This is a genomic window from Paenarthrobacter sp. 10N417 (assembly GCF_056394745.1).
Genome location: NZ_JBFTIL010000008.1, coordinates 114,953 through 171,947, shown reverse-complemented (window position 1 = coordinate 171,947; position 56,995 = coordinate 114,953). Strand labels below are relative to the sequence as shown.

Sequence of the window (56,995 nt, the reverse complement as noted above, 5' to 3'; positions counted from 1 at the left end):
GGGAGCAGGGCCGACAGCTCGATCATCCGGACCGAGGAAATTTTTGCATGGATCATGAAAAGGCCTTTCAAATCTGGTCAGAAGCAGAATTTCTTGAATTCGATTCTGCACGGCGTTTGCTTGCAGCTACAGGTCGATTCCGATGTATTTTTCTTCGAGGAATTCCAGGATTCCTTCGGAGCTGCCTTCCCTGCCGAGTCCGCTTTGCTTCATTCCGCCGAAGGGGGCGGCGGGATCACTGAGGACGGCACGGTTGACGGCGACCATGCCTGCGTCGATGCGCTGTGCCACAGCTAATGCCGGTGCCTGTTCGCCGTACACGTAGGCGATCAGTCCGTAAATGGTGTCGTTGGCCATCCGCACGGCGTCGTCGACGTCGTCGTATTCGATAACGGACGTGACTGGTCCGAAGATTTCTGTCTGGGTGATCTCACTGTCGTGGGTTACACCGGTAAGCACGGTGGGGGCGTAGAACGCTCCCTGTTCGGATGATTCGCCTCCGGTCAGTATCGTCGCGCCGGCCTTGATGGCACCAGCGACCAGTTCGGCGACTTTGTCGCGTTCGTTGACGGAGACCAGGGCTCCCAGTTGGTTTGCTTTATCCGATCCAGGGCCTACCCGCCAGGTGGCGAGTTCGGTGGCCATACGTTCGGCGAATTCCGTGGCCAGTGAAGAGTGGACGTAGAAGCGGTTGGCCGCGGTACAGGCCGAGCCGCCGTTGCGCATCTTGGCGATCAGGGCCCCTTCGACGGCAGCTTTCAGGTCTGCGCCGGGGAGGATCACGAAGGGCGCGTTGCCGCCCAGTTCCATGGACGCGCTCACCACGTTGTCGGCGGCCTCATGCAGCAGGACTCGGCCGACCTCGGTGGATCCGGTGAAGCTGACCTTGCGGACATCGGGGTGGTGGAGCATTCGGGCAACGGCGGGACCGGTCGGGACGGGCGTGACGAGGTTGACGACTCCGTCCGGGACGCCAGCGCGGCGGAGGGCGTCGACGACGAACGCCGCGGTGAGTGGTGTTTCCCGGGCTGGCTTGAGGATCACGGTGCAGCCGGCGGCGAGAGCCGGTGCGATTTTGCGGGTTGCCATGGCGGCCGGAAAGTTCCATGGGGTGATGAGGAGGGCGACGCCGATGGGCTGGTGTGTGACGACGATGTGCTTGTCGCCGCTGGGTGAGAGCCGGAAGTCGCCGCGGACGCGGACCGCTTCCTCGGCGAACCAGCGAAAAAACTCGATCGCATACGAGGCCTCCCCCAGGGCGTCGGCGTAGGCCTTGCCGTTTTCGAGCACGATCGTTTCGGCCAACTGTTCCTTTTCCTCGGTCAGGATCTCGAAGGCGCGCCGGAGAATCTCGCCACGTACCCTGGGCGCCGTGGCAGACCAGGCGGGCAGCGCCGCGGCCGCGGCGTCGACCGCGGCGTCACAGTCGGTTTCATCTGCAATGGCGAAGGAGGCAAGCTCGGCACCGGTGGCAGGGTCCAGAACGGGGAATCTGTTACCGGTAGACCCGGGTGTCCAACGGCCATCAATAAAGAGGTCTGATTTGTGGTTCACTTGCTCGTTTCGCTTTCATTCGAGGCGGTGGCTGGAAGGGGTTTGAGTTCGGTGCGGTCGCCGCTGAACGCGGCCCGGACGATCCGGTGGAGGTTCTCCTCCGTAGGGTCAATGACAGAGTTGGTGACGAGCCGCCGCACCGTCAGGGACAGCTCCACAACTCGGGGAAGGTCTGGTTCGTTGACGCCGATGGCGGCAAGGTCCACGGGGAGGCCGATGTCCGCCATGATGGCGGCGACTTCGTCAATCGCGTTCTGTGCCGATGCTTCGATGCCGGTTCCGGCGACGCCGAGGGCACCGGCGACGCCGGCAAGTCGGCGGGCATCCGTGGGCAGCAGCGCCTGCATGACATAGGGCAGCAGCATGCCCGTACCCAGCCCGTGCGGGGTGTGAGTCAGGGCGCCCACCGGGTACTGGACAGCGTGGGACAGGTGGGTGCCTGCGGCGCCGAATGCCATGCCGGCCAGCAGGCTTGCATATGCCATGCGTGAGCGGGCTTCAAAATCTTCGCCGTCCCTGACCGCGTCGCGAAGGGAAAGCCCGATCAGCCTGATCGCTTCCAGGGCAAGGGTTGAACTGAGCAAGTTCTCTCCCACGAAGACCGGCAATTGACTGCCCCACTCCGGTGAGTGGTTGTTGGCGGTGTAGGCCTCGATGGCGTGGACCAGTGCGTCCGCGCCGGCACTGGCCGTGACTGCTGCAGGGGCACCGACCATGAGCCCGGGGTCCACCACAGCGGCCCGGGGAATCAGATAGGGGCTGGAGATACCGACCTTCAGTTCACGGTCGGGATCGGCTAGTACCGCGACGGGGGTGACCTCGCTGCCGGTGCCCGACGTCGTGGGTACGGCAACGAGCGGAGTCACCGGTCCGGGGACCTGGTTTTCACCGTAGAACCTGTTGAGCGGGGTTCCGTGGGCCAGGCCCAGGGCGATGAGCTTGGCCAGGTCGAGGGCGCTGCCGCCACCGAACCCAACAATGACCTGTGGGTTCGTGGCCTTGGCCCGTTCGATCGCGTCTTCGACCACGGTGACCGGAAGTTCGGGGACGACCTGCGTGTCGACCGTGACCGTCACGTTCAGGGCTTCGAGTTCGGTCAGCAACGTTGTGAACGCCTCGGTCGTGGACAGGAACGGGTCGCAGACCACCAGGGCCCGGTGGCCCAGCGCTGCGACGGTTCGGGCGATACTTGCTCGGCTGCCGTCGCCGAAGACGATGGAATCGGGCAGCCTCAGCAGGCCGAATGAACCGGCAATGTCAGTCATGGGAAAGTCCTTCCGCGTATTTGAGGGCGAGTGCCCATACTTCGTCGTCAATCGGCACCCCGGTTGTGGCGCGTCCTTCACGGGTGCGCCGTGCCCGGTCCCCGGGAACATCTGCCGGGCCGGAAACTCCGCTGTCCCTTACGTGGTCCAAATAGTCGGTCAACGCCGGGAGCATGCCCATCAGGCCGAGCCGTTCCAGGCTCACGCTGATCAGGAGGTCGCCCTTCGTGGCAGGGAACTGGGTGTCCAGCGTTCCAACCACATTGGTGCCGAACGCCGTGGCCGTCACGGTGCCCACCAGTGCTTCGAGCGCGATCCCCAAGGCATATCCCTTGGGTCCGCCAAAGGGCGAGAGCGCCCCTTGGACTGCTGCGGGGGCATCGGTGGTTGGCCGGCCCAGGGCATCCACTGCCCAACCCGGCTGGAGCGGCCTGCCTGTGGCTGCGTAATCAATGATTTTCCCCATTGACACGGACGCTGTTGACATGTCGAGCACGAGCGGTTCACGAGTGGTCGGGACCCCGATGCCAATGGGGTTGGTGCCGACGCTCGCTCCCCTGCCGCCCCATGCGTGCACGAGTGCTTCGCTGGTGGTCAGGAGCACCGCCACCTGCCCCAGGCGGGCGATCGACTCCACGTAGGGTGCCAGCATCCCGATGTGGCTCGAGTTCGAAATAGCAGCCATCGCTATCCCTGTTTCTTCGGTTCTGGCGACGACTTCATCGATGGCCCGGTAGGCGACGACCGGCCCGAACCCCCGGTTCCCGTCAACCCGCAGGACGCTGGGAGCCACCCACTCAAGGTGGGGCTCCGCATTGGCGACGATGAGACCGCGGCGCATCCGTTCGATCAGGACGGCCAACCGGCGGATGCCGTGGGAGGCGTGTCCGCGCAATTCACCTTCGACCAGGTTTTCGGCCTGCACGTCGGCGTTGGGCCTCGAAGCCCCGTTGGCCGTCAGAGCATCGCTGATGACCTTCCGGAGATCGCCGCTCGGTACGACAATTGCTTCGGAGGCGCTTTCCTTGGCGCTTGTTTTCACAGATCCCTCCTCTGTATAACTCCTAAGATCATCCACACAGGAAAGGCGGCCTCCCATGCCCCGTCCCGCAGAGCAGGACGCCGGTTCCGCGTCGTCGCTGTCGCGCGGCCTCGCGCTGCTCGATTTGTTCACCGCACCGGACCAGGTGCTCAGCATCAGTGAAATAGCCCGCCGGTCCGGCGTTCCCAAGTCCACGACGCACCGGTTGATCCTGGACCTGATCAGTTGGGGAGCCCTGGAACGCGGCGCCAACGGTGTCAGCCTTGGCGTACGGCTTTTCGAGCTCGGATCCTTGGTTCCCTCATCCAGCACCTTGAGGGACCTCGCGCTCCCGTTTGCGCACAACCTCAATGAAGTCACGAAGCTCACCAGCAATATCGCCATCCGTGAGGGCAATGAGGTGCTCTACATCGAAAAAATCACCACCAGGACGCTGAAAGTTCCGCACTCCCGCGTCGGCGGACGCGCCAGGATGCACGCCACTGCGTTGGGGAAGGCGATCCTTGCCTTCAGCGATCCCGAATTTGTTGATTCTGTCCTGGGCGGCCCGCTGCTGCAGCAGACCGAGAAAACGGTCACGGATCCCGCGGAGTTGCGCAGGGAACTGGCCCGGGTGCGCGCAGAGCGAGTGGCTTACGACGTGGAAGAATCCCGCTTGGGGCTCTTTTGCGTCAGCGCCCCGGTCTTCAACGGCCAAGGCGGCCCCGTCGCAGGAGCCATTTCAGTCACCGGCGCCACCGAACTGGCCATCGCCAAACGGTACGCGCCCGCCGTACTGGCCACGGCAATGGCCCTCAGCAGTGCAATCGGAACCGCCAAACGGCCCCGACGCTCAACTGTTGCCTGACATTCAGCTCTTCAGGTAGCGGAACGTCCCAGCGAAACCGGGCTATCCGGCCCGGATACCGGGACGCCTGCATGAATCGTCCCGCTATCCGGGATGCGAGCTCCCGTCGGGTGCGGGAAGAGCGTATCCAGTTACTTACCGGCCCTTTTGTGGGCCACGACACAAAGGAGTGACCGTGACTGACATACGCAGTACGGCGACCGGCGCCCAAGCGTCGCTGCTATCGGACTTTTCGGCCGCCGAGAAACGCGCCACCATCCGCAAAGTCACCTTGCGTCTGGTGCCAATCCTCGCCGTAGCCTACTTTTTCAACTCACTGGAAAAGACCAACATCGGCCTTGCCGCGTTGCAGATGAACCAGGCGCTGGGACTGACCACTGCCGCCTTCGGACTCGCATCAGGACTGCTGTTCGTCGGCTATGCCGTCTTCGAAGTCCCCAGTAACCTCATCCAGTACAAGGTGGGTGCCCGCAAGTGGCTGGCCCGCATCATGATCACTTGGGGCGCGGTGGCGGCAGCGACCGGTTTCGTCAACAGCGAAGCAAGCCTCTATATCCTCCGCATTCTCCTGGGCGTCGCCGAAGCCGGGTTCTACCCCGGGGTCATCCTGTACTTCACGCTCTGGGTGCCCAAGGAATACCGGGGAACAATGCTGTCCCTGTTTGTCCTGGGGGGCACGCTCTCTGGTATCTTCGGTTCCCCCCTTACGGGGCTGCTGCTCACGCCGGATCACTACTTCGGCCTTGAATCCTGGCGGGCGATGTTTGTCATTGAAGGTGTTCCGGCCATGCTCGTGGGCGTGCTATGCCTCTTCAAGCTGGTGGACCGGCCGGCCGATGCCACGTGGTTGACCACCCGGGAACGGGACTGGCTCGAAGGCTCGATCGCGGCAGAACACGCGCTCGTCGAAGCCGGCCACTCCGCCAGGGGTGTCTTCCGGTCCATAGGCGACATCCGCGTCCTCATGCTCTCTTTCATCTACTTCTGCCTGAAATTCGGCCAGTACGCCCTCGCGTTCTTCCTCCCGCTCATGGTTGTCGCATTCCAAACCCAAGCCGGCATCAAGATGACCACCTTCCAGGTAAGCCTGATGGTCGCAATCCCGGCCGTAGCAGCCGTCGTACCAGCAATCCTTTGGGCACGCCACTCAGACAAGTCCGGTGAACGCTACTGGCACGCCACCGTCCCCGCCATCGTGGGCGCCGTCGGAATCTGCGCCTCCGCAGCGTTCCACCAGCCCATCCTGATCATGATCTCGATCTGCGTAGCCACCATCGGGTTGACCGCCCAGAGCGCGCCGTTCTACCAGATCCCCGGATACTTCCTCACCGGCGCGGCCGCCGCCACCGCTTTCGGCCTGATCAACTCACTCGGCAACCTCGGCGGATTCGTCGCCCCCACCGTGTTCGGTGCACTGAAAGACGCCACAGGCGACTACACACTGCCCAGCTACCTCATGGGCGGAATCCTGATCCTCGCCGCCATCCTCACCGCAACCCTCCCACGGATGTTCAAAAGCCTGAACCCCCGCCAGCATGCCGACCGGCCCCTCGTGGCGTCGAACTAGACCGCATATTGGTAGGGCAGCGAGGCAGAGGTCGGTATTGTCCGATCGCAGCAGCCGTGGGCACGGGTTCGGCATATCGAGACCGCCTACCGATCCCGCCCCAATGAGATGAGCCCAGTCCACTAGCCTCAAGCAGTGCTCCGTCATCTCGGCCAAGTCGGGTCCCAGAAATCGTCGGGCATGCTGCGACAGGAAATGATGGCAACCAGTGGACCGTAGGGTGGGGGTTTCCAGCAGAGGGACCCCCACCCCAAGCGCGTATGTGATGCGGCGTAGGGCTCCTGTGAAGTACGACCGAGGCTGCACGGAGTGCGGCCACTTCCGGTCCCGTGCCGCCTGGTTCCACGGCAATGGTCTGGACCCCTCGGGTGAAGGATGCATTTTCAATGAGTGTCTACACCTCATTGATATAGCGTTTCCTAGTGGCCGCGAAGCCGGGTCCTGTACGTTCGATCCAGTCAAGGTCCGGGATATTGGCAACGCCCAGCAACACAGTGGCGATGCTTCGGACTGAGGGGCTGATCAGCCGTTCTGCCTCGGGCACGCCCTCAACCAACTCAGCGAGCACGCGCCCGTAGACAGCTGCTTCGTCACCTGACTTTTTGATCACCAAATAACATGGCCAACTGCTGATCGTTCATTACCTGCCGGACTATTCCCCGGGGCGGACCGACGGTGTCAAGGCATCCGCGGGACCCGCACCAGCACCCAATTCCATCGGGCTTGACGACGATCGCGTTGGCCCCTCCGGACCAAAAAGTGCCAGGAGCAACCGAATTCGTGTCGTTCTCGGTGAGAACCGCCAAACTTATGAGGGCCTCCAGTTCCCGGGCCGTGTTGGAGGTCTCCCACATCTGCGCCGTCTCAGGGTTCGCGCCCCACCCCAAGGTGCCACGCCGCCGTCCACTATAGGCGACACCGCAGGGACGCACCCATCCGACCTGGATGGCTTGCACCCTGATTCCAGCTCCCACCCAGCAAGGGATCCGAATTGATTCCTCGAAAGAAACATCTGAACTGCTGGTCACAGGGAACGGTGCCCGATCCAGCACATGCGCTAGTGATGCCCCCATGTTCAGGCATGAAGCCTTCCAAAAAGTCAAGCTTTGTCAACACCAGAGGAAGAAACAGGCCCTTGACCTGCGGAAACACTGTGCCCGAAGTGGGACTCGAACTGCATTCCCTCTCTTGTAAACATAGGGACACCCCCCCGAAACATGCGGAATCCGGCCCAGTCCGGACCAGTACGACCGTGTCCGAAGCCCAAAGTGTGCACAATTTGGGCACCCCCTTTTGCCCACTTACCTGCCTCCTCTCGCCCTCCCCGGGCAGCTGGCTCGCTACGACAACGACAGCCCCGAAGGGTGACTTCACTAAGGCAACACACCAGGATGAGCCACCTTAGGCCAGAACGACAAAACGCCCATTATCGGCCTTTTAAAAGTTGACGGGGGAGTTCCCAAAGCGCTGTATTTTCCCCGGTTCGGCGTCCTCAGCGTCGACCCCATCGGACGCTTCTGACGACCTGTGGGCCCGCAGCTTACTGGTTCTACCTGATGACGGTTCGGCAGGCTCACAGGAGGCGGCGATGTCCCGATAAGGGTCGAGCCGATGGAGTCGGGACGCCCCCTTGACAGAACGGTTGCGACGACCATCGTCTGGTCGCTCTCATCGGGCAGAGCGATCGGATCCAGACAGACGTCGCCGGCGAACTAGGCCGGCGGGTTATTTGTGGTCGGCACGGTGGGGTCAATATTCATGGTTGTCCTTGCTTGTCGTCAGCGAAGAGTTGCTTGGCGACGCCCATGGCGGACATCCCTTTGGGCCAGCCGGCGTAGAGCGTGACATGGGTGATGGCCTCGATGAGCTCTTCCTGGGTCACGCCATTTTCGATAGCGCGGCCGAGGTGGAAACCCAGTTGGCCTGTGTTCCCGCCGGAAGTGAGCACAGCCACGGTGATGAGGCTGCGGTCGCGTGCGCTCAGTTCGGTCCGGTTCCAAACGTCCTCGAAGAGCATGTCGTCAGTGAGTTCGGCAAGTTTTGGGGCAAAGTCCCCCAGCATCGCACGCCCGCCGCCGACCTGCTTGGGCTGGTTACTCATGCCATTCCTTCTTTCAGTGATGTTGGTTAGTGTCGTTACCGCCGACCCCGGATACACACCCCAAATCGTCCGCCGGAACGGCTCGACGAGAAACAGTAGTGGAACGCTCCTGACAGAGGCCGGGTGGTAGTCCTATGCCAAAAAGGTAGACCGCAGCCAGCCCCATTCATGCCCAGGACTGGCTGCGGATTGGTGGCTATGGGCCCGCCAAGCTAGGCCTTGACGTCAACCCAATCGAGATCGGAATTCCGCGTCTCACGAAGCGCCAAAGTGCAGGCAAGGGCGGCAACGGTGAGTCCAAACAGAAGCAGACCGACCGCGTGTACCCCGTATGCCGCTGCCAGCGCAGTGGCAATGATGGGGACAATTGCACCACCGATTACGGTTCCGAACGCATAGGAGATGCCAGCGCCGGTGTAGCGGTACCGGGTATGGAAGAGCTCCGGGATGAACGAGCCCATGGGCCCGTAGTTGATCCCACAGATCAGAAAAAGGGTCCACGTTACGAGCGCGAACACAGTCACCGTCGCGCCATCGAGGATCGAAAACAGAACAAGGCTCAGCAGTGCGCCAGACACGTGCGCAATGAGCAAGACCGGCCGCCGGCCGATTCGATCAGCGAGGACGGCACCGATGACGCACCCAATGGAGAGCATAATGCCGCTGACGACTCCGACCTGCAGAATTTCGGTTCGGGACAGCTTAAGAGTAGTGACGGCGTAAACCGTGATGAAGGTGGCGCTGGCCATACTGAGGCAGTGGGTCGTCAGGCCCACACCGCTAGCCAGCAGAACCTCACGTGGCTGACGCTTCAGACAGTCGATGAATGGCATCTTGACGACGCCGCTGCGCGCCTGCTGCGATTTGAACACGGGGGTTTCTTCCACTTTCAGGCGGATCCAGAGCCCGACGGCGATCAGTACAAAGCTCGCGAGGAAGGGCAAACGCCAGCCCCATTCACGGAAGGCGACGTCACTCATTCCGTATCCGGTCAGAAGGAAAGCGCCATTGCCTACGGTGACAGCAAGGGTCCCGCCAAGCAGGCCGAACATCGCCCAGAATCCACGCTTGCCCTTCGGAGCGTGTTCTGTGACGAAGAGCATCGCCCCTGCCCACTCCCCGCCTGCTGCCAGTCCCTGAATCAACCTAATTGATACCAGGGCAATTGGCGCCCAGACACCGATCTGCTCTGCCGTGGGCATGGCGCCGACGAAGATGGTCGCGATGCCCATCATCAGCAACGTCATCACTAGAGTCTTTTTGCGCCCTAGCCGGTCACCGAAGTGACCGAAAAGAACGCTGCCGACCGGGCGTGCGACGAAAGCGACGCCGTAAGTCGCGAACGATGCAATGACTCCCGCTGCGGGCCCTAGTGCGGAGAAAAAGAGTTGTGGGAACACTAGCGCCGCAGCGGTTCCATAGATCGAGAAGTCGTATATCTCGATCAGAGAACCCGAGAAGCTGGCGAACGCCGCACGGGCTTTCATTCTGACGGAGGAGCCGGACTCATCCGGCGGTTGGACAGTGACCGTGCCTGCAGTCGACGGGTAGTCGTGTTGATTCATTACTAAGTCCCTTCAAGCGGGGCGCACCTGTGGCGCCCCGGGGTCAGCCTCGCAACGGTGCGACGCAACGTAAGCTCATCTTTGAGTTGCCAAACACGTGGAGTGTTCGTGATCACGCATCTCCGTACGGTAAACGGAACAAGCGGGACGCGTCAATAGTTGCGGCTACCCGCCCCAACTGCCTTGGTCATATAGAGGGAGCCGGCGGACTCGCGACGGTTCGACGTGATCTTGCAGGGACGCTCGTCGATCGCGGGCTTCCCTCGCCCGCTGCGATTGTGGAAACCCCCTAAGCGCCGCTACGTTTCAACACGCCGGTTCGTCCGGGACAAGCGGACACCGCGCATTAAATTAATCCGGACGTCAGCGAAAGAAGATTCACCTGGCTTCCCCTCGTTAGGGTTCCGCTAGGCTCGGGAGGCCTGTGAGCACGGCGAACCTGGGGGCCACACGCTGTGCAAAGCCCCTGCGCTGTTGTTATCGACACTGAGCCGAGTTACAGTTGATTCATAACCGGGAACAACCGTGCGACATAACGAATTTTCAAAGGTTGCGAGGTTTCGGCGAAAACTCGGAAAGTGGCACGTCCTATCCCGCTTTTTCGACACGAGAGGTGCGCAATGGCGCGACTCTATTCCCGGGGTTTCACGGCCTGGGTCACCGGTATCACCCTGGAGAAATCGATCAGATCGCCCGTGCACGCTGGTTGCAGTCGTGTTGCAAGCGGCGCGGGACTAAGGCGTAAACCGTGCAAACCGAATCTTTCTCTGGCAACCTTCCACCAGATCGGCACCTGCCTCGGGCTCGGCACCGCGGTCGCCTCCGCAGCGACCGTCCCCACGGGCGGTTCCGCCGCGGCGCACCTTGCCCTGCAGGTCAGCGCCGCACTCGCCACGGGCAGTGTCCTGCTGCTCCTTGCCCTGGCCACCACCGCGGCCCTCATCCTGCCAGCGGACCTAGCGGCCCGTCGATTCAGGACAATCCGGAAGGCCGTGCCCGCATAGAAGGCCGAGCCTGCCCGCTGAAACTCGAAGGGGTACTGACATGCCCTCCCACAATCCCGCACATCTGAATACCCTGAAAGGCATGGTTATGGAACTTACTCTCAACAACGGCGTCACGATGCCCGCCCTCGGTCTGGGCGTCTTCCAGAGTCCGCCCGAGCAGACGACGACGGCCGTCGAGGCCGCCCTTGCTGCCGGCTACCGGCATATCGACACAGCCGCCGCGTACGGCAATGAACGGGAGGTCGGCGAAGGCATCCGCCACTCGGGCCTGGACCGTTCTGACGTATTCATCGAGACCAAGGTCTGGGCCAGCGACTAGGGCTATGACCAGAGGCTGCACGCTTGGGAGAAGGCAGTGGGCAAGCTCGGCGTCGACTACCTGGACCTGCTCATCCTGCATCAGCCCGCCCCCGACCGGTTCGACAAGACCATCGCCGCGTACAAAGCCCTTGGGACGCTGCTCGCCGACGGGCGCGTGCGGGCGATCGGCGCCAGCAACTTCATGCCCCACCACCTGAAGCAACTGCTCGACTCGACCGACATCATCCCGGCCGTGAACCAGATCGAACTGCACGGCGAGGACCGCCGGAACGTGATGGAAGACCCCGACAATCGCCGCCAGCGCGCGGACCTGCGGCAAAAGCCCCGCGCAGGTCATGCTCCGCTGGCACCTGCAGCAGGGCCGCTCAACCATCCCCAAATCAACCAACCCGACACCGGTATCCGCACCGGACCGGACCCCGACGAGGCCCGCGAAGAGCGCTTCGCCCTGGTCATCCCCGAAGCCTAAGACAGAGACAAGGAACCACCATGGACTACCGTCCCCTCGGCGCGCTCACCGACCTCGTGCGCCAGGGCAAGGTCCGCTACATAGGGTCCTCGTCGTACTCCGGATCCCAGATCGTGGAGGCCCAATGGGCGTCGCGTGAACGCAACCTGGAGCGGTTCGTCACCGAACAGCCGCCCTACTCGATCCTCGTGCGCGGCATTGAGGAGGACATCCTCCCCACAGTGAACGCCACGGCATGGGCACCCTCACGTACAGCCCTCTTGGTGGAAGCTGGCCTGGCGCTGGCGGAAGGATGCGGCGTCCGCACCCACCTCGAGTGCCCGCCCGAGCGCAAGGTTCGACATGACAAGCCCGGCGAACCAGCGCAAGCTCGACATCGTCGAAGAACTCGCCCAGCTGGCCGAACAGGCCGGGCTCACCCTGATCGAGCTGTCCATCGCGTTCGTGCTCAACCACCCCGGCGTCACGGCTTCCATCGTCGGACCACGCACCATGGAACAGCTCGAGTCCTACCTGCCCGCCACGGACATCCAACTGAGCACCGATATCTGGACCGTATCGACCAGCTCGTCGCGCCCGGCGTGACCGTCAACCCGACGACAACAGCTACGGCGCACACGAACTGACGCCAGTGGCACAACGACGCTGAGAACCACTGCTGCGGAAACCTTCCAAGAGGCCCTGTGCGAGGCGATGGCGCCTTGGGACATGGCAACGCTGCTGGTGCTAGGCAGCGTCCGCTTCGCGTTCCAATCCATGAGCATTGACGTCATCCGAATTCCGGACAGGCTCCTCTCCCATCGCCAACGCCGAATGACTTACCCCGCCCACGGCGCTGCATTGCCCGTTAGTGCGGGGCGGTTTCCCACGGACCCAGGCTTACCCACTCCTGACACTGTCCGGCTTCCCTCTGACCCGAAAGATATAGACCACATGAACAGCGCCACCAGATCGGACAAGTCATTCAAGGCCGCATCTCCGCTGGAACCTTTCCGCCACCGGGCTTTCCTATGGATCTGGTGCGGGGTGGTGGCCGCCAGCATCGGCACCTGGGGACAGACAGTTGGGGCACAGTGGTTGTTAGTCAACGACCCTAATGCCGCAGCGATCGTCCCCCTTGTGCAGACCGCCAACCAACTACCGGGGATGCTCCTTGCCCTCCCGGCTGGTGTTCTGGCCGATGCGTTCGATCGGCGGTGGCTTCTCATCTGTATCGAGGTGTACTTTGTCGTTGTTGCCACAACCCTGGCGATCCTGACAGCGCTCGGGATGATGGACCCGATTCTCCTTCTTGTGTTTACCTTCGCCGTCGGATGCGGCGCGGCGATGCTGCAGCCGGTCTGGCAGTCCCTTATCTCCGAGCTCGTCCCGCGTGGACAGTTGGCCGCGGCCACGCGCCTCGATATGGTCAGCGTCAATGTCTCGCGGGCCGCGGGCCCCGCTCTTGCCGGCCTCGTGATCGCGCGTATCGGCGTCCCGCCGGTCTTCGTCATCAATGCCGTGGCCGCCTGTTCCTTGGCGCTGGTGCTGCTCTCATGGCGGCGGACGCCGGTGGTCCGGCGTGCACGGGAGCGATTCATCCCCGCTCTGCGTGCCGGTGCCCGCTATGTGCGCCATGAGCCCGTCATCCGCCGCATCCTGGTCCGCTTCGCATTGTTCATCTCGCCTGCGTGCGCTGTCTGGGCCCTCCTGCCCCTGATCGCGAGCCGCCAAATGGGTCTGGACTCCGCGGGCTACGGCTTCCTGTTCGCTTCCATGGGCGCGGGTGCCCTTATCGCTGCGTTCAACCTCGCCAGGGTCAAAAATCACCTCTCGTCGAACGCTGTGCTAACCACCTCCGCGCTCGTCTACGCCCTCGCGTTCGCGGCGCTGGCGTTCGCACCCAACATCTGGGCTGCCATGCCACTACTACTCCTCTGCGGATTCGCCTGGACAGCCACTGTGGCAACGACAAACGCAGAACTCCAGCTTTTCCTGCCGGGGTGGGTACGCGCCCGTGGCATCGCCATGTATATCATGGTGTTCCTGGGAACGCAGGCCGTGTCCGCTGCTTTCTGGGGATTCATCACTCAGGCGCTGGGCCTCCAGTTCGCGGTGCTGATGGCGGCAGGCCTAGTGGCATGCAGCGCGATCGCCGGGCGTTTCATGCGCGTGCAGGACAACGAGACGATCGACCGCGCCCCGCTTTCATACTGGCGGAGCCCCGCCGTTGCAGTGGAACCGGACCCGCATGCAGGGCCTATCCTCATCACTGTCGAATACGAGGTCGTCGATCGCAATCAGGCTCCGTTCCTGGCCGCCATGAAGGACATGCGCCGATCACGGCTGCGTAGCGGGGCGTCGCGCTGGAACCTGTACAGAGTGGGCGAAGCGCCAAATGTCTTCCTGGAGCAGTTCGAGGTGCCCACTTGGCACGAGCACCAGCACCAGCACGACGGCCGCCTAACTGCCCAAGACAAGGCAACCGAGGACGCTGCGTTTGCCCTAGTCAGCGGCACACCGCGGACCCGCCACCTTCTCCCATCCACCGCACCCCAGATTCCGACCGGTGCGGTAATACACGCGAGCGTGGTCCGAGCCAAGACGTGAGAAGCATTCCGCGGGGCTGCAAGCCCAACGGGACCCTCCTCTACCAAACCGAACGTAACGGCGCTTCACTCCCGGCCGCCCTCCTCGCGATTGACAGTGGCCTGCCGCTCCGTGATGTCACGTCTGCAGGCAACCCCGGTTGCTGGCCGATGTGCGTATTCCGGATACCAAAGGGACGCGGGACTTCGTTTGAGTTCCGATGATGATCACGGAGCAGGTCGTCGCGTGGATCTGGTCGACCGGCAATGTCTCCGAACTTCGCCCTCTGGATCGACAGGCGCTGGAAAGGGACGCGGCGCCCGTGGCCCTGGAACTCCTCCGGACCCAGACAGCGACGGAGGCAGAGTGGAGTGGCGGGAAACTGGCGAGTTTCTCTCGGGGCTCCTGTCAGGCGGCGGGCGCAACGCCCCAGCGCTCTTGGCCCAAGCCGCACGTCTCGGCCACGATCTGTCTTCTCCCCACGCAAACGTCGCAGTACGATTTGAACATCGTAACGAGGCCGGCCTCCCTCACTGGCTTGCCGCCACGTTCTCACGGGTGGCACGACAAATCTCACCTCGGCCGCTGATGGGATTTACGACGGATATGTTGTTGCTCTGTGACCGCTTGGGCCACGACGCCGATCGACGAAGTCCGAAGCATCGGCGACGAAGTCAGGCGGATTTCTTCGCGCCCACGCCGCCATCTCAGGGCCCGTCAAAAATGGGCGGATTATCCTTCGGCCTTTGCGACCGTCCGGGGGGCGGCTGAGTTGGCGGTCCTGCGGAACTTTCCCCCCGGCACTCTGGCGTTGAGCGATCTGGCAATGGTGGGCTTCTGCCCTAACTCCCGGATGTAATCCGCACTGAGTCTCTATGCGGACGCCATGCTTGGCCCAATACGTGCCGACAGCTTACGCGAAGATCCGCCGCTCCTGCGGACATTGTCAGCTCTCATTCACAATGATCCTAATGCCAGAAAGACTGCGGAGCAGCTACATGTTCCGGAAGACGCCGTCGTCGAAGCCCGCCGACGGATCGAGGATCTGCTCGCACTTAATCTTTCACGCGTGTCGGACCTAATGCGCATCTCAACGGCCCTCGAAGTCGAAGACGTCATCGAAGGCAGACAGCACAAGACCGGAAATTTCCTAACCAAGGCAAGGGCGACCTTTGGGATCGGCCCCACCGAGTTGAGCCCGTCACAAGGGCCAAAGGGACAGCGGCCCCGAATGCGGAGGTGCAAGGTGTGTGGGTCTGGAAAGTCACAGCTCCAAGGCTGATGGGAACCGCCACCGACCGCCTGGTCCTACCTCACTCGTCGGTGTCGGCGTCGTAGGTGTTGGCGATGTAGACGTCGCAGGGTGCGTGGTGCGCTACGCTGATGGCCACGCTTCCCAGCACGCGGCCGATGCTGCGCATCCGGCGGTTGCCCACAACGATAATGCGCGCTTCCATCTGAACCGCCTCTTTTATGAGCACATCTGCGGGCCGACCGCGTGCAGCAGAGTGAGTCGCCTCAACGCCTCTGCCGAGGGACTACGCAACTACGCGGGCCACGTGCGCTGGGGTATCTGCGTCGGAAACAACCAGCTGGTCGCGGCCGCTGCCGAATATCTCGGTCCGGGCCCCGTCGTCGGCAGAGACAACGTGAAGGGCTGCCTTCAAGGCAACAGCGAGATCCCGGGCGGACCCGGCAGCCTTTTTCGCCGTTCCGCTGCCGTCAACTCCGACAATAACGATTCCGCTCATATGCATGTACTCCTTAGTTAAGTTATTTGCGGCACTAGTCAGCGACAGGAGACAAAAGAAGGGTTCCGGGTAATAGGGGGGACCGCCAGTCGTCCCCATGCGCGAACAGCCATTGGTAATACTGAACGCTTGGAGCACGGTCGTAGCCATTCTGCAACGCCAACCGATTTGCCGTCGGTTCGGCAGACTGCAAAGTTGCTTCAAGGTCGTCGACTTGATCGGCGATGATCGCATCAATCAACTCTTCCTCATTGGCGAACCGGCGGTACGCCGTACCGATCCCAACGCCCGCTCGATTCGCAACGTCGTGCATGGCAGCGCAGACGCTTGGAACTGCCAGAGCCAAGCTCTGACGGGTTAGACAGCCGCGAACCGTCATAGTTTTGCGGGTTCAGGCTGCACGGCTCTCTTGTACCCAGGCGTTCCGCGTTATCACTTGCCGGAGACTGCTTTAATGCCCAGACTCATCAGCGCAGCGGCGCAAGTGATCACTGCCGCGATCGCGAAGCATAATTGAACGCCGTCCACGAATACGGCTGCCGTCGATGCCAACAGCCCGAAGGTCGCAATTGCCAGGGCTCCGCCGACTTGCCGGAATGTGTTGAGCACGGCGCTTGCTATCCCAGCCTGCTCGGCGTCGACACTGGACAATACAATTCCAGTCAACGGAGGCATTGCAACCGAGCCCCCTGCGCCTATTAGGGTCACGCCGGCGGCTACTAACCATACGTTGCCGAGGCTCAGAACCGGAATCATCGCGACTAACCCAGCTGTGGTGGTCATCAGACCGGCAACAGTTGGAACTCGGAATCCAAACCGCGTTACAAGCGGTCCGCTGAAGAGGTTTCCGAAGAGGCTCGCCACTGCGGTTGGCAAGAATACAATCCCCGTCAGAAGTGGTGGTAACGCCAACTGTTGCTCAAGGTAAAGGCTGATCAGGAACACGGTTCCAAACCAAGCGCTGATATGCGCAAAACCTCCAAGCAGCGCGATACGCATCCCTCTCGGGCGCAATATGGAAAGCGGCAACATGGGATGCCGGGCCCGGGCCTCCACTCCCGCGAAGCCCACTAGAGTTACGGCCGCCGACACGAACGCGATGATGACGGCAGGGTGGGTAAAACCCAGCGACCCGCCCTCAATTAGACCGAAAATGAGTGAGGCGAGTGCAACGAGCGCCAGGATCTGGCCGGCCCAGTCGAAACGGTTCGACTGTCTCGGAGAAGGTGCGATTCGAACCGCCAGAATGGTCATGGCCAAACAAACTGGAATGTTTATTGCGAAGACCAAGCGCCAGTTGAGCGTCGTTAGAAGCCCACCAAGCAACGGTCCGGCAGCCGCGGCGGCGGCACCCCCGGCGGTCCAAATACCTAATGCGTGCGCCCTTCGAACAGGGTCCGGGTACGCTTCGCGAATCAGCGCCATCGAGGCGGGAAGCATCAGTGCCGCTGCTGCGCCCTGCGCGCCCCTGGCACCGATAAGCAGGCTAGTCGTCGGTGCAGCCACGCATAGCGCCGATGTAACAGCGAAAAGCACAGCGCCAACGACGATAGCCCGCTTGGCACCGACGCGGTCGGAGATATTGCCGGCGAACATAAGCAGCGCTGCAAACATGAGCGTGTAGGAGTCCACCACCCACTGCAGCGCAGAGGTTCCACCCCCGAGGTCGGCCCCAATCTGTGGAAGCGAAATGTTGACCACAAGAATATCGAGCGTCGTCAGAAAGAAGCCGCAGCACGCCAAGACAAGACTTGCCCTTGCGCTCCGAACAACTGGCTCGGCCTCAACAAGTGCCATTTTGGTCTCCTCATAGGTCCGTGTTTAGATCCGCCACGCTTACGATCGTTGACGCTTGCTTCAGCTCAACTTGGACCACGGGCCCGAACACGACCAAAGGTGCTTAGAGCCTCTGAACCGAAAGCAACTAGAAAACTGAGTGCCGTGGTTGACCGCATCCTTCATCCACGTTACCGTACATGCGTACGCGATTCCGAATACCTACGGATTGGATACCGCACTCGATGAAGCATGCACTTTCGCCTGAAACAACCTCAACCCGCGTATCGTCGAAGATGATCCGCATGGCCACACTGGGTGCCAGCGTGGGAAGTACAGTCGAGTTTTACGACATCGCAATTTATGCCTACCTCGCGCCCATCATCGGGCGCATTTTTTTTGCAACAACGGACCCGGTCGTCGCCCTCCTAAGTTCGTTCGCCGTTTTCGGAGCTGCCTTTGTTGTGCGCCCCCTTGGCGGGCTCTTCTTCGGTTCACTGGGAGACAGACTCGGGCGACAAAAGACCTTGGCCGCTGTCATTCTCCTGATTTCAGCAGCAACGTTTGCCATCGGGGTCTTGCCTACCTATGAAGCCCTCGGCATCGCCGCCCCAACAGCACTGGTCATATTGCGTTTGGTGCAGGGCTTTTCGGCAGGCGGAGAGGTCGGTGGGGCAACGGCTTTTGTGGCCGAATATGCTCCCCCGAACCGCCGTGGCTTCCTGGTCAGTCTCGTGGAACTAGGAGCCATGGGCGGGTTTCTGCTCGGCTCCGTTGCTGTCTTGATACTGAATTTTTCCCTTACACAGCAGCAGATCTTTGAGTGGGGCTGGCGTATCCCATTCCTTATTGCGGGGCCGCTGGGCATTGTCGGACTTCTCATACGAAATAGGCTGGAAGAGAGCCCGGAATTTGTGGCATTGAGGACGTCGGGCGCTGTGCTGAAAAAGCCGCTGCGGACCACGATCACCCTCCACTGGCAGTCAGTCTTGGTGGTAGCAGCCTTTGCGCTTTTTCAAAACGTGGCTGTCTATGTTGTCCTCACCTTCATCTCGACCTATCTTTCAAGCACGTTGAAGTTCGATATCCAGGTATCCTCGCTCTCTTCCGTCTTGACTCTGGTTGCCGTCTGCATCGTCGTTCCACTTAGTGGCGCCCTTTCAGACAAAGTGGGGCGCAAGCCTGTTCTCGTTTGGTCCTGCGCGGGAGCAGCAATTTTGACGTATCCGCTTTTTGCCCTTATGGCCACCGGTAGTCCGGTTCTCGCAGTAGCGGCGCACATTATTCTTGGTTTGATCGTGGGAGTGTTCCTGGGACCCGTTTTGGTAGCCATGAGCGAGATGTTTTCAACGGCTGTTCGATATGGAGGCATGTCTCTCGGTTACAACCTTTCCGTCTCGATCTTTGGAGGAACGGCGCCCTTCATCGTGACGCTACTGATTGCAACAACTGGCAATAACCTCGCTCCAAGTTTTTACATCATCTCCGCGTCGCTGGTCACTCTTGTAGTTGTGGCAATTTCCAGGGAGACAGCACCACGCCGGCGCACACCGGTGCCGAACTGAGCGGGTTGCGCAACTTTCTCCAGCTGGTTGCATGCCTCGTCAGGCTTCTCCTTATGGCGGTGTCGAGACTTCGGCACCGCCATAAGAGGTGAGGCGCCGTCCCGTCAGGCCTCCGGTATTTCCAAGTTCCATTTCAGAGGGTCTATCCGGTCTGGATCGGGCCCGCCCCGGTACCCGTATCAAGAGCGCTGATGCGCGCACACTCGCCAGATGAGAGTTCGAAATTGAAGATGTCGAAATTCTGGGAAATTCGCTCCCGGTTCGTCGCCTTAGGGATGACTGATCGTCCTTCCTGAATACCCCAGCGGAGCAACACTTGGGCGGGCGTCTTCCCATGAGCGCGTGCGATGGCATTGATGGCATCGTCCGTCAGCACGCTCTTTCGGTCTTCGCCATAACCGGGGTAGGAGGTTATCCCCCTATGGGAGACCACGCCTGGGTGAGGATGTTGTTCCTGGCATTCGCGGCCTGTACTTCCGGTTGCGTGAAGTACGGGTGAATCTCAACTTGATTGACCGCTGGCACTATTTCAGTCTGGTCCATGAGAATCTCCAGATGGCATGGAAGGAAGTTGCTTACCCATTGGCGCAAACGAGCCGTCGGCAAGGAGCTTTTCCAGTGCGTGATATACGCGAATGGTGCGTTCGAAGTGTTGGGCCATGGGCTGGAGCAGGATCAGCAAGTCGATAGATTCGATCCCCGGCTTTTTGGTGCTCTTGTCAAAGAATGGAGCATCTATTCATAGCCGTAGTCCGACACCCATACTTTCGTCTTTATGGTGACCTCGTCTTCACCGAGGCCGGAACGGCGCAACCCTTCACCGACTTCGCGCTCGCTTTCGTAGCGGGCAACCGTGTCGATGTGTCGGTAGCCGACGCGCAAAGCAGCCTCGAACGCCGCTTCGGTCCCATCGGGTGGAGTCTGAAAGACGCCCAAACCGATAGGGGGCATGATCAATCCGTTAATGAGAGTAAGGGAGTTGGTCAAAGGTTTACCTTTGTCAGCGATGGTCGAAAAGTGAGCCATTTCGCGGGCCCTCACAATGGCTCACTTTTCGACCGTCACCGACAACCTTTCTTTCTTCTGCGTTGCGTTGCTGGTGACTGAGAACGGGCGAGCGAGGGATCATGCGCGCGAGCGGGAAATGGCCTCTCAACTCGCGAAAGAAGCACGCGCATAGTGAATAGCCAACCTGCCCTGTGAAGACAACATCCCAGTTCGGGCCGTCGCTGCGGGTTGATCAGTCGTTCGTCCGCGGCCAGACCCCACCAGCGGACCGCCAAGCATGCTTAGAGTCAATCAGCCTGGCCAGGCTCAGCGACCAGGTTGTCGGCTGCGGAATGCCTGCCGCGCTTGCGCAGTTTTGGGAGAACGTGGCACAGACCGCCCAAGCGGCAGCAGCCCTCGGTGCTTTCCGGGTTAGCGCGATTCATGTCGATTCGCCTAGACCTTCCAAGTGCTCCTGGATCCAGACGGCTACGAATCGTGCGTGGTCCGCCCTAACCCCGAACGACTGATTGCGTCCCGTTTGCCGCAAAAGTTCAACAGAACCCGAGCACTCCCAATCCCATCAATCATGTCGGGCTTCGCTTCGTGGACAGCCGGTGAACGTGACTTTCGTGCCGAGGCTGGCTGCCATCGGCTGATGTCTGGCGCATCATGCGCTAGCCCCGGTGCCTTGCGTTGACATCAATTTCCACGTCATCGCAGCGATCTCCTCAGGTATACATGGGAAACCGCTGTATAACCAGTCGAGCGCCACGCCGATCAGTGCCCCCCCGGTGAATGCTGCAGCGACCTGGTCATCCATCCGCGGTGCGGGTCCGGTGTCGCGCGGCCACGCGCCAGATGAGCTCTCGATACCGGTTCGGACGGCTGCCGTTATGCGACGACGAATGTGGTCCGAAACCAGTGCGCTTCCCTGTGGGCCGAGGAGATTGCTGTAGAGCCCGGCATGGTCCTTGAGGTTTTCGAAGAAGGCTTGCAGAGATTGTGGGCCGCGCTGTTCGACCGTGTCCGAATCTGGCGTCGGGAGCGACTCGACGAGCTCATCGATCAGGATGGTGCAGGCTACTTCGGCGAGCTGGTGCACGTTCTGATAGTGGTCGTAAAAGGTGGAGCGACTCACTCCGGCTTCTTCGGCAATCGTGGCGACGTTGATGTCAGCGAGATCGTACTTCTCAATCAGCGACAGGAGCGCTTCATTTAGATTCTTGAGTGTTCGCAGCACTCGCCTGTCGCTCGGTTTCGGGTTGTCGTTCGCCGACGATGAACTTGCCATGAGCGGTCAGCTCCTACTGTAAGCCTGCATGTGGTGTTTATCCTACATCCGGAGGGGGATTTTAGGGGGCCTCCACTCCTGCTGAATGCCAACCTAACTGCGGAGCATTGTGCGACATAAGGGTCATGTACCGAACGCTATAAGTGGAAGAAGGTTGGCGTGACACCGCTTCCGGCCGCAGCAACTGGTGGCGATGATAACGGAGCACGCGACAGCATCGATACGGCAACCGTGGGAGGTCTCGCGAGCGCAGAGTTCGGGTAGCGAACGTCGGCCGATCGCTCAACAAGACCAGTCAGGTCGCACGCGAGATGGGGGCGGATTCTGTCGTCGCCGGCTTTACGCAGCCCTCCGACGTTGCCCGACTCGTATAGGAGCTCCTGGCGGCGTACTCGCGGTGTCGATGTGTTCGCCCACTACGCCAGCGTCTCTCRCCGCGCTGGTCGCTGCGCCGATCGCGGCCACCATGCTGCTGATCGCCAACCGCGCCGCCCCTCCCGCCAGCAGAGGGTGTAGGGCCAATCGAGCCTGTGGTGCCGGCGCCGACACGTTCACATCGCTTCATACCGAATTTTTCCTACATGCGTTGGTTATCGTGCAGATGTAGGCTAACCTGAGTATATGCGGATGCCGAATGGCACCGCCGCCCGGAGGCAGCGAAAGAGGGCAACGGGTGACTATCTCCAAGGAGTGATCAACATGAACGGTCTGGCAGGCAAACGAGTCATCGTGGCTGGTGGCGGAAACGGCATCGGGCGCGCGACTGCCGAGCGGTTGGCCAAAGAAGGGGCGTCCGTGACTGTGGGCGATGTGAACCTCGACGCTGCTCATGCTGTCGTGCAGCAGATCACCGATGCCGGCGGTGCCGCGATCGCCGTACAGTTCGACCTCGCGGATGAGACGTCGGTGTCGAACCTCGTCAGCTCGACGGTCGAAGGCTTTGGTGGGGTCGATGGCCTCTACAACGTCGGAGCCGACGTCTCCGAGGGGGTGCTCGGGCAAGACGGTGACATCCTCGGCATGGACATCGCGGTCTGGCGTCGCACGCTCGAGGTGAACCTCATTGGCTACGCCCTGACCGCGCGTGCCGTGCTGCCCTTCCTTATTGCGCAGGGAGGTGGGTCCATCATCAATACCTCCTCAGCCGCTGCACACGTGGGTGACCACTCGCGAGCCGCCTACCAGACGAGCAAAGCGGGAATCAACGCTCTCACTCGTCACATCGCAGCGCGCTGGGGGCGTGAGGGCGTTCGCAGCAACGCAGTTTCTCCGGGTGTCGTGCCGACGGTATCCGCGGAAAAGATGGCACTCCCGCCGGAGGCGCTGGATTTTGTTCGCCAGACGATCCCCAGCACACGTCTAGGGCGGCCGGAAGATCTCGCTGGCGTCGTGACATTCCTGTTGTCCGACGATGCCGTGTGGATCAACGGTCAGGTGTGGTCGATCAATGGGGGAATGCTGTTGCGAGAGTAATTCGGGACCGAAGCCTCGCCGTGATGCCGCCCGAGTGCTCGACGCCGGGCGCCATCACGCACGTTTTCGGAGATAACGGGACGACCCCCGGTGTTTGTTGACTCCTTGACCTAACGAGCTGGCGCTCGTGGAAGGATGCTGACCATGCCCACGGCTTATGGGGCGCAGTTCCGCCAAGATGTTATTGATGTGGCCCGCAAGGGTGAGGCGCCGCAGGCGCAGATTGCGAAGGATTTTGGGCTTTCGGTCACGACGTTGAAGCTCTGAATTGCCATCGCTGAACGTAAGGAGTCCGGGGACGGTCCGGCTCTAGCGGAGTCGGCTGAGCTGCGGGAGTGGAAGAAGTGTAACCGTTTATTGGAGCAGGATAATGAGAATCTGTGCCGGGCTGCCGCGTATTTGGCGAGGGACATCAACCCAAGATCTACCCGCTGGTCACGGATCTTGCCACCGAGGGTGTTCCCGTGGCGGTGACCTGCAGGTGTTGAAGTTCAGCAAACAACGCTATTACCGGTGGAGAGCCTGCCCGGTGACGGAACGCGACTGGATCGAGGCGCACCTCGTCAACGCCGCCCTGGATATCCATCCCGAACATCCGGCTTTCGGGTACCGTTTCATCACTGACGAGCTCCCGGAGAACGGCATCACGGCGGGCGAGAACAGGGTCCAGCGCTTATGCAGGGACCACGGCATCTGGTCCGTGTTCTCGAAGAAGCGTGGCCTGAACGGCAGACCCGGGCCGCCCGTTCATGATGACCTGGTGGAGCGGGACTTCACTGCAGCGGCGCCGAACGAAGAGTGACTGACCGACATTACCGAACATTCCACCGCAGAGGGGAAGCTATCTCTGCGCGGTGAAAGATGTCTATTCCGGGAGGATCGTTGGGTACTCGATGGACGCGCGGATGAATTCCTCGCTACTGCCGAGGCGGGCTGCCCGTCCTGCGGTGTCATCAGTGCGCGGGTCCATTCCCGCATGCCTCAACGACTGCGTGACATCCCCCTCGCTGCGCCGGTCGAAGTGGTGTGGGCCAAGCAGAGATTCTAATAGCCACGAACCTCAGCGGACCGAAAAGTCCCGCGGATGATCAGTCCGTATCAGCTCGGATGGGGCCGCGGTGCCGGGGAACTCGATCGGCACGTGGTCTCCCTCAAGCAGCGTCTGTGACCGCGGCGAACGTGTCCGTCAAGACGTCTCTGAATCGCTCTTCACCGCCCCCCGCAGCCCACTCCGAGAGTGCGACGTCGAGACAGGCCAACGCGGCACTCGCCAAGGTCAAAGACTTTCTCCGTCGAGCGATAACGGAGGCGTGCAGTCGGGTTTCGATCTCCGGCCCGAGCAACTGTGCCCATGTGAAGTGCTTTTCGATGTTTCGGGCGCGAAGCGCCGGCGTCGCTTGGATGACTCGGAGGACGAGTAACCACTGCTCGCGAGCCAGATCGACGGAATCGGCGCTCTGCAAGAACGCTGCGTGCAATGCGCTCCACGCATGCACGTCCCGGGGCACCAGCGCCAGCGCATCACGAAGCACGATGCCGTTTTCCATGATCTCCGTGAAAACGACGTCTTCCTTCGTTGCGAAGTGTCGGAAGAAAGTGCGCCGCGAGATGCCGGCAGCTTCTGCGATCTCGTCCACAGTGACCGCCGCGAAACCCCTCTCATCGAACAGCGCCAGCGCAACCTCGGCTATGCCTTGGCGAAGAGCATCGCGGGCTCGTTGACGTGCATCGACAATCACAACCATGCTCACATCATATCAGTCGTGACACTCCGTGCCATTTAATGACTAAGAGTATGTTTTTACATTTTATGGCACTCGGTGCCATTATGTGTCTATGATGCCATTTGTAGACAACGAGAGCAGGAGCAAAGAATGTCGGAAGCTATGCGCCGGAAGGCGCTCATCATCATCTCGTCGGCGCACGACCTCAGAATCGCGGAGCCGGCGCATGTAGGTTCAATATCGACGGGATTCTTTCTCGTCGAGCTCGCGGAGATCCTGCGGACGTTCGGCGACGAGTACGATTTCACCTTCGCAACCCCGGATGGGCTGGCTCCACAGCTTGATATCAACGGCATCGCCCTTGCCATGCATGCCGGGTCCGCCTTCGGGCTGACCATCGGTCTGACGATGATCGAGCAGGCAGGACGGAAGCCCAACATCCAGGGCCTGCGTCGCAGGCACCGAGGACTCGCGGAGCGGCGCGAGCGCGAGGTGCGCCTCCTCGAGCAACATCTCGGCGGCATCCCTGTATCCCGTATCCTTCCGAACACTGAACCGGAGCTTGTTGAGTACCGCGTTGAACTCGTCGAGAGACTAAACAACCTTCCGGCCACACCGTTCGCGTCGCTCGCAACGATCGTGCAACGACACCGAGACCCCTCGGACGCGTTCAATCTGGCTCAGTTCGACTTCGTGCATGTACCCGGCGGTCACGCTCCGATGGCAGATCTAACATGGGACGCATGGCTCGGTGAAACCTTGCATGTTATGCGCGAGAATGGCGGCGTGATCTCGCTCATCTGCCATGGGCCGGTCGCGCTAGCATCGACCTGGTGGCGCGTTGATGAGGACGGCGAACCGTATCGTCTCGTTGAGAATGCATTCACCGCGGCGAAGGTCACAGTCGCAGACAAGCGCTCTGAGCTGATCGCATTCACAGTGAGCTATCCGCGCGTTCCCGGTGAACGGAGTCGCCCCACGGCCTACGCGGACGAAATTCTCCGCGATGCGGGGTTCTCTCTCGCCGGAACGATCAACCCCACCTCAGCACGCGCAGTCTACGACAGCGAACTGCGCGTACTCACAGGCAACGGACCCCAGGCGATCGATATTCAGACTTCGCGGTTGAGTCAGGCACTCGTAGGTATTAGAGAGGGTCTCGCGGCTACGCGCTGAGAAAAAGCAAAAGAAATCTGCGCACTGCCCAGCTACGCATGGGCAGCGCGAGTCAATAATCAACGAAATCATCGACAATAGAAGGAAACAATTATGCGCGCAGTCATCTACCGTTCGGTGGGCACTCTCGACGATATCCGCGTCGAGGAAGTCCCAACCCCGGAGCCGGGTTATGCTGAAGTGAGGATCAAGGTACAGGCAGCCGCCCTGAATCCGACCGACATCGCAGCCTGGAGCGGGCGGTTTCCGGCACCGCCGGAAGGCGACTTCTTCGGGATCGGCTGGGATATTGCCGGTGTCGTTGACGCCCCCGGACCAGGAACAGTGTGGCAACCAGGTCAAGCGGTGATCGCAATCAGCGCTGGTGCCGTGGCCAAGCACAGGGCGCAAGCCGAGTACGTCATCGTACCGAGCCACGCACTCGCCCTCGCCCCGGAAGGCATCGACCCGACAGCAGCATCCACTATCCCCCTCAACGGACTCACCGCGGCGCAGTCCGTCGAGCTGCTCGGGCTCGAGCCGGGAAGCACTGTTCTGGTCACCGGCGGCCAGGGCGCCGTGGGAGCGTACGCCATTCAGATCGCGAAGCGACGGGGCGCGACCGTTATCGCATGTGGCCGATCGGCAGACGGTACATTCGCCACCGAGATCGCCGGCGCCGACGAGTACCTCATCTCCGACGACGCGCTCGTGGGCGCAATCCATAGCCGCTATCCGAATGGTGTTGACGGTGTCATCGATACCGCGATGCTCGGCGACCAGATCCTCGGTGCAGTCCGAGACGGGGGCACATTCGTCTCCACGCGTATCGACGCCATACCGCAATCCGAGCGCGGCATACGGGTCCGACTCACACAGATCGCCCCCGATGGCGCGATGCTCACGACCCTTTCGGACCTCGCCTCACGAGGAGAACTGGCACTCCGCGTCGCTGCGAGCTATCCACTAAATCAGGCCCGAGCCGCGCACGCTCACCTCGCTTCCGGGAAGGTGAGCGGTGGACGCATCGTGCTGACCGTCCCCTGACGAACAGCTGCGGAGCCGCAGCGGCCCTCCCGGATCCAATGACGGAGGCTACGAGGGCGTCGCGGAGCCGGCGGCGGCGGGTTGATCGTGCAAGGCGCGGCACCTTCGCCAACATCAGGCAGGCAGCCCGGAAAGCGGGCGCCAGAGTACGCCAACGACCTCCGAATAATCGGCTTAGCGTACTCTAACGTCCGTTTTCGCCGGCTACCCCAACCAAGGAAAGTGCCTTCTCCCCTACCCCACAAAGGAGCCGATAGCGGACGTCATAGCCTTGCGATATATCGCAAGGACCTTTCCGTTGTCCGATCTCACCATCGTTGTCAGTTTTTTCACCCAAACTGCCAGCCTCCAGGGTTTTACTCGCTTGGCCTCCTTATCGAGCGCCCCCGCTCAATAGCTCGCCGGTTGGCGCGCGAGAAAGCTGGGCACCGGCGCAGAAATGCTCGATGTCGGTACGAAAGAGGATAACGCGGGTCCCGCCCTATGACAGGTTCTAAATCGTTGAGGCAAGTTCATCGACCAGCTCGTATATGAAATTATTGCGGCCGTTGCCGAAGCTCACGACAGCTACAGGCGGGTGGGACCTACGTGTACGAATCGACCTCCACTGAGTCGGCGAAGTTTGCGATCTCCGTCACGTTGCGGCTAGACATCCGCTGAATCCAGGCGCCCCGGCGCGGCGATCAACGCAGTCCGCTCACGACCAACAATTTGCCAGGGTAAACCTGTAATTTGGTACTTCCCGAGGGCGGTGCCGTTTACCGCCTGGAACAGTCCGGCGCTTCGGACGAAGGCATCGTCAACCAACTCGGGCGCTGACAAGAAACCTGCATCAAGGAGGACCTTCGCAAGTTCATCCTGAACGGCCCTCCAGGACCTATTAGTTCGCCCTTCCGGAAGTCTTAGGGATCCATCGGGCCGCCACCTCTTCAAATCGTGTGACTTCGTCGGCGTCCCGCGAGGTGACCGCGAGGAGCTGACCGGTGTCGGCCTGCCTGATGAAGAAGTCGCCTCCGATTTGCGGAGCGACATAAGCGGCTCCAGGGTCATGGCCGGCGAGTTCGGCGATCTGGAATGCGGAGAGCTCCGCCATTGAGATGTCGACTGCAACGCCGGACGACCTGTCGGACGACAGGGACCAAGCCAGCACTCTTTGGGAGACAGCGCGCAGCGGCCTCTGTCCGTCGTTTTCGTGCGCAGCTTGCTCGAAGCGATAGACCCAGGCGGCTGTGCTCGCCTCGAAAATGGCCGACTGCCGCCAGCGTGAGCATTTCCAGCGCTGCCCTTAGTTACGGTTGGTGCCGCGCATGGAAGAGGGCATTGGCCCCAGGACGTGGCCCTCAAGGCCGCGAAGAGAAGCCAACTGAAGGACGTGAAGGATCTCAGCCCCGGACGGCCCCCACACTCAGGGCATTAAGTCGATCGCGATACAAATTAGCTCCCGCTCCTTGCTGCTGCTGACTGGACTGCGAACACTCGACGGACAATTCTGTTTGTGCCAGCAGGTAATCAGGCAGCAGCCTCGCCAGACGATCGCGGTCGGAGTTCCAAAAACCACGCGAGGCGATGAATCGGTTCTTGGTCTCTTCGAAGTCAGCGTGGGGCGACGGAACATCAAGGAGCACACCTGCCTGAGCAAGCTCCTCCTCCAGGACCGGCACCGAGGTGCATCGGGCGTGATTGGCAAGGCCCACAAGGCTGATTAAGGTGTGTAGGATGCCTTCTTCGCTGGCCCCAGCAAGCCGGGCGCGGCCTACCTGGCGCACTATAGCCTCACTGATCAGAGCGGAGGCTGTAGCGTGCATAGCTAGAAGAATCAGCTCCTGCATTCGCGGTGTGAGCGCCCCGGCTCCGAGCGGCACCGCCAATATTTTTCTGCCGCCTCGTAAACGCTTGGCGTAAGCTCCCGGATTCGTCGTGGAACCGACGCTTCGGCGAAGGCCCCCTATAAGGCAGGCGACATCGACCTGAACTATGAGAATTTGGCAATAGCCGGAGACAATCGACTTTCGATTGTCGCTTACTATGCAGAACCCGGGACCTCGGCCCACGACGGGCTCCGTCTGCTGTCATCGCTGGCAGCGCAGGTGCATGGAACTGCCAGATCCAAGCTCTGACGGGTTAGACAGCCGCGAACCGTCATAGTTTTGCGGTTCAGGCTGCACGACTTTCGTTTACCCAGGCGTTCCGAATTGTCACTTGCCGGAGGCTGCGTTTAATGCGCAGACTCATCAGCGCAGCGGCGCAAGTGATCACTGCCGCGATCGCGAAGCATAATTGAACGCCGTCCACGAATACGGCTGCGGTCGATGCCAACAGCCCGAAGATCGCAATTGCCAGCGCTCCGCCGACTTGCCGGAATGTGTTGAGTACGGCGCTTGCTATCCCAGCCTGCTCGGCGTCGACACTGGACAATAGAATTCCAGTCAACGGAGGCACTGCAACCGAGCCCACTGAGCCCCAGTTGTGAGGCCTTCTCCTCTGCCGTCGCGATCTCATTAACTCGAAGTGCCATAGTCACGACACCTGTTGTCAGAACGGCAACCCAGGCTGCAAACTGCGCAAACCAGTATACGAACATAAACAGCGGAGATACCGGTGGTTGGGGCGTTTGGCGCTTTAGCGTGATGAGGGCATGACCGGAGAACGGCGCCCGGTATGGACGTCAAGGACTACCCGAAATGGCCAAAGGTTCCGCAATTGGTGCCGAGACTCCGTGGCCCAGGTAAAACAGTGTTTAGGGTATGCGAGGTCCGGAGGACGGAGAGGCAATTACTGGGCCAGTGCCCAGCAAGCAAGGTCGTGATCCTCAGAGGATTCCAGTCCAGAGACTGCTATAACTCCAACCAGTGACCCCCGCACAAAAATGGGGACAGCGCCGCCAGCCAACGCATAGTCTGCGGGCGACACCCCAAACCAGGTGAAGAAATCCAGTCCTAACTCACCGAACTTCTTGTGAGCTTCACTTGAGGAGCAACCGAACCGACGAACCGAATTGGCCTTGCGCTCAATCCATGCATCGTTGTCGGCACTCGTGCCTTCGTTGGCGCAATGGAACACCCGCTGCTCCCCCATCCAGATACCTATGGTTATCGGCAACTCCTCATCAATGCACCGCTGCACAAGTGATGCGCCAATGCGCCAGGCGTCCCTGAGACTGAAAGAGTCCAATGTTGTACTCATATCTACTGCCTTTTCTGTTATTCGTTTGAGGTGCGGAGCGGCTAGCCGGCCAGAGCTTCCCCTGAGAGTGCTTCCTCCAGAACGCTCGGAGATAGAACGTGCTCCGTAACCATCCGGCTTGCCCCGAGGATGGCCGCACGAGAGCCCGCCTTGCTAAGTCCAATGCGGAGTTGAGAGGTGGCCAGAGGAGGAGACCTCCGATAAACCACCTCGCGTATACCCGCCACCAAATGTTCCCCGGACTCGCCAACGCTTCCTCCAACCACGATCATGGAGGGGTTGAGCAGATTGACCGCCGAAGCAAGGACGTCGCCTATATCCCGACCAGCTTGTCGCAGGGCCTGAATGGCCAACTGATTTCCGTTAGCTGCCGCCAGGAGGACATCATGTCCTCCTTCAAAGTCCTGCCCCTGTTCCTTGAGGAAACGTGCAATGGCCGGACCGGAGGCCAGCGCCTCCAGGCATCCATAGTTGCCGCACATGCAAAGGACCGAATCACCGCGAGGCACCCTGACGTGACCTAAGTCGCCTGCGGTCCCATTGGCGCCCCGCTGGAGCTGCCCGCTGGAGATGATGCCTGATCCGATGCCGGTGGCCACCTTGATGAACAGCAAATCCTTGTGCTCTGGCCAGTGGGCTGCGCGCTCCCCTAGGGCCATGATGTTCACGTCGTTGTCCACCAATACCGGCAGGGACAGAGCCATGGATTCACAGACGTACCTAACCACGTTGAACCCATCCCAACCAGGCATGATTGGGGGCCTCACGGGGGTACCAGTTGCGTGTTCCACTGGGCCCGGAAGGCCGATCCCTATGCCAGCCAACTCTTCAGCATTGCGTTGAACAACCGCCAACAACTCCTTGATTCGGGCTGTTACCTCTGCGAGGACAACTTCAGGACCGTCCGATACTTTTTGTTCCCATCGGCACTCTGCGAGCACTCTTCCGTTGAGGTCCGTCACCGCGGCGATCACATGAGTGGCCCCGACATCGACCGCAACAACTACTCGTGCCGACGGAATGAACGCAAAGCGGGAGGGCGGCCTTCCACCGCTAGACGCTGCGTCCCCTGCGGGCCCGACCAGCCCTGACCTCATAAGAGTCTCGATTCGTGAAGCAACCGTGGAACGGGCCAAACCGGAAGTCAGGGCGAGTTCGGCTCGGGTACGCGCCTTGCCGTCGCGCAGAACCTGGAAAAGGTCCCCCGTGCGGTACACGGCGCCGAGGCCGGCGTCTTTCGGTAGTGACGTGCTCAAATCCGATGTCATGTGCACCAGAGATAGCACCTCAGACTTCAATCTGTCACAAAAATAGAAGTCTGATCTGTCACATACATCTTTTGCTTGACCTTCGACAGAAGTTCGGCCATGATTCTCATTTAGGGATAGGCGTTCGAAAATCCGGACGGCTCGCCATGGTCGAGCGCATCGTTTCATTCCCGACCTTGAGACTCAATCCATTCGCTCAAAGTCAGACTTTCACTACTCAACGTTGAGACAAGGCCCCTACCACTCCGAGGTGGGCGGCCCGAAAGGAATCATCATGAATGTTCAGCCCACAGCCAAAAGAGTCTTCTCCCGCCGCGGTTTCCTCGGATTGTCGGCAGCTGCCGCCTCAGCTCCGCTGCTGGTCGCTTGCGGCGGCGGGTCCGCCTCTCAAGGAGGAGGAGCCGCGGGTGGTTCCATCAAGTTCTGGGATATGCCGTGGGGCAGACCCGCCTACAACGACACGGCGAAGACCTTGGCCGAAGGCTTTTCCGGCGCGAACAACGCCAAGGCCAACTACCAGATCATCCAGTGGAACAACTTTTACCAAACCTTCTCATCGGCCGTTGCGTCCAAGACAGGCCCTGCTGTATCGACCGGTGGCGGTTTTCAGGCCTTCCAGTTCGAGCAGCAGGGGCAGATCGCTTACGCGGACAAGGTCATTGAGAAGCTGAAGGCCAATGGACAGTTCGACGATTTCCTCCCCGGCGTGGTCGAGCCCTTCAAAACCGCCAAAGGCTACGTCGCTGTGCCCTGGATGTTGGACGTCCGCCCGCTGTGGTACCGCAAGTCCCTGTTTGACAAGGCAGGCGTCGCGGTTCCGACCGACTGGGCATCTTTGCTTGAGGCCGGCAAGAAGATGAAGGGCATCGGAGCGACTGGTTTCGCGACGGGCGCTGGTTCCGGAAACAATATGGGCAACCACCTGATGATGTTGATGATGCTCAACAACGGTGGCGGCGTCTTCAACAAGGACGGCGAGTTGGACGTCATGAATGACCGTAACGTCGAAGCTGTCGAATTCATGTTTGAACTCGTTTCGAACGGTGTCATCGACCCTGCTGCTGTCAGCTACACCCAGGATAATCTCGACTCCCAATGGAAGGGAGGCAAAGCCGCCTTCGGTATGTATGCCTTGGGTGTTCCGGAGCGCGTGGGCGACACGTCCGGCGACCTTTTGGTTGCGAGCCCCATCGCCGGTCCGCATGGCGACAAGGCAGCCCTGGTCTTCCCGAACAACATCATGATGTACACCAACACGCCGTCGCAGGAAGCCTCCGAAGAGTTCGTGGTCTACTACCTGGGCAAGCTCAAGGAACTCTGGCAGAAGAAACTGATGAACGCACTGCCCGTGTTCAAGTCCATTACAGAGACACCCGAGTTTTCCAGTAATGCCAACAACGTCAAGATCGTCAACGAATACGTTCCTATCGCCAAGACGTTCGCTGCACAGGGCACAGCACTCAGTGCCGACCTGGCCGTCTTGGATGGCGGTCAGGCACTAAGCCAGTTCGCACAAACAGTCCTGACCGGCAAGTCCGATGCGAAATCTGCGCTGACAGCGTTCGAATCGGGCCTCAAGTCCGTGCTGAAGAAGTAGGCGACCAGCGCCATGTCCTCCACTACAGCACTGTCCGGCCTTGCCCGGGCCCGCAAGGGGCTGGCACCCGGCGGGTCCGGGGGTGGGTCCGGGAATCGCAAGAGCAAGCTCTCCGCGCAGGCCTCCCGGACGTTCTTCTGGCTCCTGCTGCCCTCGGTCATCCTGCTCGTTCTGATCCACGGCTACCCGCTCTTCCAGGCCGGCATCCAGGCCACCCACGACGGTAACCTGATCCAAACCGGTGACTTCGTCGGGATCGAGAACTTCCAGAGAGTGCTGGCCTCGCCGGCGTTTTGGAAGGCAGCACAGTTCACGCTGCTGTTCACCATTGTTGGTGTCTTCGGTTCCTGGGCCGTCGGCCTGGGGCTGGCGTTGCTGCTCCGTACCAGGATCCCGGCAGGGGGCACCTTCAAGGTCCTGCTGCTCCTCCCCTGGGTGGTGCCGATCGTGGTCTCGTCCACCGCGTGGAACTGGCTCGTCGCCACGCCGGACAGCCTCATCCCGTCCATGTTCCGGGGCTTGGGCCTGGGAACCCCTTTGTTCCTGGCAGACCCCACCCTGGCAGCGGTCATGGTCATCGTCTTCAAAGTCTGGGGGTCGTTCCCCTTCATGATGATGATGACCTCCGCAGCCCTCGCCTCGGTGGACTCCACGGTTTACGAAGCTGCCAACATGGACGGCGCGAACCGTTTCCAGCAATTCATGCAAATCACCCTGCCGCTGATCGCCCGGTCCACCTACATCAGCTGGATTCTGATGACGATTTTCTGCGTCAACGACTTCCCCACCATCTACCTGCTCACCGGTGGCGGACCTGTTGACGCCACCACGTCCCTGGTTGTCCTGGCCTACCGCACCGTATTCCAAGACTTCGCTACCGGCCCCGGCGTCGCCATCGCATTCCTCATGACCATCACACTGGTAGTCGTCTCGGTCATCCTGTACCGCCAAATCCGAAAGTCGAGCGTCGAATAATGAGCGGAGTACTCCACGCCCACCCCGAAACAGGCGCCGCCCTCGACGTCGCCACTACCGGCAAAGCGCGCCGCACGCTTTCCGAAGCCGGCATGCGCGGACGCTGGTGGCGGTTTGTCCTGATCCTGGTCATCACCGCGATCGTCCTGGTCCCCATCATCGTCACCATCATCCTGGCCCTCACGCCGGGTCCGAACAGCACCACCACCGGACTGACCCTGGAGAACATTACCGGCGTCTTCTCCAAAACCCTCGCCGGAGTGTGGCTGCAAAACAGCCTCGTCACCACACTCTCCACCGTCCTCGTCGCCGTGGCCGTCGCCGCACCCGCCGGCTACGTCCTCTCCCGCGGCCGCTCCAAAGCAGTCTCCGGCTACTCCCTGCTCCTGTTCGTCATGCAGTCCCTGCCCATCATCACCTCCGTAGTCCCGCTGTTCAGCCTCTTCGCAGGCATGGGCCTGGTCGACAACCTGATGGGCATCACCATCATCTACGTCGGATCCACCATGACCGTGGCCACCTGGATGATGGCCGCCTACTTCGACTCCATCCCCATCAGTCTCGAAGAAGCCTCCTGGATCGATGGCTGCTCCGTCTTCGGATCCTTTACCAAAGTCGTCCTCCGCAACTCCCTGCCCGGCATCCTCTCCACCGCGATCTTCGCCTTCCTCCTCGCTTGGAACGACTACCTCGTAGCCATCGTCTTCCTCCGCTCCAACGAGATCTTCACCCTGCCCATGGGCGTCCAATCCTTCTTCCAACAAAACCTCACAGACTGGACCTCCGTGATGGCCCTCGCCGTCGTCATGATGCTCCCGCCGATCATCGTCTTCGCCACCCTGAACAAATACTTCAGCGTCGGCGGCATCGGCGGATCCCTCGCCGGCCGCTAGCCGGCATTCGAAGTCCCAATCCATCAACACCAGGAAAAGCTGCGTTGGCATGCTCAGGCGTAGTAGCGCCACATTGTGCCAAGTCCTTGCCTGGGTCCATTAATGAAAGAAGATCGATGCCCTACTCAGTACAGTTGTTCTCCCTGCGAAACGCCCTCGAGGAGGACCTGCCCGGAACCATCAGAAAGGTCGCCGAGATCGGCTTCACGCAGGTTGAGCCGTACAACTTCGTGGCCATGGCCAAGGAACTCGGTGCCGCATTGAAGGAGAACGGCCTCACTGCTCCCTCCGGCCACGCACCTCTGCTGAGCCAGGACCAGGACGAAATCTTCGCCGCCGCCAAGGAACTGGGCATCACCACCGTCATTGATCCGTTCCTTCCCGCGGAGCACTGGCAGGATGCCGCAACCATCCAGGCCACCGCTGCCAAGCTCAACGCAGCGGCCAAGAAGGGCGCCGAATACGGCATCCGCGTCGGTTACCACAACCACGCCTGGGAGCTGGAGTCCACCATCGAGGGCAAGACCGCTTTGGAGTACTTCGAGGGATTGCTTGATCCGGAACTTGTCCTCGAGGTGGACACGTACTGGGTTGCCGTTGGCGGTCAGGACCCCGTTGAACTTCTGGCACGTATGGGTGACCGCGTGAAACTCATCCACATCAAGGACGGCCCGGCCAATACCGACACCAAGGCCCAGCAGCCGGCCGGCCAGGGAACCATTCCCGTGCTGGACGTCATCGCCGCGGCAAAGTCCCTGGAAGTCGGCGTCGTGGAGTTCGACGACTACTCCGGCGACATCTTCGACGGCATCAGCCAGAGCCTGGCCTTCCTCAACGCCGCGTCGGCAGGAGCGCGCGCATGAGCCCCGCCTTCTCCCCGTCGGAGCGCAAGGGCCCCGTCGGCGTCGCGGTCATCGGCGCCGGCAACATCAGCAAGCAGTACCTGGACAACCTCACCGTCTTCCCGGACCTGAAAGTCCTGGTCATCGCCGACCTCTTCGTCGAGGCCGCCGAGGCACGGGCCAAGGAATACGGGATCCTCGAATTCGGTACACCGGAGCTGGCCCTGAACCATCCCGACGTCGAAATCATCGTCAACCTGACCATCCCGGCGGCCCACGTCGAGGTTGCCACGGCCGCGGTCCATGCGGGCAAGCACGTCTGGACCGAGAAGCCGTTCTCCCTCGACCGAGAATCCGGACTGGGTCTGCTGAAGGCAGCGGACGCCGCCGGTATCCGCCTCGGCACCGCCCCGGACACCTTCCTGGGTGCCGGTTTACAGACCGCTCAAAGGGTCATTGAACGCGGCGACATCGGCACCCCGCTGACCGGCATGACCACGTTCCAAACGCACGGACCCGAATCATGGCACCCGAACCCCGCCTTCCTGTTCCAGCACGGCGCCGGTCCCCTGTTCGACATGGGTCCGTACTACCTCACCGCCCTGGTCCAGACCTTCGGATCGATCCGCAAGGTGGCCGCCGTGGGCTCCTCCACCAAAGCGACCCGGGTCATTGGTTCCGGACCCAAGGCCGGCGAGGAATTCGCCGTCGAGGTCCCCACGCATGTGTCCGCGATGGCGCAGTTCGAGGGCGGCCAGTCCAGCCACAGCATCTTCAGTTTCGAGTCCCCTCGCGAACGTCAAGGTTTTGTGGAGATCACCGGCTCGGAGGCTACGCTTTCGCTTCCGGATCCAAACCATTTCGACGGCGACCTGAAGCTCTGGCGTCCGGGCGTGGAAGAACCCGAAATCATCCCTGCCACCGGACCAGCCAACGGCCGCGGCCTAGGTGTCCTGGACATGGCCCGCGCCCTCCGCGCCGGCACCGCCCACCGCGCCACCGGCGATCTCGGCTACCACGTGCTGGACAGCATGGTCTCGATCGCGGAATCCGTGGAATCGGGCTCGTTCGTGGACGTCACCAGCAACGCACCCGCTCCGTCGGCAGTCCCTGAGGACTGGGCACCGGAAACAGCAACGCTCTAGCAGCTCGCAAGGCAGATAGAAAGAGAACAAGAACATGACCACCCCCGCCCACCCGTCTGACCACATGCTTTCCCGCGAGGGTAAGCACCCGTTGGGGGTTGCCGCCATCGGCTACGCCTTCATGGGGAAGGCCCACTCGAATGCGTGGCGGAACGTGGCCAGTTTCTTCGACGTCCCGGCTTTCGAGCAGAAAGTGCTCGTGGGCCGGGACGCCGGTGCCGTCGCGGAGGCCGCAGCCAAGTACGGCTGGGCCGAGTCCGCCACGGATTGGCGTTCTGTGATTGAACGGGACGACATCCACATCATCGATATCTGCGCGCCGGGCTGGATGCACGCCGAAGTCGCGATCGCCGCACTCGAAGCGGGCAAGCACGTCCTCGTGGAAAAGCCGCTCGCCAACACCCTGGGTGAGGCCGAGTTGATGACCGCAGCCGCCGCGAAAGCACGAGCCCAAGGCGTGCAGTCCATGATCGGCTTCAACTACCGCCGTGTTCCCGCCCTCGCCCTGGCACGCGAACTCATCGCCGAAGGGCGCCTCGGCACCATCCGCCATATCCGGGCTGCCTACCTGCAGGACTGGCTCAGCGACGCCGAGTCCCCCATGACCTGGCGGCTCCGCAAGGAAACCGCCGGCTCCGGCGCCCTGGGCGACATCGCCTCCCACGCCATCGACCAGATCCAATACCTCACAGGTGAATCTGCCATCGAAGTGACCGGTACTTTGCGGACGTTCGTCACCGAACGGCCGAGCCCCAACGGCCCGGAAGCGGTGACAGTGGACGACGCAGCTTGGGCGACCGTCGGCCTCACGGGCGACATCACCGCCTCAGTGGAAGCCTCCAGACTAGCCTCAGGACAGAAGAACAGCCTCCGCATCGAGGTTTATGGCTCTTCCGGATCGCTGACATTCGATCTGGAAAACCTCAATGAACTGATGTTCCTGGACGCCACGGCACCTATCCGCGAGCAGGGCTTCCGGCGGATCCTGGTCAACGAACCCGAACACCCCTATCTCGAAGCCTGGTGGCCGCAAGGCCACATCATCGGCTGGGAACACACCTTCACGCACCAAATCCGCGACTTCCTCCTCGCGATCCGCGACGGAAGCCAGCCGTCGCCGTCGTTCGACGACGGACTACAAACACAGCGTGTGCTGTCGGCCATCGAAGAATCGGCTGCTAATAAGAGCACCCTCACGCCGGTCGCATAGTGAACCAAACATCGAAAGTAGGAGCCTGACATGCCCCGCCCGTACACCCTGTTCACCGGCCAGTGGGCCGACCTCCCGTTCGAGGAAGTCGCGCGCCTGGCCTCCGGCTGGGGATACGACGGCCTCGAGATCGCCGTCTCCGGGGACCACCTGGACGCCTGGCGCTGGGACGAACCCGGCTACATCGACTCCAAACTCGAAATCCTGGACAAGTACAACCTCAAGGTCTGGGCCATCTCCAACCACCTCAAGGGCCAGGCCGTCTGCGATGACCCCATCGACTTCCGCCACGAAGCCATCGTCGGCGCCAGGGTCTGGGGCGACGGCGACCCCGAAGGCGTCCGCCAACGCGCCGCCGAGGAAATGAAGCACACCGCCCGGCTCGCCAAGGCACTCGGCGTGGACACCGTGGTCGGGTTCACCGGCTCCTCCATCTGGCAATACGTGGCCATGTTCCCGCCAGTCCCCGAAAAGGTCATCGATGCCGGCTACCAGGACTTCGCCGACCGCTGGAACCCCATCCTGGACGTCTTCGACGAATGCGGCGTCCGCTTCGCCCACGAAGTCCACCCCTCCGAAATCGCCTACGACTACTGGACCACCGTCCGCACCCTCGAAGCCATCGGCCACCGCGAAGCCTTCGGGCTGAACTGGGACCCCTCCCACTTCATGTGGCAAGGCATCGACCCCGTCTCCTTCATCTGGGACTTCAAAGACCGGATCTACCACGTGGACTGCAAAGACACCAAGATCCGCCAAACCGGCCGAAACACCGTCCTCGGCTCCCACCTGCCCTGGGGCGACCCCCGCCGCGGCTGGGACTTCGTCTCCGCCGGACGCGGCGACGTCCCCTGGGAAGCCTCCTTCCGCGCCCTCACCGCGATCGGCTACAACGGCCCCATCTCCATCGAATGGGAAGACGCCGGCATGGACCGACTCCACGGCGCCCCCGAAGCCCTCGCCGCGCTGAAAAAGTTCGACTTCCCCGCCTCCCAAACGTCCTTCGACGCCGCCTTCAGCAGCTAGAGGTATAAGCATGGCAACTGACTTCGAAATAGCCTTCACAGCCACTCCTCGCGCAGGAATGGAGCGAAAACTGGATGCTGCCCATGAAGAAGCGACGAAACAGGCGCTTCGCTTAGGGAAGCAGGGCATCATTACCCGCCATAGTGACTACGACTTCACGGTAGCCCTCACGGAGAGCGTGCCGTTCGGTACCACCCGTGAGCGCTACGCGCAAGAGACAGGAACCCTTCATGATGCCTAAAGAAGTCGGCTATAAGAGCCTGTTCAATGGCGAGAACCTAACTGGCTGGCGATCGGTCCCCCGGGTCTATGGAACGTCATACCCTGGCGGTCCGAAGGTTCTCGAACTATTTGACAGCCGTGGGATTGCCAGGCCAGTTGAGCCGGAGAAGCACCCCGCGCATTGGTTCGTTGAAGACGGCGTGCTGATTGGTGAACAAGAATTCCCTGGCAGTGGCTATGGTGGCTACCTGGTGAGCGAGCAGGCCTTCGGTGACTTCGAACTGGTGCTGGAGATGCGGCATGACTGGCCCGCGGACACCGGCGTGATGGTCCGCAGGCAACGCGACAGCTGGGAAGGCTTCCAGGTCTTGGTGGACCACCGCCCCTCCGGCGGCATCGGGGGCTTCTTCGGCAACGGCCTGGCAAGTTTCTCGGCCGTTCCGTTCGCCGTCGACGTTGCGACTGACGCCGAGGGCCGCCCTAGCGGCCTCATTCCTGATAACCCGGCAACTTCAGTGGAGCCTGTTACGGAAGAAAAGCGTGCCCGACTCAACTACGCGGCCGACGTCGAGGATTTCCTCAATGCCTGGCGCTGGAACGACTGGAACGAACTGCGGATCCGCTGCGTCGGAGCCCTGCCGGTCATCACTACGTGGGTCAATGGCCTAAAGATCGCCGAACTGGAGACCGCCACGCTTGACTCGCCCGACTATGACCCCCAAGCCGTCCTCGCCGTCCTCGGCGACCGTGGGCATATAGCCCTGGAAGTCCACGACAACGACTCTATGTTCGGCGAAGCACGCTGGGGCCGAGGCGCGCAGTGCCGCTGGCGGAACGTGCGCATCAAGGAACTAGCCGGAGCATCGGTGATGAGCACCAAACCGAATTCGAACGAGTAGGACAACGCATGACCGACGCAAAGCCCGAAGTCGTCATCAAGCCTCGTGAACTGCGACAAGGCCAACGGTGCGAAGTTTGGGTCGCCTCCCCCGATTCCGCCGAGCCGCGGCTGGTCTTCGAAAGTGCCGACACCCTGCTGGAGGCTCCCAATTGGACCCTTGACGGCAAGTCGCTGATCCTGAACGGAGCTGGGAACCTCTGGAACCTTGATGTTCATTCCGGGGTCCTCCAGCAGATACCTGTTGTCGGCATCCCCGACCTGAACAACGATCATGTTCTGGCACCGGACGGGACAAGCATCTATCTGTCCGCGAATGACGGGCACATCTACTTCGTACCGCTTGCGGGCGGCATGGCACGGCGGGTAACCGCCGAGGACGGAGCCTTTCATTTCCTCCACGGTGTCAGCCCGGACGGCGAGGAGTTGGCGTACGTCGCCATAGACGCGACTGACTTCAAGCTGCCAGGCCGGCTCATGAGGGTGTCGTCCGACGGCGGTGCTGCCGCAGGGATTGACGTCGGACCAGGCCACTGCGACGGGCCAGAGTACTCTCCTGATGGGAAGTGGCTGTACCTGAACACTGAATCGTTCTCAAACGCTCCCGGACATGCCCAGCTTGCCCGTATCCGTCTTGACGGAACAGACTTCGAGCAAGTGCTCGATAGCGACACCGTGGACTGGTTCCCGCATGTCTCCCCCGACGGGCTCTACGCGAGCTACCTTCGGTTCCCCACCGGAACCGAAGGCCACCCGGCGGACCTGCCGGTCGCCGTCGTACTCGTTTCAACGGACGACTGGCAAACTCCGTTGCACACCTGGTCCGTGTTTGGCGGCCAAGGGACGATCAACGTAAACAGTTGGTCACCGGATTCCACGTGTTTGGCCTTCGTGGCCTATCCACTCGACAACATTTCTACCGACGACTGAAGGAGAACCATGCCCACACTTCTACGCGCACCCTCCGATGGGGAATACTTGGCACCGGACTTATCGCCGGGATACAGACGAAAGATCTCATCGAGAACGGCTTCACAGTTCAGGCTGTAGGCTCCCGCAATCTGGCATCGAGTAAAACCTTCAGTGCTGAGCACGGCATTGCAACCGCGCATGGCAGTTACGAGTCGCTGGTGGCCGATCCCGAGGTGGATATCGTCTACGTCGCCACTCCTCATGTCTTCCACAACGCCAACGCCATGCTTGCCCTCAAAGCGGGCAAGCACGTCCTTGTCGAGAAACCGTTCACGGTCAACGCCAACGAAGCTTGGGCACTCGCCAACTTGGCTGAGAGCAAGGGACTGGTGGTTCTCGAGGCAATGTGGACGCGCTTTCTTCCTCACATGGTCCGGCTCCGTGAGTTGATTCAATCCGGTGACAAAGGCGAGGTGCGGAAGGTGACTGCGGATCACAACCAGTCCTTGCCTACGGACCCTTCACATCGGCTCAACGACCATGCCCTCGGCGGCGGTGCGCTATTGGACCTGGGGATCTACCCGTATCCTGCGCTGTTGATCTCCTCGGCACCCCTTCGGAGATCCGCGCCGACGCAGCCATGACGCCCACCGGAGTCGACCGACAAACCTCCGTCATTTTCTCCTACAACGGCGGCCAACAGGCGATCTTGGACTGCTCACTGGATTGCGCGGGGCCGAACCGCGCCGCAATGCTGGGCACCAAGGGATGGGTCGCCATCGACTCGGTTTGGTACGGCGCAACTACCTTTACAAGGTACGACTCCTCGGGGAATGTCGTAGAACGCTTTGATGAGCCGGTGAAAAGCCGCGGGATGCAGTTTCAAGCTGCCGAATTGGAACGCCTGGTTCTCGATGAGGTGACGGCCGGCACCATACTTCCGCCGTTCGAAAGCGTCGCAGTCATGATGGTCATGGACGACATACGCCGCCAAACAGGCCTCGTGTACGACGCAGATCACCGGGTCTCAATTTCCACCGCTTGAAAGCCTGCTCACCAAACACCGTTCTTTAGCGGTCCCGCCGTACAGGAGCGCCCAGGCGGGAGCAGTGTATTGGACCGCTCCACGAGTTTGGATCATGGCCGCAGCATATATCGGACGGAACGTAACAATCGGCTTAGCGGATTACGAGTATCCACATGATTGATAGCATCCATCAAGTGGATTTTCACAATCCGCTTGGATGAACCTCTCTTGCGACAAAAACTACACCCGAAAGCGCTTGTGCTTGCAAGAGAGCTGGGTTACAGTTTGGATCGTAATGGCGTACAGTGGTTCATAATTCCGAACGAATTCAGTTCGTAACGGGAGACTCGACTAACGACACGTCCCTTTCTGTTTTTTCGACAAGGAGGCTCGCGATGGCGCGAAGCTATTCTCGGGGTATCACAGCATTTATCGTCGGGGTCACCCTGTCCTCGATGGTGCTCACCGGCTGCGACTCAAGCAGTCCCGGCGCATCTGCGGGAGGTACGCAAGCCGCATCCTCTCCTGAGCTCGAAGCCGTATTCAAAGGCAACGAAGGAACTCCACCCGTCACTTCACCGCCGCCGGCAAAGGGCAAAAGCGTTTGGTGGATTTCTTGTGGTCAGCAAACCCAATCGTGTGCCTCATACGCTGCCGCCGGCGAGGCTGCCGCCAAGGCTCTTGGGTGGGACTTCCATCTCGCCGACGGCAACCTGAACCAGGCAAACGGCTATGCGACTGCCATGCGCACAGCCTTGGCCGCCCGCCCGGACGCCATTATTCAAGACGCTTTCTCCTGCACAACTGTTCAACCTGAACTGCAGCAGGCGAAGGAACTCGGGGTACCCGTGCTCGGATTGGAGACTTTGGACTGTTCGGATGCCGGAACCGGACCCTCGCTGTTCTCGATTCCGATGATCTACAGCGAGACCTATCCCGATAACAAAGCCTGGTGGACTGGCTGGGGCGCATGGTCTGCGAAGTTCCTAGCGGCTGATTCCGGTGGCACCGCCAAGGTAATCACATCGATGGGGCAAGGAGACCCACAGTTTGACTTGCTGAACGGTGGTTTCAAGAGCGAGCTTGCGAAGTGCTCCGGATGCTCCATTGCCACTGACGCCTCATGGACAGTCACAGATCTGGCACCCAACGGCCCTTGGGTCACGGCACTGCGGAATGCCCTCATTAAATACCCGGATGCCAACTACGTCTGGTGGCCTTTCGACACGAACGGCGTTGACGCCGGCGGTGCGAAGGCCGTCTTGCAGGGCGGCAGCAAACCCAAGGTCGTCTCTGGCATCGGTACGGCCCCCGCACTTGACTTGGTCCGATCCGGGCAGATGCACGCTGAAGGTGTTGCGCGTTCATCTGAGTGGCTCTCCTGGGCCGCCATGGACCAAGTGAACCGACACTTCAACAAGCAGCCGTCAGTCCCGCAAGGCGTCGGGTTCATTTCCATCGATAAGAACCACAACATGCCTGAGCAATCAGGCGAGGGATACAAAACAGCCGTTCCATTCGAACAGCTCTACAAGAAGGCCTGGGGAGTCGGCTAACAGTGGTCAGGCTTAGCAACAATCGGTCGAACCCCGGATGGGGCGGCGCAGCCAGCGCCGGCCCGTCCGGTGCCGACGAAGTGATTGGAACAAACGAAGTGACTGAACCCCTTGCAGTACGCGTCCAGGAAACTCAAACGGCGTCTACCGAAGTTCCCCACGCATTGGTTATCAAGGGGCTTTCAAAAGTATTTCCCGGGACTCAGGCGCTAAAGGACATCGATCTTGACGTCCGTTACGGTGAGGTACACGCTTTGTGCGGAGGAAATGGCTGCGGAAAGTCCACGCTGATCAAGATCCTCTCTGGGTTTGGCCCAGCCGACGCCGGGACCGTAAAAATCGGTGGCCACGAGCTCGAAGCCTCTGACCTTGACGCGAAAACTTCGTACGAGCTTGGTTTCCGGGTTGTTCATCAAGATCCGCCACTGTACCCGGATCTGAGCGTCGCCGAAAACATTGCCCTGGGTGCCCGCTACCCGACCACTCCAACCGGACGGGTCTCGTGGCGCAAGGTCAAGCAAAGGGCTGAGGAACTGATACAGCGCTATAGCATCCAGACAACTGCGGAGACACTCGTCCGTGATCTCCCAGTGTCGGTCCGGACGCAAGTTGCCATAGCGACGGCTCTGCAGGACGTCGATTCCAAGCCCTGCGTAGTAGCGCTCGACGAGCCAACCGCCGCGCTGCCCGCCGCCGAAGTCCAGGTGCTTCTCGCAGCCATGCGCAGCCTTGCGGCATTCGGTCACGCAATCCTATTCGTCAGCCACCGTTTGGACGAGGTTCTCGCGGTAACTGATCGGGTTACAGTCATGCGCGATGGACGCGTTTATAGGGACCACCGCACCAGTAGCCTGACCGAAGCCGAACTCATTGAGTCGATCGTGGGACGGACTGCAGCGGAACTTAAACCGCACCGCTCGGAAGCCGCAGCATCCGGCGACCCCATTTTGACCGTTACGAACTTGGGAGCAGGTCCGGTTCGGCAAGTGACGTTTGAGGTCCGTCCGGGAGAAGTCCTTGGAGTGGCAGGGCTGCTCGGCTCTGGTCGCACGGAACTACTGCGGGCAATATATGGCGGCCTGAAGAAGGATGAAGGTGAGATCAAGTTGAAAGGCAGCGTGGCCAAATTCAACAGCATGGATCAAGCCATCCGGGCCGGAGTGGTCATGATTCCTGAAGATCGACCCCGCGCAGGGGCATTCCTGGATATGACGGTCGATGAAAACATGGATGTCTCTGTATTGGGCCGATACTGGAAGGGCCTCGGATTCCGGCGCGAGTCAATGCGCCGAGATGCCGAAGTCCTGCGCACGAGATTTGGCGTGAAGGCGGCTTCGGGATCAGCTCCCATGAGGACACTGTCCGGGGGCAACCAGCAGAAGGCCATTCTGGCTCGATGGTTGCGCCGTGAGGAGACCTCTATTCTTTTGCTGGATGAGCCCACGCAGGGTGTGGACGTGGGGGCACGCTCTGATATCTACGCTCTCGTCCGTCAGGTGACAGCAAACGGAGCCGCCGCGATTGTAGTCACCTCTGACTTTGAGGAACTTGCCCAGTTTGTCGACAGGGCCGTGATTCTGCGAAACGGACGGCTAATCGCCTCCGTCCCCGGTGATGAGCTAACAGCCCACCGCCTAAACGAACTCGTCCACATGAAAAGTGGGGATAACAATGACTAGTACATCCGAGCGCGCAACTGAGCGAACCATCGCAGTCAACCGCAACGTTAGAAGCTACCTGGAGAAGGCAGGGTTACCAGGCTTCCTGGTACTACTTATCTCTCTATTCGCACTGATGCCCAGCACGGGGGAGCATTTCCGCTCCCTGCCAAATATCCAAAACGTGCTTGGCTACCAGTCAGTGACGGGGTTGATAGCTCTTGCCATGGTGATACCGTTGGTCGCCGGCTACTTCGACCTCTCCGTCGCGGCCGTCGCCGGGCTGTCCAATGTGGCAGTCGCCAGCCTCGTTTCCCAGCATGGTCAACCCGTTTTTGTAGGCATCATTGCTGGAGTTCTGGTTGGCTTGCTGGCGGGTGCCATAAATGCAGTCCTCGTCGCGGGGGCGAATTTGGATCCGTTCATTGCGACGCTGGGAACATATATATTCTGGTCCGGAGCCTTGGCCCTCTATACCGGCGGGCAAACCATCTCCAGTAACATCCCGCTGGACTTTTCGCTATGGACCACACAGAGACTGCTGGGTATTCCCCTTCCTTTCTGGCTCCTCCTCGTGGTTGCTGTTGCCGTCTGGTACTTCCTGAACCAAGTGCCGTTTGGCAGGAAACTGGCAGCAATAGGCAGCAACGAGCTCGCTGCGCAACTTGCTGGTATACGTACCCGCCGGGCCGTGGCCTTGACCTATATCCTGGCCGGAGCCCTGGCCGGCGTGGCCGGTGCACTCTTGACATCCACCAATGGCGGCGGCGACGCCACCAGCGCCATCTCCTACCTGTTCCCGGCCCTTGCAGCCGTCTTTCTCGGCAGGACTGCCATTCGCCCGGGACACTACAACGTGTGGGGAACGATGTTCGGATTGTTCCTCGTAGCGGTCGCCGTCAACGGATTTACCCTCCTGGGCGTTGCGAGCAGCGTGACACAAATGTTCAACGGCGCGGCCCTCATCGTCAGTGTGGCCGTGGCCACCCTCAGTGTGAAGGCCCGCGAAAGAAAGGCAAGAGAGATGCAATATCAAAGTTTGAGGGCATCGGCATGAGCGCGGATATATCGGGCGCATCTGAAACAGCTGACAATCCCATACCCGTCGTATCACTCCCCCGGCGGGTGGTGACAGGAGAACGTGCCGACGGACGGTCCATTATCAGTTCCGATGAGATTGTCACCGACTGGACACATCGGCCCACGGGGCTTTCTGTCACGGAGATTTGGAGGGCTGACGCCCTCCCAGTCAAAGCCAGCGCCGACACCTCAGGTCAGCCAGGGGTGATTGCTGCCCCCGCCGCCTCCGGGTTGGCCGTCCGTTTTGCGGTTTTCCCGCCAGACCAGCAAATCAATGCGGAGGGCATGGCCGAATACGAAGCATCAATGAAAGACCTCTACGGCGACCAAGGAACCAAGCATCCGGGCAATGAGATAGAGGGAATGCACCGCACAGATACCGTCGACATCCTCACAGTCGTTGAAGGTGAGATCTGGGCACTCATGGATGAAGGGGAAACATTGCTCCGGAAAGGCGACTGCATGGTGCAACGGGCCACGCGGCATGCGTGGAGAAACCGATCCGACCGTCCGTGCACGTTGGTCGTCGTCGTTCTGCCCGCATCGCTCGCGCCAACAACATAAGCGGTCCCGTCCGGCCCTTGAAGCGGACCTTCCTTCGTTGCATGGAAGCTCCAAGCAGTAGAAACAACGAAGTTTTATTGAAAGGACGTAATCATGTCGCGCTTGGACAAAGTTGTCGACTACGCAGTAGAACGCGATGTAGCACCATTCGTCGTTGCAATGGTCGCTGGCCGCGACGGCATAAAGTGGGAGCACAGCGCCGGTCGCGCTAACACCACCCATCTAGCCAGCCCAGATACTATCTTCGGCCTATTTTCCATGACGAAGGCTATCGGCAGCCTGATGGCAATCATGGCGGTGGACCGGGGATTGATCACCATGGACACACCCGTTGGTGATGTGCTTCCTGATTTTGACCGACTCCAGGTTTTGGAAGCAATGACACCGGAAGGACCCCGGTACAGGAAACCGAAAATCCGGGCGACTCTTCGGCACTTACTGACACATACCAGCGGGATGGGCTATGAGGCCTTCTACCCGTTGATGGCTGAATACGCACGGGTGACCGGCGCCCCATCGGACGTGACTGGAACCTTGGAGTCACTGAATTATCCGCTGCTGTTTGAACCTGGTGAAGGTTTTGCTTACGGCGTATCAACTGATTGGGTGGGTGCTCTCGTTTCGAAGCTCGATGGGCGACGTATCGAACAGTTCGTGCAGGAAGAGATCCTGGATCCGCTGGGTATGACGAGCACCTTCTTCGAGCGGACGCAAACTGGAGATCGCCTTGCAAACCTCGTCCTCAAACGTGAGGACGGAAGCTTTGAAGCCCACGAAGCGTTTCCAGCGCCGAATCCCGAAATTTACCATATGGGAAACGCCCTGTACGGCAGCGCGCGCGACTATATGTCTTTCCTTCAGCTTGTTCTGAACCGCGGTGTGCACAACGGCGAACGTCTTGTAGGCGAAGCCGCCGTGCAGCTGATGTTCGACAACCAACTGGGTGCGGTGACGCTTCCAACGCCCGTCCTCAAGTCGTATATTCCGAACATCTCTTACGACGTCGAACCGTGCCCTGGCCTACGAAAGACTCACACTGCTGCATTCTTCCGCACCGAAGACGCAATCCCGGGTATGCGCGCTGCAGGTTCGCTGACATGGGCTGGGGTGTTGAACACCCACTACTGGATTGATCCGGATCGTGACATAGCCGTCCTCTTCATGACGCAGATGATGCCTTTTTGCGATCCCGATTTCATGACGTGCTTCCAAGACTTCGAGAGAGCGGTATGTGACGAATTTCCTGCGCAGTCCCAAGAGTTTCAATCAGCCCATCACTCAGCAGGTTGATCACGGCCAGCCAAYACGGTGACGTCGTATAYAAAGTAGAAGGAGTTAACGAATGAACGGGCTTCATGGGAAGACCATTGTGGTTACAGGAGCAGCCAGCGGAATCGGTGCCGCAACGGCGAAAAGGCTGCATGCTGAGGGAGCGTTCATCGTTGCGACAGACCTCAGCGGCGATGCAGTCAAAGCGGCTCTTGCCGATCTTGAACCGCAGGAGCGAGTCCTGGCTGTGGGCGCGGACATTACGGACTTCGATCAAGCCGTTGCGGTGATCGAGAGCGCCAGAACCACTTTTGGTTCGTTGTATGGACTTGTCAACAGCGCTGGTATCAGGGGCGTCGGAAGTGTCTTGGACACCACGCCCGAAGAGTTGGATCGCGTTCTCTCAGTCAACCTTGCAGGAACTGTCTACGCGTGCAGGGCATTTGCGACTGCGTTGACTACGGATGGCAATGAGGGGGCTATCGTCAACGTGAGTTCGTCTGCAGGCATTCGGGGAAACCCCAACCGGTTGCCGTACGCGGCATCGAAGTTCGCTGTTGTCGGTGCTACGCAAACCATGGCGTTGGAGCTCGCGGCTTCTGGAGTGAGAGTAAACGCCGTCGCACCTGGCATGATTCGAACACCCATGACGGCTCCCATGTTCAAGGACCCGGCGAATGTCGAACGGATCAGGGCTGCTCACCCCCTCGGCCGTCCAGGCGAGCCGGAAGAAGTCGCTGCGGCCATTGCTTTCCTCTTGTCAGCCGACGCAAGTTTCATCACCGGAGCAATACTTCCTGTGGACGGAGGCCACACAGCGGGTGTGCCCTCGTTCGGCGGACGCCAGTAGTCAGAGGGGATAGACAAACTTCAGGCCGCCTCTTCGTGACCGGGACAGCCGGCCCGCATAGTCTCACTCGGGAATATGCGGGCCGCACCTGTATGTAGAAATAGTCAAACCATGGAGTATTCCTGCTGACGGTTCAACAGTCAGTAAACAAGCACCAATCAAGTCCAGGGCGTGCCGCTTAGCCACGAGAATCTCGGTGGCTGCTTCTCAAGGAACGCCTGTATACCAATTTCGGACTCACCACTGACGGCGGTCTCGCGTTCCCAGCGAGCGTGCAACTCAGGAATTTCTTGGTCACCCGCAGAGATTCCGTCGACAATCTGCTTCATTGCGTGAATCGACAACTGCGATCGCGACGCCAGACGCCGTGACAGTCCTTCAGTTTCGGACAGGAATCGTGAATGCGGCACGACATGCGTCACGAGTCCCAGGTGTTTGGCCTCTGGAGCGGGTACCAGATCCCCGCTGAATAGGAGGTACTTAGCCACAGCCGGGCCGACCAGCTTCACAAGCCTGTTAATCCCCGACAACGGGTAAATGATGCCGATCTTTGCAGGCGTGATGCCCAGTTGGGCTCTATCGGTGGCGATCCGTATGTCGCAGGCTGCCGCTATCTGCCACCCTCCGCCAACACAATAGCCGTCGATGGCGGCAACGGTTGGCTTGGGAAACCGCGCGACGGCGTCCTCCCCTGCAGTAGCATGTCCTCCTGCATCTGATCCTGCTTGAGGATCGTTCAAGATGTCGTGAAGATCCGTGATATCGGCTCCAGCCGAAAAATGCTCTCCAGCTCCTCTAAGCACCACTACCTTGACTGAAGCGTCGTCAGCCAAGTCTGTCAGCAGCGGGCCGAACTGCGACCACATGTGTTTGGATAGCGCATTGCGGCGTCGTTCGTGGTCAAGCACGACAGTCGCTACAGGACCTTCACGCTCAACCCTTAAAAATCCAGACATGGATGTCTCCTTAGTTGTCACTCTTAACACCACCCAAAAAGAGGCAGCGGATGGCGACTTACGTCGCCATCCGCTGCGTCCGCGGCTCACTTAGTTGAACCGCTTCCCGTGACGGCCCTCGGCCGTCGAGGTGCTTGTTGCGAGACAGTGCGTGCCGACTCCGGGAAATGTGTGCAGGCTCAGCGCGAGCCAGGAATCTGAAAATTGAAGACTCCCGCATCGAATTTGTTGTAGGCCTCGTAATCCACCAGATCGTAGAGCCGTGCCCTGGTCAGCATCTGCGGAACCCGTACTTCCTGGGTGCCGAGGCTCTTCAACGTATCGAGGACCTGTTCTGCGGCACCCATGGCGCTGCGCAGCAGCGTGACCGGGTAGATGACCATGTTCACCCCGACCCCTTGGAGCTGGTCCACTGTGAAGAGGTCGCTTTTGCCGAATTCGGTCATGTTGGCCAGGATGGGCACGTCGACGGCGTCGCGGATGGCCTGGAACTCGCCAAGGTCCTTCATGGCCTCGGGGAAGATCGCGTCCGCGCCGGCCTCCACCAGGGCTTTGGCGCGATCTTTGGCGGCCTGAAGTCCGTCGGTCGCGCGGATGTCGGTGCGGGCCATGATGAGGAAGTTCGGATCGCGGCGGGCGTCGGCGGCGGCGCGGATCCGTTTGGTGGCGGTGTCCAGGTCCACGACGTTTTTGCCGTCGAGGTGGCCGCAGCGCTTGGGGTTGAACTGGTCCTCGATATGAAGGCCGGCAAGGCCCGCGTTCTCGAGTTCCTGCACGGTGCGGGCCACATTCATGGGTTCGCCGAAGCCGGTGTCGGCGTCAACGATCGAGGGCAGGTCCGTCATCCGGGCGATCTGGCCGGCGCGGGTGGCCACCTCGGTGAGTGTGGTCAGGCCGATGTCCGGCAGGCCGAGGTCGTTGGCCAGGACGGCGCCGGAGATGTAGACGCCGGCGAAACCCTTCTCCTCGATCAGCCGTGCCGAGAGCGGGTTGAAGGCGCCGGGGAACTGCTGGATGGTTCCGGAGGCGAGCAGTTCGCGGAACCGGATCCGCTTCTGTTCGGGTGTGGTCCTCGAATACAGCATCAGAAGAGTCCTTTCGGCGCGGCCGCGAGGTCGATGACGCCGGGGGCGGCACTAATGTTCAGCTGGTCCAGCTCACCGGCGGCGAGTTCGGGGAGGCGTTCGACGGCGGCGAGGAACCTTTCGATCTCGGCTTCCTCCACGAGCCCGGCGGCGAGTGCGCGGAACTTGTTGACGTACTGTTCCCGGGCGAAGGGGCGGGCGCCGAGGGGGTGGGCGTCGGCGACGGCGATCTGGTCGGTGATGACGGTGCCGTCCTTGAGCGTGATTTCGACGGAGCCGCCGAAGGCTTTTTCGGCGATGTCCAGGGAGTGGTAGCGGCGGGTCCATTCGGGATCTTCCACGGTGGTGACCTTGTGCCACAGTTCCACGGTGTCCGGGCGGGCGGCGCGTTCCGGGGCGTAGGAGTCCACGTGGTGCCAGGCGCCGTCCTGGAGTGCCACCGTGAAGATGTACGGGATGGAGTGGTCCAGGGTCTCGCGGCTGGCGTTGGGGGAGTATTTCTGGGGGTCGTTGGCGCCGGAGCCGATCACGTAGTGCGTGTGGTGGCTGGTCTTGATCAGCACGGATTCGACGTTGGCCGGGTCCGTGACCTCCGGGTGTTCGCCGTTCAGCTTGCGGGCCAGGTCGATCCACGCCTGGGCCTGGTACTCGGCCGAGTGTTCCTTGGTGTACGTGTCCAGGATGGCGCGCTTGGCCTCGCCGTCCTCGGGCAGCGGCACGGTGTAGTTGGCGTCGGGGCCATCGAGCATCCAGGCGATCACGCCGTCTTCGCCTTCGTAGATCGGCACGGGGGAGGTCTGGCCGCGCATGGCGCGGTCGGCGGACTCGACGGCCATCTTGCCGGCGAAGGCGGGGGCGTGGGCCTTCCAGGTGGAGATCTCGCCCTTGCGTGACTGCCTGGTGGCGGTGGTGGTGTGCAGTGCCTGGCCGACGGACTGGAAGATGGTTTCGACGTCGAGGCCCAGCAGGGTGCCGATGCCGGCGGCGGCGGAGGGGCCGAGGTGGGCCACGTGGTCGATCTTGTGCTCGTGCAGGCAAATGGCTTTGACCAGGTTCACCTGAATCTCGTAGCCGGTGGCGATGCCGCGGATCAGGTCCTTGCCGGTGGAGCCGATGTGCTGGCCGACGGCGAGGATCGGCGGGATGTTGTCGCCCGGGTGGGAGTAGTCCGCGGCCAGGAAGGTGTCGTGGTAGTCGAGTTCGCGGACGGCTACGCCGTTGGCCCAGGCCGCCCACTCGGGGGAGACACGTTCCTCGATGCCGAAGACCTTCGAGCCCTTGCCGCCGGTGCTGGGACCGTGCGTGAGGGCCTGGGCCCGGGCCGCGACGATGGGAGCCCGGTTCAAGGAGGCGATCGCCACTGAGGCGTTATCGATGATCCGGTTGATCACCATGTCGGTAACCTCCGGTGTGACCTCGACGGCGTCGGCGGCGACCACGGCGATCTTATGCGCCAGCTGCTCCTCGCGCGGGAGGTTCTCTTCGCTCTTATAGACTCGTACCTTGTGCTGCTCAACCATGAGTGGCCTTTCTATGTCCGGAATTATGCTGTTTTGACTTGATGTGCTTCAGGCTGTTGCTCAGATGGATCGAGGTCGCTGCCGCAGCGAGCGCTACATCGCCGTGAGCGATCGCGCCAGCAATAGCGACGTGCTCCGCGGCTGACTGTCGGAGCCGTGGTGCATCTTCCTCCAAGAGCCGACGCAGCCGTGCCAGGTGGGTGCGCAATCCCTTGAGCGCTCGCGCCAGGAACGGGCTACAGGCCGCTGCATCGATGGCTACATTCAATTCGGTGGCAAGGGTGTAGTACAGCCGGCGTTGCACAACTTCGTCGCCCAGGAGTGATTGCGCGGCTGCGAAGCGTTCCTTTAGTGTCACGAAGCTGTTCCTTTCGCCGCGTTGAGCCGCCAAGGCCGCAGCCTTGCACTCCAACGCCTCGCGAAGCTCAAACAACTCCTCCAGCCCCGTCAACGAGACACCACTGACAAGGACGCCTCGCCCCCGCTGAGCCGTGGTGAGGCCCTCGGCCGTCGGCCGCGAAAGGGCCTCGGGTAGTGGCGTCCGTGATACGCCAAGCCGGGCTGCCTGCTGGACCACCCCCGGCATCGTCCCGGGCACCAACTGCCGCTCAATGATCTCCGCCCGCAGCACAGCGTAGGCTCGTTCGCTTGCCTTCACGCGTCCACGCCTTGCTAGGCTGTCAACTGCCTTCATTGGACTAACGTCGAATGACGCGACGCAATGTGGACAACAGGCTGGATCCATGCGGGGGCGTTTCCTGCAACTCGGAAACGGGCCCTTCGGAATGGCCGCTCCATCCGTCCCAGAAGAACCAGTACCCTTGGTCGTCCGGGTCCATGTACCAACCCACCGACTCAATCACTGTTCACCTGGCCTACTCTCGGTCATTCCGCCAGCTCCTCCGCGCGCTTCGCCACAGCAGCCTCAGCAGCGTCAGGCGTGTAACCGTCAACATGGCGTTCATCGGGTCCGTTGTACTCGGACAAGGGCCGGATAAGGGCGTTGGAAGCAGCCTGCTCCAAAATGTGCGCCGTCCAACCTGTGATTCGTGCAGCGATAAACACCGGTGTAAATGTCAGCGTGTCAAAGCCAATGAGGTTGTAAGCTGGCCCCGAAGGAAAATCGAGGTTCGGATAGATGCCCTTGCGGCCCACGAATTCTGCTTCCAGGGAATTATACAGTTCAGCCACATCAGGACGGTCGAAGTGCTCAACAAGAGTGTCGAGAGCGGCCTTCATGGTGGGCACCCGTGAATCACCACGCTTGTAGACCCGGTGGCCGAAGCCCATGATCTTGCGTTTTGTTGCAAGGGCTTCATCCAACCAGCCGCTAACCTTGGAGGCATCCCCAATCTCATTAAAAATGTGAAACACAGCCTCATTCGCCCCACCATGAAGCGGACCTTTCAGCGCTCCGATCGCGCTGACGACAGCTGAGTAAAGGTCGCTCAGGGTGCTGGTGACAACACGCGCCGTGAAAGTTGAAGCGTTGAAGGAATGCTCGGCATACAGGATCATGGATCGGTTGAATGAATCGACGACAACCTCGTCTGATTCCTCTCCAAAGGTCATCCAGAGGAAGTTGGCTGCGTAGTTCAGATCATCTCTGGGCTCGATGGGTTGCTGGCCCCTGCGGCGACGCTGACCGTATGCAACGATTGCCGGCAGGGCGGCGAATAAACGAACGCTGCGGGCCAGGTTGTCCTCCGGGGTGCCGCTGGCTTCGAGCACGGACCCGGATCCTGCCAGATCCCGTGACCCCAGGAGGCTGACTGCGGTACGGACCTCGTCCATGGGATGGGCATCTAGCCGCACGAGGTCGATGGCCGCCTTGACGTCGGGATCCAATGCGCGGTGGATCCGTTCCTCTGCCCTAAGGCCGGCGAGCTGCTCGGCACTGGGCAGCTCTCCGTTCCATAGAAGGTGTGCCACTGCTTCAAACGGTTGCGTGGCTGCAAGCTCCTGAACAGGATAGCCGCGGTAAAGCAGCGAATTGGACTCGGCGTTTACCTTGCTGACGGCTGTGTAGTCGACCGTGACTCCTGCAAGCCCCTTTTTGATGTCGGTCATGGGAACTCCTTGATGGTGTTGGGATTCAAGAGTTGATGCCGGCCACTTCTGGAACTGGAAAGGCCGGCGGTTGGGATTCACCGCCCGAATAGCGCCTTTGCGCCCAGAATGTAGCTCTCAAGCCCAAGGAGACCGGCCAGCTGGAAAATTTCCAGTATCTCGTCGCGCGTCGCTCCAAGATCAAGCGCATTGCGAATGTGGCGACGCAGTCCGATTTCATAGTTGTGAGTCACAGTGGAGTCGATGCCAATGCAGATGAACTCCCTTTCCTTCGTGGAGAGTTTGCCGTTGTTCCACGACTCTGTGGACACAGCATCAAGGGCTTCGTAGTATTCCGGCATGAGCCTGGCGATAGCCTCGCGGTCGGCGTTCCAGAAACCCCGTGAATCAATGAAAGCCTGCTTAGCTTCTTCAAAGGCTGCACTGAGGCCTTCATCATCCGGCTGGTCCCCACGCTTGGCGAGCTCGTCCTGAAGAATGGGGACCGAGAAGTACAGGGCATGATTTGCCACCGCGACGATCGTCATGAGGACGTCGATAATTTCACCGGCGGTTGCCCCGGCTGCCTTGGCACGTTTGATGTGTCGTTCAACTGCATCCGTGTTCAGGCTAGTAGCCGAGGCGTGCATGCCAAGAAGTATCAGTTCCTTCATTCGGGGTTCCAAGTGGGCACTCCTCATCGGAGTACGCCAGTAGTTGGATGCAACCTCAAAGGAAGTCCACGCTGAGTCGCGGAACGCCTCGACATCCGCTACTTCTGAAATGACGTCACCCAAGGATGTCGGGTCTGCCGTCAACGTTGTCGGTTTGGTTTGTTCTTGCATGTGTCTTACGGCCCTCTCGTTTCTGCGTGTGGACGCAGCTAGAAACCAATCTTGATCAATGCGCCGCCGTCGACGGGCAGCGAGGCACCGGTGATGAAGCCAGCTTCGTCAGACGCTAGGAAAACCGCCGCGTTTGCGATATCCCAACCGGTGCCCACATGCCCCTGCAACGGGATGAGTGTTCGGCGCTGGGCAATAATTTCTTCACGCGGCGTGCCGCTGAGCCTGGCCCGGGTGTCCACTGCCATGGCTGTTTCCACCCGTCCCGGCAGGATTGCGTTCGCCCGGATGCCATATTGGGCATTTCGCATCGCGAACTGCTGCGTAAACGCGATAAGTCCGGCCTTGCTAGCCCTGTAGGCGACATTAGGAGTTTCAGTCTCGATGGCTGACATCGAGGACACGTTCAGCACGACACCTGACCGTTGCGCCCGCATGATTGGCTCGACAACCTGCGCAGCCATGACCGCTCCCCGAAGATTGATCGCCAGGACTCGATCGAATGTTTCTTCTGTGATTTTGTCCAACGGCCCGTCGCCCGCGCCTACGCTTACGCCGACGTTGTAGTGGAGAATGTCGATGCGTCCCCACCGCGACATGGCGAAATCGATGGCATTGCGGAGCGAGTCCACGCTCCGGACGTCGGCTTCGAAGGGTTCACCGTCGCCCTGACTGGCGACCTTTAAGGTCTCGCGGGCTGACTCAATATCACGGTCTACGGCCAGAACGGACGCCCCTTCTTCCAAGAAGCGCAGAGCAGTCGCCCGACCATTGCCAATCGACTCTCCCGGGCTTTGTCCCGCCCCAATAACTACGGCGATTTTGTCGGCAAGTCTGTTCATGACATTCCTTTCGGGCCTACAGCAACGTTGTTTGCTGGCTCTGATAACGAGACAGATGAACCGCCTTCAAGTTCGGACTTCACCCTGAATATCCCAAAAAGCGTATCATCAGTGTACATCATTAGATACACGCGTTCATCTATATGAACGATGTAATTTTCCAGATCTTGAGAACCATCTGGAACGCTGGGCGTTATAGATCAAGCGGGCCTGGTGCAGATGCCTGGGATCATTCGAGATCAGTCCGAAGTTCTACGCCGGCCAGCTTTTCGACGACATTTGCGATGGTCTCGCCATGGCTTTCGCGTCCCTCAATTCCGATGGCAACTTGGTATAGCTCCCTGCTCAGACTTCCGAAAAAAGTCGGAACACCCTGAGCCGCCCCCGGGGCTTCTGCGACGTTCAGGTCGTTGTGGGCCTAGTCCTATACAGAAGCCGCGCTCCC

General features: G+C 60.7%; 51 protein-coding genes and 5 pseudogenes (1 of these 56 only partly in view). 31 read left to right on the top strand and 25 right to left on the bottom strand.

What is annotated here, in order from left to right:
• From AC1DCM_RS12745 to AC1DCM_RS12730, 4 genes are all read right to left on the bottom strand, one after another.
• Positions 1-56: the 5' portion of an enolase C-terminal domain-like protein gene (locus AC1DCM_RS12745; RefSeq protein WP_477518483.1), read on the bottom strand. 1,141 nt of this gene lie to the left of the window's left edge; 56 of the gene's 1,197 nt are visible here — the first part of the coding sequence; its start codon is at positions 54-56; its stop codon lies beyond the left edge, outside the window.
• Positions 57-126: 70 nt separating this feature from the next.
• A complete protein-coding gene (locus AC1DCM_RS12740; protein ID WP_477518482.1) occupies positions 127-1,554 on the bottom strand; it encodes an NAD-dependent succinate-semialdehyde dehydrogenase in 1,428 nt (475 codons plus the stop codon).
• On the bottom strand, positions 1,551-2,819 hold the full coding sequence (locus AC1DCM_RS12735) for an iron-containing alcohol dehydrogenase (protein ID WP_477518481.1): 1,269 nt from the start codon (positions 2,817-2,819) through the stop codon (positions 1,551-1,553). The genes AC1DCM_RS12740 and AC1DCM_RS12735 overlap by 4 nt, the downstream gene beginning before the upstream one ends.
• On the bottom strand, positions 2,812-3,861 hold the full coding sequence (locus AC1DCM_RS12730) for an Ldh family oxidoreductase (protein WP_477518480.1): 1,050 nt from the start codon (positions 3,859-3,861) through the stop codon (positions 2,812-2,814). Before AC1DCM_RS12730 ends, AC1DCM_RS12735 begins: the two co-directional genes overlap by 8 nt.
• A gap of 55 nt (positions 3,862-3,916) precedes the next feature.
• Here AC1DCM_RS12730 and AC1DCM_RS12725 point away from each other — a divergent pair, with 55 nt between their 5' ends.
• Together AC1DCM_RS12725 and AC1DCM_RS12720 are read left to right on the top strand one after the other, a co-directional pair.
• A complete protein-coding gene (locus tag AC1DCM_RS12725; RefSeq protein WP_477518479.1) occupies positions 3,917-4,708 on the top strand; it encodes an IclR family transcriptional regulator in 792 nt (263 codons plus the stop codon).
• Positions 4,709-4,883: 175 nt separating this feature from the next.
• Positions 4,884-6,275, top strand: coding sequence for an MFS transporter (locus AC1DCM_RS12720; RefSeq protein ID WP_477518478.1), 1,392 nt, complete (start codon positions 4,884-4,886; stop codon positions 6,273-6,275).
• 394 nt (positions 6,276-6,669) lie between these two features.
• On the opposite strand, the gene AC1DCM_RS12715 is transcribed toward AC1DCM_RS12720, so the two are convergent.
• From AC1DCM_RS12715 to AC1DCM_RS12705, 3 genes are all read right to left on the bottom strand, one after another.
• Complete coding sequence (locus AC1DCM_RS12715) at positions 6,670-6,885, bottom strand: hypothetical protein (RefSeq protein ID WP_477518477.1); 216 nt, start codon at positions 6,883-6,885, stop codon at positions 6,670-6,672.
• Positions 6,886-8,031: 1,146 nt separating this feature from the next.
• Positions 8,032-8,376: a carboxymuconolactone decarboxylase family protein gene (locus AC1DCM_RS12710; RefSeq protein ID WP_477518476.1), complete on the bottom strand. Its 345-nt coding sequence runs from the start codon at positions 8,374-8,376 to the stop codon at positions 8,032-8,034.
• 212 nt (positions 8,377-8,588) lie between these two features.
• Positions 8,589-9,941: an MFS transporter gene (locus AC1DCM_RS12705; RefSeq protein ID WP_477518475.1), complete on the bottom strand. Its 1,353-nt coding sequence runs from the start codon at positions 9,939-9,941 to the stop codon at positions 8,589-8,591.
• 620 nt (positions 9,942-10,561) lie between these two features.
• On the opposite strand from AC1DCM_RS12705, the gene AC1DCM_RS12700 reads away from it, so the two are divergent.
• The 6 genes and pseudogenes from AC1DCM_RS12700 to AC1DCM_RS12675 all read left to right on the top strand — a co-directional run bounded on the left by AC1DCM_RS12700 (position 10,562) and on the right by AC1DCM_RS12675 (position 15,588).
• Entirely contained in the window at positions 10,562-10,945 is a 384-nt protein-coding gene (locus AC1DCM_RS12700) for a hypothetical protein (RefSeq protein WP_477518474.1), read from the top strand.
• 88 nt (positions 10,946-11,033) lie between these two features.
• A pseudogene (locus tag AC1DCM_RS12695) lies at positions 11,034-11,738 on the top strand (aldo/keto reductase).
• 20 nt (positions 11,739-11,758) lie between these two features.
• Positions 11,759-11,908: pseudogene (locus AC1DCM_RS12690) on the top strand (aldo/keto reductase); the annotation flags it as partial.
• 172 nt (positions 11,909-12,080) lie between these two features.
• A complete protein-coding gene (locus AC1DCM_RS12685) occupies positions 12,081-12,323 on the top strand; it encodes an aldo/keto reductase (protein ID WP_477518473.1) in 243 nt (80 codons plus the stop codon).
• Between the two features lie 348 nt (positions 12,324-12,671).
• Positions 12,672-14,327, top strand: a complete 1,656-nt coding sequence (locus AC1DCM_RS12680; RefSeq protein ID WP_477518472.1) for an MFS transporter — start codon at positions 12,672-12,674, stop codon at positions 14,325-14,327.
• 865 nt (positions 14,328-15,192) lie between these two features.
• Positions 15,193-15,588, top strand: coding sequence for a helix-turn-helix domain-containing protein (locus AC1DCM_RS12675; RefSeq protein WP_477518471.1), 396 nt, complete (start codon positions 15,193-15,195; stop codon positions 15,586-15,588).
• Positions 15,589-15,619: 31 nt separating this feature from the next.
• On the opposite strand, the pseudogene AC1DCM_RS12670 reads toward AC1DCM_RS12675, so the two are convergent.
• From AC1DCM_RS12670 to AC1DCM_RS12660, 3 genes and pseudogenes are all read right to left on the bottom strand, one after another.
• Positions 15,620-16,057 (bottom strand): annotated as a pseudogene (locus AC1DCM_RS12670) (universal stress protein).
• A 34-nt stretch (positions 16,058-16,091) separates the two neighbouring features.
• Positions 16,092-16,370: a TetR/AcrR family transcriptional regulator gene (locus AC1DCM_RS12665; protein ID WP_477518470.1), complete on the bottom strand. Its 279-nt coding sequence runs from the start codon at positions 16,368-16,370 to the stop codon at positions 16,092-16,094.
• Positions 16,371-16,489: 119 nt separating this feature from the next.
• Positions 16,490-17,854: an MFS transporter gene (locus AC1DCM_RS12660; protein ID WP_477518469.1), complete on the bottom strand. Its 1,365-nt coding sequence runs from the start codon at positions 17,852-17,854 to the stop codon at positions 16,490-16,492.
• Positions 17,855-18,078: 224 nt separating this feature from the next.
• On the opposite strand from AC1DCM_RS12660, the gene AC1DCM_RS12655 reads away from it, so the two are divergent.
• Positions 18,079-19,398 (top strand): MFS transporter, encoded by a 1,320-nt coding sequence (locus AC1DCM_RS12655; protein WP_477518468.1) that lies wholly within the window; start codon positions 18,079-18,081, stop codon positions 19,396-19,398.
• A 142-nt stretch (positions 19,399-19,540) separates the two neighbouring features.
• Here the strand turns inward: AC1DCM_RS12655 and AC1DCM_RS12650 are convergent, their stop codons facing one another.
• From AC1DCM_RS12650 to AC1DCM_RS12635, 4 genes are all read right to left on the bottom strand, one after another.
• Entirely contained in the window at positions 19,541-19,774 is a 234-nt protein-coding gene (locus tag AC1DCM_RS12650) for an aldo/keto reductase (RefSeq protein WP_477518467.1), read from the bottom strand.
• Positions 19,775-19,809: 35 nt separating this feature from the next.
• Positions 19,810-19,941 (bottom strand): hypothetical protein, encoded by a 132-nt coding sequence (locus tag AC1DCM_RS12645; protein ID WP_477518466.1) that lies wholly within the window; start codon positions 19,939-19,941, stop codon positions 19,810-19,812.
• Positions 19,942-20,133: 192 nt separating this feature from the next.
• Positions 20,134-20,349, bottom strand: coding sequence for an aldo/keto reductase (locus AC1DCM_RS12640; RefSeq protein WP_477518465.1), 216 nt, complete (start codon positions 20,347-20,349; stop codon positions 20,134-20,136).
• Between the two features lie 706 nt (positions 20,350-21,055).
• Positions 21,056-21,679, bottom strand: a complete 624-nt coding sequence (locus AC1DCM_RS12635; protein WP_477518464.1) for a TetR/AcrR family transcriptional regulator — start codon at positions 21,677-21,679, stop codon at positions 21,056-21,058.
• Positions 21,680-22,378: 699 nt separating this feature from the next.
• On the opposite strand from AC1DCM_RS12635, the gene AC1DCM_RS12630 reads away from it, so the two are divergent.
• The 3 genes and pseudogenes from AC1DCM_RS12630 (at position 22,379) to AC1DCM_RS12620 (ending at position 24,200) form a co-directional block, all read left to right on the top strand.
• Positions 22,379-23,152: an SDR family NAD(P)-dependent oxidoreductase gene (locus tag AC1DCM_RS12630; RefSeq protein WP_477518463.1), complete on the top strand. Its 774-nt coding sequence runs from the start codon at positions 22,379-22,381 to the stop codon at positions 23,150-23,152.
• A gap of 144 nt (positions 23,153-23,296) precedes the next feature.
• A pseudogene (locus AC1DCM_RS12625) lies at positions 23,297-24,120 on the top strand (IS3 family transposase); the annotation flags it as partial.
• Positions 24,121-24,128: 8 nt separating this feature from the next.
• Positions 24,129-24,200 carry a hypothetical protein gene (locus tag AC1DCM_RS12620; protein WP_477518517.1) on the top strand — a complete coding sequence of 24 codons (72 nt, stop codon included), beginning with the start codon at positions 24,129-24,131 and terminating at the stop codon, positions 24,198-24,200.
• Positions 24,201-24,303: 103 nt separating this feature from the next.
• Here AC1DCM_RS12620 and AC1DCM_RS12615 read toward each other — a convergent pair whose 3' ends face one another.
• Positions 24,304-24,897, bottom strand: a complete 594-nt coding sequence (locus AC1DCM_RS12615; RefSeq protein ID WP_477518462.1) for a TetR family transcriptional regulator — start codon at positions 24,895-24,897, stop codon at positions 24,304-24,306.
• Between the two features lie 129 nt (positions 24,898-25,026).
• On the opposite strand from AC1DCM_RS12615, the gene AC1DCM_RS12610 reads away from it, so the two are divergent.
• The gene (locus tag AC1DCM_RS12610; RefSeq protein WP_477518461.1) at positions 25,027-26,052 is read left to right on the top strand and encodes a type 1 glutamine amidotransferase family protein; all 1,026 of its coding nucleotides are present in this window, start codon (positions 25,027-25,029) and stop codon (positions 26,050-26,052) included.
• 93 nt (positions 26,053-26,145) lie between these two features.
• Complete coding sequence (locus AC1DCM_RS12605; protein WP_477518460.1) at positions 26,146-27,078, top strand: NADP-dependent oxidoreductase; 933 nt, start codon at positions 26,146-26,148, stop codon at positions 27,076-27,078.
• 880 nt (positions 27,079-27,958) lie between these two features.
• Here the strand turns inward: AC1DCM_RS12605 and AC1DCM_RS12600 are convergent.
• From AC1DCM_RS12600 to AC1DCM_RS12590, 3 genes are all read right to left on the bottom strand, one after another.
• On the bottom strand, positions 27,959-28,171 hold the full coding sequence (locus tag AC1DCM_RS12600) for a hypothetical protein (RefSeq protein WP_477518459.1): 213 nt from the start codon (positions 28,169-28,171) through the stop codon (positions 27,959-27,961).
• 1,679 nt (positions 28,172-29,850) lie between these two features.
• The gene (locus AC1DCM_RS12595) at positions 29,851-30,261 is read right to left on the bottom strand and encodes a heme-degrading domain-containing protein (protein ID WP_477518458.1); all 411 of its coding nucleotides are present in this window, start codon (positions 30,259-30,261) and stop codon (positions 29,851-29,853) included.
• Positions 30,262-30,302: 41 nt separating this feature from the next.
• Positions 30,303-31,529, bottom strand: a complete 1,227-nt coding sequence (locus tag AC1DCM_RS12590; RefSeq protein ID WP_477518457.1) for an ROK family transcriptional regulator — start codon at positions 31,527-31,529, stop codon at positions 30,303-30,305.
• Between the two features lie 274 nt (positions 31,530-31,803).
• Here AC1DCM_RS12590 and AC1DCM_RS12585 point away from each other — a divergent pair, with 274 nt between their 5' ends.
• The 17 genes and pseudogenes from AC1DCM_RS12585 to AC1DCM_RS12505 all read left to right on the top strand — a co-directional run bounded on the left by AC1DCM_RS12585 (position 31,804) and on the right by AC1DCM_RS12505 (position 49,253).
• Positions 31,804-33,126 carry an ABC transporter substrate-binding protein gene (locus AC1DCM_RS12585; RefSeq protein ID WP_477518456.1) on the top strand — a complete coding sequence of 441 codons (1,323 nt, stop codon included), beginning with the start codon at positions 31,804-31,806 and terminating at the stop codon, positions 33,124-33,126.
• Between the two features lie 12 nt (positions 33,127-33,138).
• Positions 33,139-34,101 carry a carbohydrate ABC transporter permease gene (locus tag AC1DCM_RS12580; RefSeq protein WP_477518455.1) on the top strand — a complete coding sequence of 321 codons (963 nt, stop codon included), beginning with the start codon at positions 33,139-33,141 and terminating at the stop codon, positions 34,099-34,101.
• On the top strand, positions 34,101-34,994 hold the full coding sequence (locus AC1DCM_RS12575) for a carbohydrate ABC transporter permease (RefSeq protein ID WP_477518454.1): 894 nt from the start codon (positions 34,101-34,103) through the stop codon (positions 34,992-34,994). Before AC1DCM_RS12580 ends, AC1DCM_RS12575 begins: the two co-directional genes overlap by 1 nt.
• A 116-nt stretch (positions 34,995-35,110) precedes the next feature.
• Positions 35,111-35,857: a sugar phosphate isomerase/epimerase family protein gene (locus AC1DCM_RS12570; RefSeq protein ID WP_477518453.1), complete on the top strand. Its 747-nt coding sequence runs from the start codon at positions 35,111-35,113 to the stop codon at positions 35,855-35,857.
• Positions 35,854-36,981 carry a Gfo/Idh/MocA family protein gene (locus AC1DCM_RS12565; RefSeq protein ID WP_477518452.1) on the top strand — a complete coding sequence of 376 codons (1,128 nt, stop codon included), beginning with the start codon at positions 35,854-35,856 and terminating at the stop codon, positions 36,979-36,981. The genes AC1DCM_RS12570 and AC1DCM_RS12565 overlap by 4 nt, the downstream gene beginning before the upstream one ends.
• A gap of 34 nt (positions 36,982-37,015) precedes the next feature.
• Positions 37,016-38,191 (top strand): Gfo/Idh/MocA family protein, encoded by a 1,176-nt coding sequence (locus tag AC1DCM_RS12560; protein ID WP_477518451.1) that lies wholly within the window; start codon positions 37,016-37,018, stop codon positions 38,189-38,191.
• A gap of 30 nt (positions 38,192-38,221) precedes the next feature.
• Positions 38,222-39,217 carry a sugar phosphate isomerase/epimerase family protein gene (locus AC1DCM_RS12555; protein WP_477518450.1) on the top strand — a complete coding sequence of 332 codons (996 nt, stop codon included), beginning with the start codon at positions 38,222-38,224 and terminating at the stop codon, positions 39,215-39,217.
• Positions 39,218-39,227: 10 nt separating this feature from the next.
• A complete protein-coding gene (locus AC1DCM_RS12550; protein WP_477518449.1) occupies positions 39,228-39,458 on the top strand; it encodes a hypothetical protein in 231 nt (76 codons plus the stop codon).
• Positions 39,448-40,338 carry a 3-keto-disaccharide hydrolase gene (locus AC1DCM_RS12545; RefSeq protein ID WP_477518448.1) on the top strand — a complete coding sequence of 297 codons (891 nt, stop codon included), beginning with the start codon at positions 39,448-39,450 and terminating at the stop codon, positions 40,336-40,338. Before AC1DCM_RS12550 ends, AC1DCM_RS12545 begins: the two co-directional genes overlap by 11 nt.
• Before the next feature lie 8 nt (positions 40,339-40,346).
• Positions 40,347-41,267, top strand: a complete 921-nt coding sequence (locus AC1DCM_RS12540; RefSeq protein WP_477518447.1) for a TolB family protein — start codon at positions 40,347-40,349, stop codon at positions 41,265-41,267.
• Positions 41,264-42,294, top strand: a pseudogene (locus tag AC1DCM_RS12535) (Gfo/Idh/MocA family protein). Before AC1DCM_RS12540 ends, AC1DCM_RS12535 begins: the two are co-directional and overlap by 4 nt.
• A 377-nt stretch (positions 42,295-42,671) precedes the next feature.
• The gene (locus AC1DCM_RS12530) at positions 42,672-43,832 is read left to right on the top strand and encodes a sugar ABC transporter substrate-binding protein (RefSeq protein ID WP_477518446.1); all 1,161 of its coding nucleotides are present in this window, start codon (positions 42,672-42,674) and stop codon (positions 43,830-43,832) included.
• A 98-nt stretch (positions 43,833-43,930) separates the two neighbouring features.
• Positions 43,931-45,511, top strand: coding sequence for a sugar ABC transporter ATP-binding protein (locus tag AC1DCM_RS12525; protein ID WP_477518445.1), 1,581 nt, complete (start codon positions 43,931-43,933; stop codon positions 45,509-45,511).
• On the top strand, positions 45,504-46,547 hold the full coding sequence (locus AC1DCM_RS12520; RefSeq protein WP_477518444.1) for an ABC transporter permease: 1,044 nt from the start codon (positions 45,504-45,506) through the stop codon (positions 46,545-46,547). The genes AC1DCM_RS12525 and AC1DCM_RS12520 overlap by 8 nt, the downstream gene beginning before the upstream one ends.
• Positions 46,544-47,134, top strand: a complete 591-nt coding sequence (locus tag AC1DCM_RS12515; protein WP_477518443.1) for a cupin domain-containing protein — start codon at positions 46,544-46,546, stop codon at positions 47,132-47,134. Before AC1DCM_RS12520 ends, AC1DCM_RS12515 begins: the two co-directional genes overlap by 4 nt.
• A 93-nt stretch (positions 47,135-47,227) precedes the next feature.
• On the top strand, positions 47,228-48,424 hold the full coding sequence (locus tag AC1DCM_RS12510; RefSeq protein ID WP_477518442.1) for a serine hydrolase domain-containing protein: 1,197 nt from the start codon (positions 47,228-47,230) through the stop codon (positions 48,422-48,424).
• Positions 48,425-48,476: 52 nt separating this feature from the next.
• Entirely contained in the window at positions 48,477-49,253 is a 777-nt protein-coding gene (locus tag AC1DCM_RS12505; protein WP_477518441.1) for an SDR family NAD(P)-dependent oxidoreductase, read from the top strand.
• Between the two features lie 158 nt (positions 49,254-49,411).
• On the opposite strand, the gene AC1DCM_RS12500 is transcribed toward AC1DCM_RS12505, so the two are convergent.
• The 7 genes from AC1DCM_RS12500 to AC1DCM_RS12470 all read right to left on the bottom strand — a co-directional run bounded on the left by AC1DCM_RS12500 (position 49,412) and on the right by AC1DCM_RS12470 (position 56,550).
• Complete coding sequence (locus AC1DCM_RS12500) at positions 49,412-50,209, bottom strand: enoyl-CoA hydratase/isomerase family protein (RefSeq protein WP_477518440.1); 798 nt, start codon at positions 50,207-50,209, stop codon at positions 49,412-49,414.
• Positions 50,210-50,388: 179 nt separating this feature from the next.
• Positions 50,389-51,294, bottom strand: a complete 906-nt coding sequence (gene prpB, locus AC1DCM_RS12495) for a methylisocitrate lyase (RefSeq protein WP_477518439.1) — start codon at positions 51,292-51,294, stop codon at positions 50,389-50,391.
• Entirely contained in the window at positions 51,294-52,814 is a 1,521-nt protein-coding gene (locus AC1DCM_RS12490; protein ID WP_477518438.1) for an MmgE/PrpD family protein, read from the bottom strand. Before AC1DCM_RS12490 ends, prpB begins: the two co-directional genes overlap by 1 nt.
• A complete protein-coding gene (locus AC1DCM_RS12485) occupies positions 52,807-53,472 on the bottom strand; it encodes a GntR family transcriptional regulator (protein WP_477518437.1) in 666 nt (221 codons plus the stop codon). Before AC1DCM_RS12485 ends, AC1DCM_RS12490 begins: the two co-directional genes overlap by 8 nt.
• Before the next feature lie 227 nt (positions 53,473-53,699).
• Positions 53,700-54,884 (bottom strand): bifunctional 2-methylcitrate synthase/citrate synthase, encoded by a 1,185-nt coding sequence (locus tag AC1DCM_RS12480; protein ID WP_477518436.1) that lies wholly within the window; start codon positions 54,882-54,884, stop codon positions 53,700-53,702.
• A gap of 77 nt (positions 54,885-54,961) precedes the next feature.
• Positions 54,962-55,708, bottom strand: coding sequence for a carboxymuconolactone decarboxylase family protein (locus AC1DCM_RS12475; RefSeq protein ID WP_477518435.1), 747 nt, complete (start codon positions 55,706-55,708; stop codon positions 54,962-54,964).
• A 38-nt stretch (positions 55,709-55,746) separates the two neighbouring features.
• Complete coding sequence (locus AC1DCM_RS12470; RefSeq protein WP_477518434.1) at positions 55,747-56,550, bottom strand: SDR family NAD(P)-dependent oxidoreductase; 804 nt, start codon at positions 56,548-56,550, stop codon at positions 55,747-55,749.
• Between the last annotated feature and the right edge of the window lie 445 nt (positions 56,551-56,995).

Excerpts from the sequence above, each read along its gene's own strand:
- AC1DCM_RS12735 (WP_477518481.1), bottom strand. The coding sequence starts at position 2,819 with ATGACTGACATTGCCGGTTCATTCGGCCTGCTGAGGCTGCCCGATTCC.
- AC1DCM_RS12725 (WP_477518479.1), top strand. The coding sequence starts at position 3,917 with ATGCCCCGTCCCGCAGAGCAGGACGCCGGTTCCGCGTCGTCGCTGTCG.
- AC1DCM_RS12710 (WP_477518476.1), bottom strand. The coding sequence starts at position 8,376 with ATGAGTAACCAGCCCAAGCAGGTCGGCGGCGGGCGTGCGATGCTGGGG.
- AC1DCM_RS12705 (WP_477518475.1), bottom strand. The coding sequence starts at position 9,941 with ATGAATCAACACGACTACCCGTCGACTGCAGGCACGGTCACTGTCCAA.
- AC1DCM_RS12700 (WP_477518474.1), top strand. The coding sequence starts at position 10,562 with ATGGCGCGACTCTATTCCCGGGGTTTCACGGCCTGGGTCACCGGTATC.
- AC1DCM_RS12685 (WP_477518473.1), top strand. The coding sequence starts at position 12,081 with ATGACAAGCCCGGCGAACCAGCGCAAGCTCGACATCGTCGAAGAACTC.
- AC1DCM_RS12680 (WP_477518472.1), top strand. The coding sequence starts at position 12,672 with ATGAACAGCGCCACCAGATCGGACAAGTCATTCAAGGCCGCATCTCCG.
- AC1DCM_RS12675 (WP_477518471.1), top strand. The coding sequence starts at position 15,193 with ATGCTTGGCCCAATACGTGCCGACAGCTTACGCGAAGATCCGCCGCTC.
- AC1DCM_RS12665 (WP_477518470.1), bottom strand. The coding sequence starts at position 16,370 with ATGCACGACGTTGCGAATCGAGCGGGCGTTGGGATCGGTACGGCGTAC.
- AC1DCM_RS12660 (WP_477518469.1), bottom strand. The coding sequence starts at position 17,854 with ATGGCACTTGTTGAGGCCGAGCCAGTTGTTCGGAGCGCAAGGGCAAGT.
- AC1DCM_RS12655 (WP_477518468.1), top strand. The coding sequence starts at position 18,079 with ATGAAGCATGCACTTTCGCCTGAAACAACCTCAACCCGCGTATCGTCG.
- AC1DCM_RS12645 (WP_477518466.1), bottom strand. The coding sequence starts at position 19,941 with ATGGACCAGACTGAAATAGTGCCAGCGGTCAATCAAGTTGAGATTCAC.
- AC1DCM_RS12640 (WP_477518465.1), bottom strand. The coding sequence starts at position 20,349 with ATGCCCCCTATCGGTTTGGGCGTCTTTCAGACTCCACCCGATGGGACC.
- AC1DCM_RS12635 (WP_477518464.1), bottom strand. The coding sequence starts at position 21,679 with ATGGCAAGTTCATCGTCGGCGAACGACAACCCGAAACCGAGCGACAGG.
- AC1DCM_RS12630 (WP_477518463.1), top strand. The coding sequence starts at position 22,379 with ATGAACGGTCTGGCAGGCAAACGAGTCATCGTGGCTGGTGGCGGAAAC.
- AC1DCM_RS12615 (WP_477518462.1), bottom strand. The coding sequence starts at position 24,897 with ATGGTTGTGATTGTCGATGCACGTCAACGAGCCCGCGATGCTCTTCGC.
- AC1DCM_RS12610 (WP_477518461.1), top strand. The coding sequence starts at position 25,027 with ATGTCGGAAGCTATGCGCCGGAAGGCGCTCATCATCATCTCGTCGGCG.
- AC1DCM_RS12605 (WP_477518460.1), top strand. The coding sequence starts at position 26,146 with ATGCGCGCAGTCATCTACCGTTCGGTGGGCACTCTCGACGATATCCGC.
- AC1DCM_RS12600 (WP_477518459.1), bottom strand. The coding sequence starts at position 28,171 with ATGGCGGAGCTCTCCGCATTCCAGATCGCCGAACTCGCCGGCCATGAC.
- AC1DCM_RS12595 (WP_477518458.1), bottom strand. The coding sequence starts at position 30,261 with ATGAGTACAACATTGGACTCTTTCAGTCTCAGGGACGCCTGGCGCATT.
- AC1DCM_RS12590 (WP_477518457.1), bottom strand. The coding sequence starts at position 31,529 with ATGACATCGGATTTGAGCACGTCACTACCGAAAGACGCCGGCCTCGGC.
- AC1DCM_RS12585 (WP_477518456.1), top strand. The coding sequence starts at position 31,804 with ATGAATGTTCAGCCCACAGCCAAAAGAGTCTTCTCCCGCCGCGGTTTC.
- AC1DCM_RS12580 (WP_477518455.1), top strand. The coding sequence starts at position 33,139 with ATGTCCTCCACTACAGCACTGTCCGGCCTTGCCCGGGCCCGCAAGGGG.
- AC1DCM_RS12575 (WP_477518454.1), top strand. The coding sequence starts at position 34,101 with ATGAGCGGAGTACTCCACGCCCACCCCGAAACAGGCGCCGCCCTCGAC.
- AC1DCM_RS12570 (WP_477518453.1), top strand. The coding sequence starts at position 35,111 with ATGCCCTACTCAGTACAGTTGTTCTCCCTGCGAAACGCCCTCGAGGAG.
- AC1DCM_RS12565 (WP_477518452.1), top strand. The coding sequence starts at position 35,854 with ATGAGCCCCGCCTTCTCCCCGTCGGAGCGCAAGGGCCCCGTCGGCGTC.
- AC1DCM_RS12560 (WP_477518451.1), top strand. The coding sequence starts at position 37,016 with ATGACCACCCCCGCCCACCCGTCTGACCACATGCTTTCCCGCGAGGGT.
- AC1DCM_RS12555 (WP_477518450.1), top strand. The coding sequence starts at position 38,222 with ATGCCCCGCCCGTACACCCTGTTCACCGGCCAGTGGGCCGACCTCCCG.
- AC1DCM_RS12550 (WP_477518449.1), top strand. The coding sequence starts at position 39,228 with ATGGCAACTGACTTCGAAATAGCCTTCACAGCCACTCCTCGCGCAGGA.
- AC1DCM_RS12545 (WP_477518448.1), top strand. The coding sequence starts at position 39,448 with ATGATGCCTAAAGAAGTCGGCTATAAGAGCCTGTTCAATGGCGAGAAC.
- AC1DCM_RS12540 (WP_477518447.1), top strand. The coding sequence starts at position 40,347 with ATGACCGACGCAAAGCCCGAAGTCGTCATCAAGCCTCGTGAACTGCGA.
- AC1DCM_RS12530 (WP_477518446.1), top strand. The coding sequence starts at position 42,672 with ATGGCGCGAAGCTATTCTCGGGGTATCACAGCATTTATCGTCGGGGTC.
- AC1DCM_RS12520 (WP_477518444.1), top strand. The coding sequence starts at position 45,504 with ATGACTAGTACATCCGAGCGCGCAACTGAGCGAACCATCGCAGTCAAC.
- AC1DCM_RS12515 (WP_477518443.1), top strand. The coding sequence starts at position 46,544 with ATGAGCGCGGATATATCGGGCGCATCTGAAACAGCTGACAATCCCATA.
- AC1DCM_RS12510 (WP_477518442.1), top strand. The coding sequence starts at position 47,228 with ATGTCGCGCTTGGACAAAGTTGTCGACTACGCAGTAGAACGCGATGTA.
- AC1DCM_RS12505 (WP_477518441.1), top strand. The coding sequence starts at position 48,477 with ATGAACGGGCTTCATGGGAAGACCATTGTGGTTACAGGAGCAGCCAGC.
- AC1DCM_RS12500 (WP_477518440.1), bottom strand. The coding sequence starts at position 50,209 with ATGTCTGGATTTTTAAGGGTTGAGCGTGAAGGTCCTGTAGCGACTGTC.
- prpB (WP_477518439.1), bottom strand. The coding sequence starts at position 51,294 with ATGCTGTATTCGAGGACCACACCCGAACAGAAGCGGATCCGGTTCCGC.
- AC1DCM_RS12490 (WP_477518438.1), bottom strand. The coding sequence starts at position 52,814 with ATGGTTGAGCAGCACAAGGTACGAGTCTATAAGAGCGAAGAGAACCTC.
- AC1DCM_RS12480 (WP_477518436.1), bottom strand. The coding sequence starts at position 54,884 with ATGACCGACATCAAAAAGGGGCTTGCAGGAGTCACGGTCGACTACACA.
- AC1DCM_RS12475 (WP_477518435.1), bottom strand. The coding sequence starts at position 55,708 with ATGCAAGAACAAACCAAACCGACAACGTTGACGGCAGACCCGACATCC.
- AC1DCM_RS12470 (WP_477518434.1), bottom strand. The coding sequence starts at position 56,550 with ATGAACAGACTTGCCGACAAAATCGCCGTAGTTATTGGGGCGGGACAA.